56 protein-coding genes (2 of these 56 only partly in view) are annotated in these 56271 nt (G+C 68.3%); 30 read left to right on the plus strand and 26 right to left on the minus strand.

Annotated elements, in window-relative coordinates; genetic code table 11:
* The 6 genes from aspS to E0H73_RS20005 all read left to right on the plus strand — a co-directional run.
* Window positions 1-1015, plus strand: the 3' portion of a protein-coding gene (gene aspS / locus E0H73_RS19980) for an aspartate--tRNA(Asn) ligase (protein ID WP_131358497.1). The gene continues 275 nt to the left of window position 1, outside the view; only the last 1015 of its 1290 coding nucleotides appear in the window; the start codon falls outside the window, past its left edge; its stop codon occupies window positions 1013-1015.
* Window positions 1015-1890 carry a phosphotransferase family protein gene (locus E0H73_RS19985; RefSeq protein WP_131358500.1) on the plus strand — a complete coding sequence of 292 codons (876 nt, stop codon included), beginning with the start codon at window positions 1015-1017 and terminating at the stop codon, window positions 1888-1890. Before aspS ends, E0H73_RS19985 begins: the two co-directional genes overlap by 1 nt.
* The gene (locus tag E0H73_RS19990; RefSeq protein ID WP_131358503.1) at window positions 1884-3143 is read left to right on the plus strand and encodes an ArgE/DapE family deacylase; all 1260 of its coding nucleotides are present in this window, start codon (window positions 1884-1886) and stop codon (window positions 3141-3143) included. The genes E0H73_RS19985 and E0H73_RS19990 overlap by 7 nt, the downstream gene beginning before the upstream one ends.
* 16 nt (window positions 3144-3159) lie before the next feature.
* A complete protein-coding gene (locus E0H73_RS19995) occupies window positions 3160-5754 on the plus strand; it encodes an ATP-binding protein (protein WP_131358506.1) in 2595 nt (864 codons plus the stop codon).
* Window positions 5755-5885: 131 nt separating this feature from the next.
* Window positions 5886-6605 carry an alpha/beta fold hydrolase gene (locus E0H73_RS20000; RefSeq protein ID WP_131358509.1) on the plus strand — a complete coding sequence of 240 codons (720 nt, stop codon included), beginning with the start codon at window positions 5886-5888 and terminating at the stop codon, window positions 6603-6605.
* Window positions 6602-7381, plus strand: coding sequence for an alpha/beta fold hydrolase (locus E0H73_RS20005; RefSeq protein WP_131358512.1), 780 nt, complete (start codon window positions 6602-6604; stop codon window positions 7379-7381). Before E0H73_RS20000 ends, E0H73_RS20005 begins: the two co-directional genes overlap by 4 nt.
* A 62-nt stretch (window positions 7382-7443) precedes the next feature.
* Here the strand turns inward: E0H73_RS20005 and E0H73_RS20010 are convergent, their stop codons facing one another.
* Window positions 7444-8112 carry a DUF4097 family beta strand repeat-containing protein gene (locus E0H73_RS20010; RefSeq protein ID WP_131358515.1) on the minus strand — a complete coding sequence of 223 codons (669 nt, stop codon included), beginning with the start codon at window positions 8110-8112 and terminating at the stop codon, window positions 7444-7446.
* Window positions 8113-8241: 129 nt separating this feature from the next.
* On the minus strand, window positions 8242-9084 hold the full coding sequence (locus E0H73_RS20015; protein WP_131358518.1) for an aminoglycoside phosphotransferase family protein: 843 nt from the start codon (window positions 9082-9084) through the stop codon (window positions 8242-8244).
* A gap of 70 nt (window positions 9085-9154) precedes the next feature.
* On the opposite strand from E0H73_RS20015, the gene E0H73_RS20020 reads away from it, so the two are divergent.
* The 5 genes from E0H73_RS20020 (at window position 9155) to rsgA (ending at window position 14302) form a co-directional block, all read left to right on the plus strand.
* Window positions 9155-9883, plus strand: a complete 729-nt coding sequence (locus E0H73_RS20020) for a DsbA family oxidoreductase (protein WP_131358521.1) — start codon at window positions 9155-9157, stop codon at window positions 9881-9883.
* A 60-nt stretch (window positions 9884-9943) separates the two neighbouring features.
* A complete protein-coding gene (locus E0H73_RS20025) occupies window positions 9944-10522 on the plus strand; it encodes a DoxX family protein (RefSeq protein ID WP_131358524.1) in 579 nt (192 codons plus the stop codon).
* Between the two features lie 26 nt (window positions 10523-10548).
* Window positions 10549-11814 carry a hypothetical protein gene (locus tag E0H73_RS20030; RefSeq protein ID WP_131358527.1) on the plus strand — a complete coding sequence of 422 codons (1266 nt, stop codon included), beginning with the start codon at window positions 10549-10551 and terminating at the stop codon, window positions 11812-11814.
* 49 nt (window positions 11815-11863) lie between these two features.
* Window positions 11864-13138 carry a 3-phosphoshikimate 1-carboxyvinyltransferase gene (aroA, locus tag E0H73_RS20035; protein WP_131358530.1) on the plus strand — a complete coding sequence of 425 codons (1275 nt, stop codon included), beginning with the start codon at window positions 11864-11866 and terminating at the stop codon, window positions 13136-13138.
* Between the two features lie 162 nt (window positions 13139-13300).
* A complete protein-coding gene (rsgA, locus tag E0H73_RS20040) occupies window positions 13301-14302 on the plus strand; it encodes a ribosome small subunit-dependent GTPase A (RefSeq protein WP_131359504.1) in 1002 nt (333 codons plus the stop codon).
* Here the strand turns inward: rsgA and E0H73_RS20045 are convergent.
* Window positions 14295-14789, minus strand: coding sequence for a DUF2231 domain-containing protein (locus E0H73_RS20045; protein WP_131358533.1), 495 nt, complete (start codon window positions 14787-14789; stop codon window positions 14295-14297). The two genes, rsgA and E0H73_RS20045, sit on opposite strands and share 8 nt — an antisense overlap.
* 144 nt (window positions 14790-14933) lie before the next feature.
* Here E0H73_RS20045 and hisN point away from each other — a divergent pair, with 144 nt between their 5' ends.
* Entirely contained in the window at window positions 14934-15713 is a 780-nt protein-coding gene (gene hisN / locus E0H73_RS20050) for a histidinol-phosphatase (protein ID WP_131358536.1), read from the plus strand.
* On the opposite strand, the gene E0H73_RS20055 is transcribed toward hisN, so the two are convergent.
* Together E0H73_RS20055 and E0H73_RS20060 are read right to left on the minus strand one after the other, a co-directional pair.
* Entirely contained in the window at window positions 15697-16914 is a 1218-nt protein-coding gene (locus E0H73_RS20055; RefSeq protein WP_131358539.1) for an RNA polymerase sigma factor, read from the minus strand. The two genes, hisN and E0H73_RS20055, sit on opposite strands and share 17 nt — an antisense overlap.
* Window positions 16907-17263 (minus strand): YciI family protein, encoded by a 357-nt coding sequence (locus E0H73_RS20060; protein WP_238164113.1) that lies wholly within the window; start codon window positions 17261-17263, stop codon window positions 16907-16909. The genes E0H73_RS20055 and E0H73_RS20060 overlap by 8 nt, the downstream gene beginning before the upstream one ends.
* A 104-nt stretch (window positions 17264-17367) precedes the next feature.
* Here E0H73_RS20060 and E0H73_RS20065 point away from each other — a divergent pair, with 104 nt between their 5' ends.
* Genes E0H73_RS20065 through E0H73_RS20075 form a run of 3 tightly spaced genes read left to right on the plus strand, consistent with a single transcriptional unit; the run spans window position 17368 to window position 20418 of the window.
* A complete protein-coding gene (locus E0H73_RS20065) occupies window positions 17368-18654 on the plus strand; it encodes a M16 family metallopeptidase (protein WP_131358542.1) in 1287 nt (428 codons plus the stop codon).
* Window positions 18651-20000 carry a M16 family metallopeptidase gene (locus E0H73_RS20070; RefSeq protein WP_131358545.1) on the plus strand — a complete coding sequence of 450 codons (1350 nt, stop codon included), beginning with the start codon at window positions 18651-18653 and terminating at the stop codon, window positions 19998-20000. The genes E0H73_RS20065 and E0H73_RS20070 overlap by 4 nt, the downstream gene beginning before the upstream one ends.
* A gap of 55 nt (window positions 20001-20055) precedes the next feature.
* Window positions 20056-20418, plus strand: a complete 363-nt coding sequence (locus tag E0H73_RS20075) for a DUF4190 domain-containing protein (RefSeq protein WP_238164114.1) — start codon at window positions 20056-20058, stop codon at window positions 20416-20418.
* Window positions 20419-20421: 3 nt separating this feature from the next.
* On the opposite strand, the gene E0H73_RS20080 is transcribed toward E0H73_RS20075, so the two are convergent.
* The 4 genes from E0H73_RS20080 to E0H73_RS20095 form a co-directional block, all read right to left on the minus strand.
* Window positions 20422-21099, minus strand: coding sequence for a DUF4190 domain-containing protein (locus tag E0H73_RS20080; RefSeq protein WP_131358550.1), 678 nt, complete (start codon window positions 21097-21099; stop codon window positions 20422-20424).
* 28 nt (window positions 21100-21127) lie between these two features.
* Window positions 21128-22000, minus strand: a complete 873-nt coding sequence (locus E0H73_RS20085) for a DUF4190 domain-containing protein (protein WP_131358552.1) — start codon at window positions 21998-22000, stop codon at window positions 21128-21130.
* 39 nt (window positions 22001-22039) lie between these two features.
* Window positions 22040-22465, minus strand: a complete 426-nt coding sequence (locus E0H73_RS20090) for a CBS domain-containing protein (RefSeq protein ID WP_131358555.1) — start codon at window positions 22463-22465, stop codon at window positions 22040-22042.
* A 429-nt stretch (window positions 22466-22894) separates the two neighbouring features.
* Window positions 22895-23470, minus strand: coding sequence for a dihydrofolate reductase family protein (locus E0H73_RS20095; protein WP_131358558.1), 576 nt, complete (start codon window positions 23468-23470; stop codon window positions 22895-22897).
* 258 nt (window positions 23471-23728) lie between these two features.
* Between E0H73_RS20095 and E0H73_RS20100 the strand changes: the two genes are divergently transcribed.
* A complete protein-coding gene (locus E0H73_RS20100; RefSeq protein ID WP_131358561.1) occupies window positions 23729-24643 on the plus strand; it encodes a hypothetical protein in 915 nt (304 codons plus the stop codon).
* Here E0H73_RS20100 and E0H73_RS20105 read toward each other — a convergent pair.
* Together E0H73_RS20105 and E0H73_RS20110 are read right to left on the minus strand one after the other, a co-directional pair.
* Window positions 24633-25445 (minus strand): aldo/keto reductase, encoded by an 813-nt coding sequence (locus tag E0H73_RS20105; protein ID WP_337590325.1) that lies wholly within the window; start codon window positions 25443-25445, stop codon window positions 24633-24635. The genes E0H73_RS20100 and E0H73_RS20105 overlap by 11 nt on opposite strands.
* A 53-nt stretch (window positions 25446-25498) precedes the next feature.
* A complete protein-coding gene (locus tag E0H73_RS20110; RefSeq protein WP_131358567.1) occupies window positions 25499-26494 on the minus strand; it encodes an aldo/keto reductase in 996 nt (331 codons plus the stop codon).
* A 277-nt stretch (window positions 26495-26771) separates the two neighbouring features.
* Between E0H73_RS20110 and E0H73_RS20115 the strand changes: the two genes are divergently transcribed.
* Window positions 26772-27302: a helix-turn-helix transcriptional regulator gene (locus tag E0H73_RS20115; protein WP_238164115.1), complete on the plus strand. Its 531-nt coding sequence runs from the start codon at window positions 26772-26774 to the stop codon at window positions 27300-27302.
* A gap of 3 nt (window positions 27303-27305) precedes the next feature.
* Here E0H73_RS20115 and E0H73_RS20120 read toward each other — a convergent pair whose 3' ends face one another.
* The 6 genes from E0H73_RS20120 to E0H73_RS20140 form a co-directional block, all read right to left on the minus strand.
* The gene (locus tag E0H73_RS20120) at window positions 27306-28559 is read right to left on the minus strand and encodes a carboxylesterase/lipase family protein (RefSeq protein ID WP_272949142.1); all 1254 of its coding nucleotides are present in this window, start codon (window positions 28557-28559) and stop codon (window positions 27306-27308) included.
* Window positions 28502-28759: a carboxylesterase family protein gene (locus E0H73_RS47970; RefSeq protein WP_337590326.1), complete on the minus strand. Its 258-nt coding sequence runs from the start codon at window positions 28757-28759 to the stop codon at window positions 28502-28504. Before E0H73_RS47970 ends, E0H73_RS20120 begins: the two co-directional genes overlap by 58 nt.
* Before the next feature lie 480 nt (window positions 28760-29239).
* Window positions 29240-30067: a carbohydrate ABC transporter permease gene (locus E0H73_RS20125; RefSeq protein ID WP_131358570.1), complete on the minus strand. Its 828-nt coding sequence runs from the start codon at window positions 30065-30067 to the stop codon at window positions 29240-29242.
* Window positions 30064-31005, minus strand: coding sequence for a carbohydrate ABC transporter permease (locus tag E0H73_RS20130; RefSeq protein WP_131358573.1), 942 nt, complete (start codon window positions 31003-31005; stop codon window positions 30064-30066). Before E0H73_RS20130 ends, E0H73_RS20125 begins: the two co-directional genes overlap by 4 nt.
* A 27-nt stretch (window positions 31006-31032) precedes the next feature.
* Complete coding sequence (locus tag E0H73_RS20135; RefSeq protein WP_238164116.1) at window positions 31033-32421, minus strand: extracellular solute-binding protein; 1389 nt, start codon at window positions 32419-32421, stop codon at window positions 31033-31035.
* A gap of 183 nt (window positions 32422-32604) precedes the next feature.
* Entirely contained in the window at window positions 32605-33600 is a 996-nt protein-coding gene (locus E0H73_RS20140) for a hypothetical protein (RefSeq protein ID WP_131358576.1), read from the minus strand.
* 106 nt (window positions 33601-33706) lie between these two features.
* Here E0H73_RS20140 and E0H73_RS20145 point away from each other — a divergent pair, with 106 nt between their 5' ends.
* From E0H73_RS20145 to E0H73_RS20155, 3 genes are all read left to right on the plus strand, one after another.
* Window positions 33707-34303, plus strand: a complete 597-nt coding sequence (locus E0H73_RS20145) for a TetR/AcrR family transcriptional regulator (RefSeq protein WP_131358579.1) — start codon at window positions 33707-33709, stop codon at window positions 34301-34303.
* A 100-nt stretch (window positions 34304-34403) separates the two neighbouring features.
* The gene (locus tag E0H73_RS20150) at window positions 34404-35186 is read left to right on the plus strand and encodes an ABC transporter ATP-binding protein (protein ID WP_131359511.1); all 783 of its coding nucleotides are present in this window, start codon (window positions 34404-34406) and stop codon (window positions 35184-35186) included.
* Window positions 35183-37669 carry an ABC transporter permease gene (locus E0H73_RS20155; RefSeq protein WP_131358581.1) on the plus strand — a complete coding sequence of 829 codons (2487 nt, stop codon included), beginning with the start codon at window positions 35183-35185 and terminating at the stop codon, window positions 37667-37669. Before E0H73_RS20150 ends, E0H73_RS20155 begins: the two co-directional genes overlap by 4 nt.
* A 117-nt stretch (window positions 37670-37786) precedes the next feature.
* On the opposite strand, the gene E0H73_RS20160 is transcribed toward E0H73_RS20155, so the two are convergent.
* The 3 genes from E0H73_RS20160 to E0H73_RS20170 form a co-directional block, all read right to left on the minus strand.
* Entirely contained in the window at window positions 37787-38392 is a 606-nt protein-coding gene (locus E0H73_RS20160) for an NADPH-dependent FMN reductase (protein WP_131358584.1), read from the minus strand.
* Between the two features lie 58 nt (window positions 38393-38450).
* Window positions 38451-39128 carry a DedA family protein gene (locus E0H73_RS20165; RefSeq protein WP_131358587.1) on the minus strand — a complete coding sequence of 226 codons (678 nt, stop codon included), beginning with the start codon at window positions 39126-39128 and terminating at the stop codon, window positions 38451-38453.
* Between the two features lie 146 nt (window positions 39129-39274).
* Complete coding sequence (locus E0H73_RS20170) at window positions 39275-40024, minus strand: SDR family NAD(P)-dependent oxidoreductase (RefSeq protein WP_202867477.1); 750 nt, start codon at window positions 40022-40024, stop codon at window positions 39275-39277.
* Window positions 40025-40057: 33 nt separating this feature from the next.
* On the opposite strand from E0H73_RS20170, the gene E0H73_RS20175 reads away from it, so the two are divergent.
* Window positions 40058-40621, plus strand: a complete 564-nt coding sequence (locus E0H73_RS20175) for a TetR/AcrR family transcriptional regulator (protein ID WP_131358593.1) — start codon at window positions 40058-40060, stop codon at window positions 40619-40621.
* 26 nt (window positions 40622-40647) lie between these two features.
* Window positions 40648-40953 carry an ArsR/SmtB family transcription factor gene (locus tag E0H73_RS20180; RefSeq protein ID WP_131358597.1) on the plus strand — a complete coding sequence of 102 codons (306 nt, stop codon included), beginning with the start codon at window positions 40648-40650 and terminating at the stop codon, window positions 40951-40953.
* A gap of 1 nt (window position 40954) precedes the next feature.
* On the opposite strand, the gene E0H73_RS20185 is transcribed toward E0H73_RS20180, so the two are convergent.
* Window positions 40955-41575, minus strand: a complete 621-nt coding sequence (locus E0H73_RS20185) for an antibiotic biosynthesis monooxygenase (protein ID WP_131358600.1) — start codon at window positions 41573-41575, stop codon at window positions 40955-40957.
* A 107-nt stretch (window positions 41576-41682) separates the two neighbouring features.
* Here E0H73_RS20185 and E0H73_RS20190 point away from each other — a divergent pair, with 107 nt between their 5' ends.
* The gene (locus E0H73_RS20190; protein ID WP_131358602.1) at window positions 41683-42453 is read left to right on the plus strand and encodes an AlkZ-related protein; all 771 of its coding nucleotides are present in this window, start codon (window positions 41683-41685) and stop codon (window positions 42451-42453) included.
* Here E0H73_RS20190 and E0H73_RS20195 read toward each other — a convergent pair.
* The 4 genes from E0H73_RS20195 to E0H73_RS20210 form a co-directional block, all read right to left on the minus strand.
* On the minus strand, window positions 42450-42800 hold the full coding sequence (locus tag E0H73_RS20195; RefSeq protein WP_131358605.1) for a VOC family protein: 351 nt from the start codon (window positions 42798-42800) through the stop codon (window positions 42450-42452). The two genes, E0H73_RS20190 and E0H73_RS20195, sit on opposite strands and share 4 nt — an antisense overlap.
* Window positions 42801-42803: 3 nt before the next feature.
* Entirely contained in the window at window positions 42804-43634 is an 831-nt protein-coding gene (locus tag E0H73_RS20200; RefSeq protein ID WP_131358608.1) for a MerR family transcriptional regulator, read from the minus strand.
* Window positions 43635-43787: 153 nt separating this feature from the next.
* Complete coding sequence (locus E0H73_RS20205) at window positions 43788-45158, minus strand: chitinase (RefSeq protein ID WP_131358611.1); 1371 nt, start codon at window positions 45156-45158, stop codon at window positions 43788-43790.
* Complete coding sequence (locus E0H73_RS20210; RefSeq protein ID WP_131358614.1) at window positions 45158-47044, minus strand: ricin-type beta-trefoil lectin domain protein; 1887 nt, start codon at window positions 47042-47044, stop codon at window positions 45158-45160. The genes E0H73_RS20205 and E0H73_RS20210 overlap by 1 nt, the downstream gene beginning before the upstream one ends.
* A gap of 234 nt (window positions 47045-47278) precedes the next feature.
* On the opposite strand from E0H73_RS20210, the gene E0H73_RS20215 reads away from it, so the two are divergent.
* On the plus strand, window positions 47279-48502 hold the full coding sequence (locus E0H73_RS20215; RefSeq protein ID WP_131358617.1) for a glycoside hydrolase family 16 protein: 1224 nt from the start codon (window positions 47279-47281) through the stop codon (window positions 48500-48502).
* On the opposite strand, the gene E0H73_RS20220 is transcribed toward E0H73_RS20215, so the two are convergent.
* Window positions 48499-49692, minus strand: a complete 1194-nt coding sequence (locus E0H73_RS20220; RefSeq protein WP_131358620.1) for an ROK family transcriptional regulator — start codon at window positions 49690-49692, stop codon at window positions 48499-48501. The genes E0H73_RS20215 and E0H73_RS20220 overlap by 4 nt on opposite strands.
* 232 nt (window positions 49693-49924) lie before the next feature.
* Here E0H73_RS20220 and E0H73_RS20225 point away from each other — a divergent pair, with 232 nt between their 5' ends.
* The 6 genes from E0H73_RS20225 to E0H73_RS20250 all read left to right on the plus strand — a co-directional run.
* The gene (locus E0H73_RS20225; protein WP_238164117.1) at window positions 49925-51016 is read left to right on the plus strand and encodes a LacI family DNA-binding transcriptional regulator; all 1092 of its coding nucleotides are present in this window, start codon (window positions 49925-49927) and stop codon (window positions 51014-51016) included.
* A 282-nt stretch (window positions 51017-51298) separates the two neighbouring features.
* Entirely contained in the window at window positions 51299-52981 is a 1683-nt protein-coding gene (locus E0H73_RS20230; RefSeq protein ID WP_131358624.1) for an ABC transporter substrate-binding protein, read from the plus strand.
* A gap of 69 nt (window positions 52982-53050) precedes the next feature.
* Window positions 53051-54088: an ABC transporter ATP-binding protein gene (locus E0H73_RS20235; RefSeq protein ID WP_131358627.1), complete on the plus strand. Its 1038-nt coding sequence runs from the start codon at window positions 53051-53053 to the stop codon at window positions 54086-54088.
* A complete protein-coding gene (locus E0H73_RS20240; RefSeq protein ID WP_131358630.1) occupies window positions 54085-55065 on the plus strand; it encodes an ABC transporter permease in 981 nt (326 codons plus the stop codon). The genes E0H73_RS20235 and E0H73_RS20240 overlap by 4 nt, the downstream gene beginning before the upstream one ends.
* Before the next feature lie 3 nt (window positions 55066-55068).
* Window positions 55069-56097, plus strand: a complete 1029-nt coding sequence (locus E0H73_RS20245) for an ABC transporter permease (RefSeq protein ID WP_131358633.1) — start codon at window positions 55069-55071, stop codon at window positions 56095-56097.
* Window positions 56094-56271, plus strand: partial view of an ABC transporter ATP-binding protein gene (locus E0H73_RS20250; RefSeq protein WP_131358636.1) — the beginning only. 827 nt of this gene lie beyond the right edge of the window; only the first 178 of its 1005 coding nucleotides appear in the window; the start codon lies at window positions 56094-56096; its stop codon lies beyond the right edge, outside the window. The genes E0H73_RS20245 and E0H73_RS20250 overlap by 4 nt, the downstream gene beginning before the upstream one ends.

The raw sequence follows: 56271 nt of genomic DNA on the forward strand, positions 1-56271 counted from the left end.
CGAGCCGGCCGCGACGCCGCCGATCGAGCTCTGGCGACCCACGGTCGGTGCCGGGCTGCCCGTCGTACTGGACAACGCGCCGGTCGCACTGCGGCACCCGGCGGTACGGGCCGGCTGGGAGATCGCGGCCGCGGCGCTGCACGGGTTCCGCCGGACCATGGACGGTCTGGAGTTCACCGAGATCCAGACGCCGAAGATCGTCGGTACGGTGACCGAGTCCGGGGCCAACGTGTTCGCGCTGGACTACTTCGGTGGGCCGGCGTACCTGGCGCAGTCGCCGCAGTTCTACAAGCAGACGATGGTCGGGGTGTTCGAGCGGGTCTTCGAGGTCGGTCCGGTCTTCCGGGCCGAGCCGCACGACACGGTCCGGCACCTGGCCGAGTACGTGTCGCTGGACGCGGAGTTCGGGTTCATCGAGGGCCATCGCGACGTGCTCGCCGTACTGCGCTCGGCCGTTGCCGGGATGCTGGCGGCGGTCGGCGAGCGGGCCGGTGGTGCGTTGGAGCGGCTCGGGGTCGAGTTGCCGGAGATTCCGGTCGACGTACCGGTCGTGCACTTCAGCGAGGCGCTGAAGATCGCGGGCGCGGACCCGGACGAGCCCGACCTGGCGCCGAAGGACGAGCGGGCGGTCGGCGAGTGGGCGTTGCGCGAGCACGGCAGCGAGTTCGTCGCGGTCGAGGGCTATCCGATGGTGAAGCGGCCGTTCTACACCCATCCGCAGCCGTCGGACCCGCGCTGGTCCAACTCGTTCGACCTGCTCTTCAAGGGCGTCGAGCTGGTCACCGGTGGCCAGCGTCTGCATCGCTACAGCGAGTACGCCGCCGTCCTCGAGGCGCGTGGTGAGTCGCCGGAGGACCCGGCGTACAGCTCGTTCCTGCAGGCGTTCAAGCACGGGATGCCACCGCACGGCGGCTTCGCGATCGGTCTCGAGCGCTTCGTCGCGCGACTGACCGGGGCGGAGAACGTCCGCGAGGTCACGCTGTTCCCGCGCGACCTGCACCGGCTGATGCCGTAGTGGACACCACCGAGTCGGTTGTCGGCGAGCTGAACGTTGCCCTAGGCACCAGTTACCAGCTCGTCCGGCAACTGACCGGTGGTCTCCAGTCGACCGCCTACGAGCTCACCGACGGCGATGCCACGGTTGTCTTGAAGTGGACGGCCGACCCGGGCTGGGCGCCGCGGGTCCGGCGCGCGGCCGAACTGGTCGGCCGGGCACGCACGGTGGGCTACCCGACGCCGACCTGGCTGGCCGTGGGCGAGACAGTCGCCGGATCGCCGTACCAGCTGCAGGAGTTCGTCACCGGCGAGCCGCTCCGCGACGGATCGGTGATGGACGAGCGGCTCGCCCGGCAACTGATCGCGATCTGTGAACTGCAGCGCGACCTCGTCCCCGAGGACGGTGTGACCTGGTCGGGGTGGTCGAGCGGCGTCGTCTTCGAGGACTGGGACGGTGTGTGGGGCCGGGTGCATGCGTACGGCGGTGAGGTCGCCGAACTGCTCGACCGCTACGCCGAGTTGTGCCGGCCGTACCGTGGCGAGGTCCTGCCCGACAACGATCTCGTGCACGGAGATCTCAACGTCGGCAACTTGATTGTCGACAATGGGCGGATCGCCGGGATCGTCGACATCGAGGCGGCGGGCGGTGGGTCGCGGGCGTACGACCTGGTCTCGCTGGCGACGTCGGCGGCCCGCGACGGTGCGCCGGCCGGAGTCGACGAACTGTTCCTGGAAGCGGCGTTGCGGGCGGGCGACGGTAGCGGTGTGCGCGGCGGCGGCGTACGCGACGATCGCCGAGTTCGTCCACGAACGCTCGAAGTTCTCGCAGGAGCTGGTCCGGGAGGGTGCGCAGCGGGTGCTCGACCTGCTGGTTGCATGATGGGCGCATGCTGAGTGAGGTGGAGCGGCGGGCAGTCGCCGCCGTCGACGACGCACGGGTGGTCGACGATCTGCGGGAGCTGGTGCGGATCCCGAGTGTCGACGGGTCGCCGGCGGAGGTCGACGTCCAGACGTGGTGCGCGGAGCGACTGTCGTCGCTCGGTCTGATTGTCGACAACTGGCGGATCGACCTGCCGGCGCTGGCCGCGGATCCGGAGTTTCCCGGGATGGAGGTCGAGCGAGACCGGGCCTGGGGGTGCGTCGGGGTGCTCGGTGGGCACGCGGCAGCGCCGGGGCTGATCTTCAACGGGCATGTGGATGTGGTGCCAACGGGTGAGCCCGGGTTGTGGCCGAACGGCGATCCGTTCTCGGCCCGGGTCGAGGACGGGGTGATGTGGGGACGCGGCACCTGTGACATGAAGGGTGGCGTGGCCGCGATTCTCGGCGCGGTCGCGGCCATCGTTGCCTCGGGCATCGAGCTGCGGAAGCCGCTCGCGGTGCACACCGTGATCGGTGAGGAGGACGGCGGTGCCGGCGCGTTCGCGACGTTGAAGCGCGGCCACACCGGCGAGGCGTGCCTGATCGCGGAACCGACCGCGAGCTGTGTCATCCCGGCCAACGCCGGGTCGCTCACGTTCCGGCTGGAGGTCCCCGGGCTCGCGACGCATGGCTCGACCCGGACCCGCGGGGTGAGCGCGATCGAGAAGTTCGTGGTGATCCAGTCGGCGCTGCAGGCGCTGGAGCTCCGGCGGAACCGCGATCCGCATCGGTTGCTCGCGCATCTCGAGCTGGCGAACCCGCTGTCCGTCGGCCGGATCGAGGCGGGCGACTGGGCCAGCACCGTCCCGGATCTGCTCGTCGCCGAGGGACGGTACGGCGTACGCCTCGGTGAATCGGTGGCCGCGGCGCGAGCCGCCTTCGAGTCGGCGATCGCGGATGCTTGCGCGAAGGACGACTGGTTGCGCGAGCATCCGGTCGCGGTCAGCTGGCCGGGCGGTGAGTTCGCGTCCGGGCTGCTGGCAGAGGGCGATCCGCTGCTCTCGGACACGGTGCAGGCGGCCACTGACGCGGGTGTCGAGACTCCTGAGGTGAAGGGAGCGCCGTACGGCTCGGATCTGCGGCTGTATGCGGCGGCGGGGATCCCGACGCTCCAGTACGGTCCCGGCGACGTGCGGTACGCCCACGCCACCGACGAGCACGTGCGTCTGTCCGAGGTCCTCCACGCGGCCCGTGCCTACGCCCTGCTAGCCGTCCGCCGCTGCGGCTGAGTGGTACAAATCCACCATGAGGCCGTTGCGTGGGCGTTCGGCGGAGCTCGGACGGCTGCTGGACGCGCTGCGCGCAGCCGCTGAGGGGCGGTCCTCGCTGGCTGTCGTTTCGGGCGAGCCCGGGATCGGCAAGTCGGCTCTGCTGGCGGCAGCCGTAGAACAGGCCGAACGGCATGGCTTCCTGGTCGCCAGCGCGTCCGCACAGCAGACCGACAACATCAGCCCGCTGTCCTCACTCGCACCAGCCCTCCGCGCCGGCAAGGAGCCGCTGGTCGACACAGCGCAGTTTATGGAGCTGGCCACCCTCAACACCCAGCCGCTTTGGCTCGCCGAGCGCTTGGCCGACCTGATCGGCCGCCGGTTGGACGGTACGTCGGCCGTCATCGTGCTGGACGACGCGCAGTGGTCCGACCCGCTGACAGCCTTCGTACTCCGCGTCGTCGCGGCCCGGCTGGCCGACTCCCAGCTGCTCTGGCTGCTGGCCACGCGTCCGTCCCCCGGTGGCGTGACCGATCAGCTGACCGACGCCGTCCGCGGCCAGGTCCCGATCCACGCCATCAACCTCACACCGCTCGCCACAGAGGCCATCCAGGACCTCGCCGCCGATCTCCTGAACGGTCCGGTCGACCCGTCGCTGGCCGTCCAGCTGGCTGGTGTGCAGGGCATCCCGTTCCTCGCCGAGCAGCTGATCGCCGGGCTGTACCTCGGCAGCAGCACGGACACGACCGGTCCGCTCCCGACCGGTCTGGTCGAAGGCGTACGGCGTCGTACCAGCGGACTGTCCGAGCTCAGCCGGACGCTGGTGCGGACCGCCGCGGTGTTCGGGAGCGAGTTCCGGCTCGAGGACGTCGCCGTACTCATGGCCGAGCCGGTGGCCAGACTGGCCGATCCGCTGGAGGAGGCGGTCCAGTCCGGGCTGCTCACCGATGCCGGCGCGGTACTGCGCTTCCGGCACGAGCTACTGCGGTCGGCTGCGCTGGCCGACGTACCTCCGTCGGCTCAGAGGGCCCTGCACGGCGCCATAGCCAGTCAGCTGATGTCGGCCGGTCGAGGAGCGGCTGCTGCGGCTCCGCATGTCCTCGCAGTCGCGCAGCCCGGTGACGCCTCCGCGGTGGCCACTCTGCGGGAGGCGGCCCGCGGTCTGCTGGCGACCATGTCGACCACGGCCGCCGAGGTGATCCAGGAGGCGTTCGATCTGACCCTGATCGACGAGCCGTTGCGTGCCGAGGTTGGTGAGGAGGTCGTGAGCATCCTCCTCACGGCCCGGCAGTACGACCGGGCCAAGGCCTTCGCGGACGACCTCCTCAGCGGCAGCGTGCTCTACCGAGGTCCGATCACCCCCATGCTCCAAGCCACCGTCCGCCTGCATCTGGCGCCGTACCAATGGCCGACCGACCGACTGGACGTCCGCGACCTCACCGTCGCCGGCGCGGAGCCTCCGCTCGCCGAGCGCCTCGCGGCCTTCCGTGTGCTGGCCGGTGCAGAAACTCCTGGCGCACCCGAAGACCCGGTGGCTCGAGGAGTGTTGTTGGTGGCGGCGGCGGTGAAGGAGCGGGCTGCGGGACGGTATGCGACTGCCCTGGAGTACTACGCGGACGCTCGGCGAGTGTCCGCCGGTCTGGGCAGTCTGCCGGACGCGTTGGTCGAGATGGGCGAGCTGTGCTGCCGGGCTGAGGTCGATGAGTTGCCGGGAGCGCTGGAGCGGGTGCGGGAGCTGCTCAGCGGCGGCGACTCGTGGGTGGCGCCGCAGTTGGCTGTGCTGCAGGCGCGGCTGGAGTACGCGTCGGGCAACTTGGCTGAGGCGGCGCAGGCTGCCAATACCGGACTGCGCTGGATGAGCCAGTTGCACGACAGCACGTTGGCTCCGGTGGCGCATCAGGTTCTCGCGCTCGTCGCTCTGCAGCGCGGCAAGCTCAGCCATGCACGGGAGCTCGCGGGGCACGATCCGACGATCAACGCCTTGCTCGCGATCGCGGACGGCGACACCAAGGCGGTTGCGCGGTTGCGCGACGTACCGCGGGACTTCCCGGAGCGGACCGACATACTCGTCCATGCGGGCGCTGAAGACCTGCTGGCAGAACAGGCGGCCGCAACTCCATCGACAGCGCACCGCGGGGCGCTGGAGCTGGTGGCTGCGGGCAACGATCTCGAACGGCTGGCGGCGGCGACCGAGACGCTCCGTACGGCGCACCGACCGTTGCTGCTGGCAAAGGCCGAGGAGCTGTACGGCGGCGCCGTATTGGAGTCCGACCGCTCGGCCGGCATCGCCACCCTCGAACACGCCCTCGACACCCTGACCGCACTCGGCGCTACCGCTCCGGCCGGCCGGACCCAGGCGGTGCTCCAGGCAGCCGGAGTACGACGCCGCCGATGGTCCGCCGTACCTCCGCGGGCCCAGGAGGGCTGGGACGCGCTCACCCCGATGGAGCGCCGGGTCGCGCTCCTGGTCGCCGAGGGCCACACCAACCGCTCCGCCGCCGAGGAGCTGGTCGTCTCCGCGAGTACCGTCGGCACCCATCTGCGGTCCGCCTTCGGCAAGCTCGGGGTCAACTCGCGGGTCCAGCTGACCCGTCTGGTGCTGGAGCGATTCACCCCTCCCCCGAACGCATGAGTTTTGGGTGCACCGCCGTCCCCCACGGCTGAGTTCACCCCTGGCAAGTTCGGTTGTTCGGTCGATCCGGCCGAGCAGGCCTGCGCGGTTTCCTTCTACTACCAAGTCAAACCTGAAGGAGATCGAGAGCAATGACCGACAAGACCCCCACCGTCGTCCTGGTGCACGGCGCGTTCGCGGAGAACTCCAGCTGGACCGGTGTGATCGCCGAACTCAAGACCCGCGGCATCAACGCCGTGGCGGTCAGCAACGAACTGCGCGGTCCCGCGCTCGACGGCAGCCGCGTCGCCGCCCAGGTCCGCGAGATCGACGGCCCCGTCGTCCTGGTCGGGCACTCGTACGGCGGAGCGGTGATCACCGCAGCCGCGAACGAGGCCGACAACGTGACCGGCCTGGTGTACGTCGCCGCGTTCCTCCCCGACGAGGGCGAGAGCCTGCAGGACCTGCTCGGGAGCTTCCCCGCCAACGACTTCCCGGCCGGCCTGGTGCCGCACACCCTGCCGACCGCCGACGGCGGCGAGGAGACCTACCTCAGCATCGCGCTGGACAAGTTCCCGACATTGTTCGCCGCCGACGTCGAGGACGCGGACCTCCTGGCCAGGACCCAGAAGGCGATCGCCGCAGCGGCGTTCGACGAGAAGGCCGGCCCGGCGAGCTGGAAGCGGCTGCCGGTGCACGTCCTCGTCGCGACCGGCGACGCGGCGATCCCGCCGGAGGGTGAGCGCATCATGGCCGCCCGCGCCAAGGCCACCACCATCGAGGTCGACGGCTCGCACGCCGTCGCCGTCTCGCAGCCGAAGGCTGTTGCCGACTTCATCGCGACCGCGGTCGAGGCGGGTGCGGCCCGATGAAGCTCCGTCGCCTGGGTGCACTCCTCGCCACCGCCGCCGTACTGCTGACCGGCGCGACCACCGCCACCGCTCAGACCGAGCACCAGCCGAAGCCGACCATCGTTCTCCTGCACGGAGCCTTCGCCGACGGGGCCAGCTGGTCGGAGGTGACCGGCCGGCTGCAGCGGGACGGGTACACCGTCGTCGTCCCCGCCGTACCGCTCCGCGGGATCGCCGCCGACACGTCGTACCTGAGCGGCGTGCTCGCCGGAATCCCCGGTCCGAAGGTCCTCGTCGGTCATTCGTACGGCGGTGCGCTGGTCAGCGAACTCGCCGGGACCAGCGGGGTCAAGTCGCTCGTGTACGTGGCCGCGTTCATCCCGCAGGCCGGTGAGACGATCGGCGCGCTGAACGCGAAGTACCCGGGCAGCGAGCTCGGACCGGACACCACGAACGCGATCAGCTACTCCGGTGGCGTCGACCTCGCGGTGAAGCCGGAGGCGTTCCATCGGGTGTTCTCGGCCGACCTGTCCGCTCGGCAAGCCGCCGTACTCGGGGCCTCCCAGCGTCCGGTCAACGCCGCCGCCTTCGACGAGCCGGTCGCGACGACGGCTCCGGCCGGTCTGCCGAAGTACGCCGTGATCCCGACCGGAGATCACGCCATCCCGCCGGCGGCCGAACGGTTCATGGCCCAACGCGCCCACGCCACGACGGTCGAGATCCCCGGCGCGTCCCACCTGGTCGCCCTGTCCCACTCGTCAGCCGTCACCAACGTGATCGAACAGGCCGCTCGATGACAGCCCGCGGCCCGCACGCCACTGTGGCGTGCGGGCCGCGACGGGTCGGTCGTCGATCGCGATCAGAGACTGCGGGCGACGATGTCGCCGACGGTGGTGGTCGCGCGGATGGTGAGCGGGACGGCGGCGCCGTCGGCGTTCTTGAGCGCGTTGTTGATCCGGCCGGTGGTGGTGCCGGCGTCCAGGGTGGCCGAGACTCCGGCAGCGGCGACGACCTCCACCTCGCCGACATCGGTGCGCAGTACCAGCGCACCGCTCACGGCCTCGGCGATCCGGATGTCACCCTTGCTGGTGCGAATCTCCGCGGGGCCGTTGAGGCGGCCGACCGAGACGTCACCGGCGGTCAGGCTGAGGCGAGCGCTCGCGACGTCCTCGAGGTCGATCGAGCCGTGCGCGCTGTTGACAGCGACGTCGCCGAGCCGACCGGTGGCCTGGAGTTCGGCGCTGGCCGCCTTCACCTCGACCTGCGAACCCGCAGGCAGGTGGACAGTCACCGCAACGGAGCCGGAGGGCCCGAAGTACTGGTTCTTGGCCAAGACCTCGATCCGCAGGACGCCGTCGCCGTACTCGACCTTCGCCTCCTCCGCCGCCTTGACGTCACGGCTCTTCGAGGGGTTCGCCGGCACGATCTCGACGGCGGTGTCGGAACGGTCGGCGGCGACGAACTGGATGCGTCCGGCGGGGATGTCCAGGACTGTGGAGATCGGCTCGGGGGTGTTGAAAGTCGGCATGGTCTTGCCTTCCTGAGTTTGTGGTGTCGAGCTGTTGATGAGACCAGCTTCGACGACCGCCCTGACACTGGACGGCCACCGTGCTGACATGACGGACGTGCCGCTGTCAGCAGCCGAACAGGTCGACGATCACAGCAGACGATCGAGGGCCGCCCGACCGATCGGGCCCCAGTGTGGTTTGCCACCGGGGAGGCCCTTGTCGCCGTTGACTCCCATCGCGATCAGGAACATCGCCCGGGTCAAAGCCCAGCCGCGAGCTCGTCGAACCGTGGCCTCGTCCACCGGGTAGCGCTCGAAGAAGCGATCGGCCGCGCCGTCCGGTAGCAGGATCCACGCAGCCGCGAGGTCGTTGGCCGGGTCACCCGCGCTGATCTCCTCGAAGTCCACGACGCCGGCAAGGGTGCCGTCGGCAACGACCACGTTGGCCGGGTGCAGATCGCCGTGCAGCCACAACGCCGGCCCGCCCCAGGCCGGGGCGGCTACCGCGTCCTCCCAGACCGCACGGATCTTGTCACGGCGACCGACGTACTCGTGGATCTCTTCGAAGCCCAGTCCCTGCGGCAGACTGCCCCGGTGACTGACGGGCGCGTCGGCCGGGGCCTCGGTGTGCAGTGCCTGCAGGAAGTCGACCAGTACGTCGGCCGCCTTCGGATCCGTGATCGGTGCGTGGTCCGCGGGTTCTCCGTGGACCCAGGTGGTGACCATCCAGGTCCTGGGGAAGCGGTCCGACGGCTCCCCCAGGCGCTGCGGGGTTGGGACGGGTAGTGGGAGACGAGGAGCGAGCGTGGGGACCCAGCGGGCCTCCTTGCGGAGCAGCTCCGGTGCCTGGTCGGTGCGAGGTATCCGGACCGCCAGATCGTCTCCCAGCCGCCACATCTGGTTGCCCCAGCCGCCGACCACCTCCCGCAGCTCCAGTTCGGCCAGATCCGGATGCTGATCCTGCAGCAGGGCGCGCACCAGTTGTTCGTCCATGCAGCGTCGGACGCATCACACTCGGATCTGGTTGGGAATAGACCGCCGATCACGGTGAGTTGGCCCGAGTATGCGTATCGATGTGTGGTCCGACGTCATCTGCCCGTGGTGCTACATCGGGAAGCGGCGGCTCGAGCAGGCGCTGGCTCAGAGCGGCGACAGCGCGGAGATCGTCTGGCACTCCTTCCAGCTGGACCCGTCGGCGACGAGCGACGACCCGCGCGACCTGCCGACCCGGCTGGGTGAGAAGTACGGTCGCGACCGCGCGTGGGGTGTGCAGGCCAACGCCCACGTGACCGAGGTCGCCGCCGAGGTCGGCCTCGAGTACCACCTCGACCAGTCCAAGTCCGCGAACACCGTCGACGCGCACCGGGTACTGCACCTGGCCCGCGACCTGATGTCCGCCGGCGAGGTGCCCGCCGACACGCAGGACCGCCTCAAGGAGCGGCTGCTCAAGGCGTACTTCACCGACGGGCTCCCGGTCGGTGACCACGCGACGCTCACGCAGCTCGCCGAGGAGGTCGGCCTCCCGTCCGACCGGGTCAGCGAGGTGCTCGCGAGTACGACGTACGCCCAGGACGTCGCCGACGACCAGGCTCAGGCGCTGGCGTACGGCGCCAACGGGGTGCCGTTCTTCGTGATCGACGAGAAGTACGGCGTCAGCGGTGCGCAGCCTGTCGAGGTGTTCCAGGAGGCGCTGCGGCGGGCGAACGCGGACCGCAAGCCGGTGACGCTGATCACCGCCCCGGGCGCCACCACCGACGACGCCGCCTGCGGTCCGGATGGTTGCCCGATCTGAGTCTGAACGGATGAGCCTTGGGTACCGGGCGACGTACAGAACGTGGTGTATGAAGGAGGCATGACTGTCGTGCGTGCACTGGCCAGGCCACTGCTCTCGATGATCTTCGTCGCGCAGGGTGTGAACTCGATCCGCAACCCCGAGCCGCTGGTGCCCAAGGCCCAGCCGGTGACAGACCGTTTGGTGCCGATGGTGAAGAACGTCGCACCGGCTCAGATCGCCAACCGCATCCCCGAGACCACGGTGAACCTGGTCCGGCTGAACGGCGCCGTCCAGGTGCTCGGCGGTCTCGCGCTGGCGAGCGGGAAGGGACGGCGGACGGGCGCTACGGTGCTGGCGGCCACGCTGCTCCCGGTGACGATCGCCGGGCACCCGTTCTGGCAGGTGAAGGACAAGGACGCCCGGAGCGCGCAGCGGATCCAGTTCATGAAGAACCTGGGTCTGTTCGGCGGTCTGCTCCTCGCCGCGGTCGACACCGAGGGCAAGCCGGGCGTCGCCTGGCGGGCCACGCACGGGGCGCAGGCGGCGAAGCGGGAGACCAAGCGCGGCGCGAAGGCCGCCAAGCGGGAGGCGAAGCAGCTGGCCCGTGAGGCCAAGCACGCCGCCAGACTCGCGAAGGCGGAGCTGAACCTCGGCTGACCTCACGGCCTCCTATTCTGGAGGCCGTGCCTACGTACAGTGACGACGGCCAGTGGTGGTGGGACGGCCGCAGTTGGCAGCCGGTCTCCCAACAACCACCACAGCAGCCGTACGCCGGGCCACCCCCGCAGCAGCAGTTCCAGCAGCCACACGGCGGCCAGCAGCAGTACGCCGGCCCGCCGCAGCAGCCGCAGTACCCGCGGCCGCAGCAGCAGTCCCCCGGGCAGCCGTACCCGCAGCCGGGGTTCTACGGGCAGCCGCGGCCGCCGCGGAAGCGTCGTACGGTCTGGATCGTGGTCGGCCTGGTACTGCTCGTGATCGGCGTCTCGGCCGGCGTCCCGGCCGGCATCCTCGCCTGGCGCGCCACCTCCGGCGACGACAACGACGCCGGCCACGGCATCGGCAGCAGCGGCACCTCGGAGGAGCCGAAGGGCAAGAACCTCGAGCCCGGCCAGTCCGTCACCGCGCAGTCCCTCGCCCAGGTCGATCCGGCGACGTTCTACGAGAGCGTCGTCAAGCGCCAGATGACCGCGCCGATCGGCCGGGTGAAGTCGAGCATGTTCGGCGACCCGCAGAAGTTCGCGTCCCGGCAACTGTTCCCGATCACCGACATCGCGATCGACCACCGGAGCGACAAGTTCTACTACTTCCAGACCATCCTCACCGGCCCCACCGACGACGAGCCGACCAACATCGCCTGCCAGGGGACCAAGGAGATGCACTGGTCGAACTACAGCAAGAAGTGGGAGCAGAGCACGTTCACGAGCAACACCTGCACGAAGAAGCCGTTCATGGGCGGCGGTGACGGCGTCTTCTCCAGCGGACTGACCGCGGACCAGGCAGACAAGGTGCTGGCGAAGCTGCGCACGTACAAGGGCTATGTGAACGTCGCCAAGCCCACTCTGCTGTCGGCCGGCGGCAAGACATACGTCCGCCAGATCGTCGACTTCAAGCCGATCACCCTGGCCGACAAGAACTACTGGGGTTCGGCGATTTCGATGTGGGCGTTCCGCGACGCGGGCCTGGATCCGGTCACCTGGCCGTGGTCGAACCCCTTCAACCTGACCGAGGGCATCCACATGGTGTATTACCTCGACACCAAGACGCTGCTGCCGGTCGCGGCGTTCCAGAAGGGCATCGACACCCCGGCCGGCAACGGTGAGCCGGCGGTCAAACGCACCACCATCCAGGTGCTCAACTACACCTTCCCGAAGACCCTGCCGCCGATGGTCCTCGGCCGGAGTGCGAACACGCTGTCGCTGACCCTCCCGGAAGGCTGGAAGGTCGTGTAGCAGCCATGCCCTAGGCTCAGGGGCAGGAGTTCCGAGCGTAGGGAGTGGGATGAGCACGCAGCAGGGCTGGCCGGCGCCGAAGGCCCAGGGACCGGTCAGCGGCCGGGTCACGGTGCCCGGATCGAAGTCGATCAGCAACCGTGCCCTCATCCTCGCCGCACTCGCCGACGGACCGTCGCACCTGACCGGTCTGCTCGCCGCCCGCGACACTGCGCTGATGCGCGCCGCGCTCGTCTCACTCGGTGTCGGTATCACGGACAACGGCCCGGTCGTGACTGTGACCCCGGGCTCGCTCAAGGGTCCGGCAAGCGTTGACTGCGGCCTCGCCGGCACTGTGATGCGCTTCGTCCCGCCGGTGGCCGGGCTGGCTGACGGTGTGGTCGAGTTCGACGGCGACGCGTATGCGCGCGAGCGCCCGATGGGCGTCATCCTCGACGCACTGCGCACGCTCGGCGTCCAGATCGACGACCAGGGCACCGGCCGCATGCCGTACGCCGTGTCCGGAGCAGGCTCGGTCCGCGGCGGCAAGGTCACGCTGGACGCATCCGGGTCGAGTCAGTTCGTGTCGGCCCTGCTGCTCGCCGGAGCCCGGTACGACGAGGGCGTCGACATCCGGCACGACGGGAAGCCTGTGCCGTCGCAGCCGCACCTGGACATGTCGGTGGCGATGCTGCGCGAGCGCGGCGTCCAGGTCGACGACAGCGAACCGAACCGCTGGGTGGTTGCCCCCGGCCCCATTCGGGCGCTGGACGCCGCGATCGAGCCGGACCTGTCGAACGCGGCGCCGTTCCTGGCCGCGGCCGTCCTCACCGCCGGCGAGGTCACCGTGACCGGCTGGCCGGAGCAGACCACGCAGCCCGGCGGTCAACTCGGCGACATCTTCACTCGCTTCGGTGCCGAGGTGACTCGGACCGAGGACGGACTTACGGTCCGCGGGACCGGACGAGTGCAGGCGGTCGACCTCGACCTGAGCGAGGTTGGTGAGCTGAGCCCGGTGATCGCCGCCGTGGCTGCGTTCGCGGAAGGACCGTCGTACCTGCGGGGAATCGCGCATCTGCGCAACCACGAGACGGACCGGCTGGCGGCGCTCGAGCACGAGTTCAACGCGCTCGGTGGGGACGTGACGCAGACGGCCGACGGGCTGGAGATCCGGCCGAAGCGCTTGCAGGGTGGGCTTTTCGGGACCTACAACGACCACCGCATGGCCCACGCCGCCGCCGTACTCGGCCTGCTCGTGGACGGCCTGGAGATCGAGAACATCGGAACCACGGCAAAGACCCTGCCCGAGTTCCCCCAAATGTGGTCGGAGCTAAGCCGTGTGTGATGGTCCCGCGCCTACTGCGCGGCACTCGGCACGGCATCTCGCCGCACTGGAGCAAAGGCGACGATGGATCCGCATCGACACCTTCACTCCAGCACGCCGAGCTACCGCGCCGAGCACCTGCTCGCGACGGCGCGGGACCATCACACACGGCTTGACCAGCTGATGTCGCGGTACGACGAGGAGGCCCGGTACGACCGGCCGAAGCGCCGGACCCGGCCGCGGACCAAGGACCGCCCCTCGTACGACGACGCCGTCACCGGCATCGTGATCACGCGCGACCGCGGCCGCTACACCTGTTGGGTCGACGACCGGCAGGTGACCGCGATGAAGGCGCGGCAACTCGGCCGCACGGGTGTGATCGTCGGCGACCGCGTCAAGCTCGCCGGCGACGCGAGCGGCGACGAGGGCACGCTGGCCCGCATCGTCGAGGTTCTCCCCCGTACGACGCTGCTGCGCCGGTCGGCCGATGACGACGACCCCGTCGAGCGTCCGTTGGTGGCGAACGCGGACCAGCTCGTCATCGTCGTCGCCGTCGCGAACCCGGAGCCGCGGACCGGTCTGATCGACCGCTTCCTGGTCGCGGCATACGACGCAGGGATGCGGCCGCTGCTGTGCCTGACGAAGACCGACCTCGCCGACCCGGATCCGCTGCTCTCGATCTACCGGCCGCTGGGAGTCGAGTCAGTCGCCACGCAGCAAGGCGGCGATCTCACTGACCTGCGTGAGCAACTCCAGGATCGGATCAGCGTCCTGGTCGGCCACTCCGGCGTCGGCAAGTCGACGCTGGTCAACGGGCTGATCCCCGGTGCCGACCGCGCGATCGGCGTCGTCAACGAGGTCACCGGCCGCGGGCGCCATACCTCGACGAACACGCTGGTCCTCCGGCTGCCTGACGGCGGCTGGCTGATCGATACGCCCGGCATCCGTTCCTTCGGCCTGGCCCACGTCGACCCGGACAAACTGATCGACGCCTTCCCCGACCTGGCCGACGTCGCCGAGTCCTGTCCGCGAGGCTGCACCCACACCGAGTCCGCCCCCGACTGCGGCCTGGACGAAGCCGTCACCGAAGGCCGCCTCGACCCCGACCGGGTCGCGTCCTTCCGCCGCCTCCTGGCGAGCCGCGAAGGCCGCACCCAGGCCGTGCCGGAGCAGGACGTTACTTAGGCGGAAGCTGACCGGTCCAGACGGCCTTGGCGCCGGCGTCGCCGGTGCGGATCGTCTGGTAGATCACGAGTACGCCGATGACGACAACTGCCGCGCTGGTGATCAGCTCCAGTGGGCGACTCTTGGTTGCCTTGGCACCCTTTCCGCTGGCCAGCGAGGACGGCCCGCTCAGCACCAGCACGGCGATCACCGCGAGCACCGCGAAGGCCAGGCAGAACCAGAACAGCAGGTTTCCGCGGTCCTCGTGCAGCTTGACCGGCTGCTGCAGCGACGGGACCGCGGCGACGAACGCCTCCCCGCTCTTCTTCGCCACGAACGCGCACACCAGCGCCCCGAGCCCCAGAATCAACGCCGGCCAGCGCAGGAACCACCGCCACCGCGGCACCACCGCGAAGACGATCAGGGTCAGGGCTGCGATCGGCAGCGCCACCACGGCCAAGTGGATCACGAGCACGTGGAGCGGCAGGTCCCCGAAGCGTTCGAACATTGACGCCTCCCGGCTGTCATAGAACGTGGTCAGACACTAACTGCACGTTCAATCAACCAATTAGGTTCAATTCGCGCCGCAACCGATCCGCAACGTTTACGGACACCATGCCCGCTGAGCGGGGTAACGGGCTAGCCTTCCGGCATGCCTTCGCACACGGATGACCTGCGGCTCGCCCACATCCTGGCCGACGACGCGGACTCGACCACGATGGACCGCTACAAGGCGCTCGACCTGCATGTGGCCACCAAGCCGGACCTGTCTCCGGTGAGCGAGTCCGACAGCAAGGTCGAGGACGTGATGCGCAAGACGCTGGCCCGGGCCCGGCCGCGGGACGCGTTCGTGGGCGAGGAGGAAGGCACCACCGGCTGGGGCGTACGGCGCTGGGTGGTCGACCCGATCGACGGCACCAAGAACTACATCCGTGGCGTCCCGGTCTGGGCGACGCTGATCAGCCTGATGATCGAGGACCAGGTGGTCGTCGGAGTGGTGTCCGCCCCGGCGTTGGGCAAGCGCTGGTGGGCGTCGTACGGCGATGGCGCCTGGACCGGCCGGGCGCTGATGTCCGCGCAGCCGTGCCGGGTCAGCGACGTGAGCCGGATCGAGGACGCGTCGCTGTCGTACGCCTCGCTCAAGGGCTGGGAGAAGATCGGCAAGAAGAACCAGTGGGCCGAGCTGATGGACTCCTGCTGGCGGACCCGCGCGTACGGCGATTTCTGGTCGTACATGCTGGTCGCCGAAGGCGCGGTCGACATCGCCGCCGAGCCCGAGCTCAACCTGTACGACATGGCCGCGCTGGCGATCATCGTCGACGAGGCCGGCGGCAGGTTCACCTCGGTCGACGGCACCCCCGGCCCGAACGGCGCGAACGCCGTCGGCACCAACGGCCGCCTGCACGACGAGGTCCTCAAGCGCCTCGAGTGAGCCTGCGCTGCAGGAACTCGGCCTCCACCGCATTGCTGGTGAAAGCCAGCGCCTCTTCGTACGCCGCGACGGCCTCCGTCCAGTTCCCGGTACGACGCAACAGCTCGGCCCGCGTGGACGCGAGGTACGGATAGGTCGCCAGCGCGGGATCGTCGGCGAGCGAACGGAGCACCCGCAACGCAGCCTCCGGGCCATCGACGTAGCTGAGCGCGACGACACGGTTCAGCGCGATCACCGGGGACGGCCAGCACGCCAGCAGCAGGTCGTACAGACCGAGGATCTCGGGCCAGTCCGTGTCCTCCCAGCGCTCGGCCTCCGCATGCACCGCGGCGATGGCCGCCATCAGCCCGAACCGCCCCACCGGCCACCTCAGCGCTTCATGGACCAGGGTCAGTCCCTCAGCGATCAGCTCGCGGTCCCAGACCGCCCGATCCTGGTCCTCCATCAGCACCAACTGCCCAGTGGCATCAACCCGCGCCGCCTGCCGGGCCTGTGTCAGCAACAGCAGCGCGAGCAGCGCCGTCGCCTCGCCGCTGTCCGGCAGCAGCAGTCGCACCATCCGTGCCAGATCAAGCCCTCGCCGGGCCAGATCCGGCCGAGCGAGCTCCTCACCATCCGCAGCCGTGTGCCCCGCGGTGTAGACGAGATGTACGACGTCCAGCACGGTGTCGATGCGCTCCGGGAGATCGGCAGGCCGCGGGATCCGGTACGGGATCCCCGACCGGGAGATCTTGTGCTTCGCCCGGGTGATCCGCGCCTGCATGGTGGCTTCCTTCACCAGGAACGCCTTGGCGATCTCTGCCGACGACAGCCCGCACACCAGCCGCAACGTCAACGCGATCTGCGCCTCCTGAGCCAGCGCAGGGTGGCAGCACGTGAACACGAGCCGCAGTCGGTCGTCCGGGAACACCCCGTTGGAGTCCTCGACCGGATCCGGCATCAGGAGCGGCAGCTTCCGCCGTACGACGTCCGCATGCCGCCGCAACTCGAGCGCACGCCGCGTGGCCACCGTTGTCAGCCACGCTCCCGGTCGCGCCGGCACGCCTTGATCCCGCCAGTGCACCAGAGCCTTGGCGTACGCGTCCTGCACGCAGTCCTCGGCCAGGTCCAGATCGGCCGCCACCCGGGCCGTGGCGGCCAGGACGAAGGCCCACTCACTCTCGTGGGCCTTCGCCACAGCCTCGGCGACGGTGTCAGCCACCGTTGATGATGGGTCGCACCTCGACCCCACCCATCGGCGCCGGCACCTGCTTGGCGATCTCCAGCGCCTCGTCCAGGTCAGCGGCCTCGATCAGGTAGTAGCCGCCCATCACCTCTTTGGTCTCGGCGAACGTCCCGTCGGTAACCACGAACCCGCCGCTGCCGTCGGGGCGGATCGACGTCGCGGTCTCGCTCTCCCCGAGCTGCCCGCCACCGCGGATCGCCGGCCCGTTGGCCGCGGCAAACGCCTCGTGCCGCCGATTGTTGGCCTCCATCGCCGGCGGGCCGGCCGCCGCCCACATCGCCTCGTTGTCGTAGATCATCACCAGGTACTTGCCCACTGATGTCACCTCTCTCATGGTCCGTCGGTTCCAGCATTCACCACTCCGATGCGCGACGCGGGCCCGGATCGACACCACCGGCGGAGAATTTCCGGACCACGTAGGGTGGCGGCATGCCCTTGACCTACCCCATCGCGGAGCAGACGCTGGACAACGGCTTACGCGTCGTCGTCAGCTCGGACCGCGCCGTTCCGATCGTCGCGGTGAACCTCTGGTACAACGTCGGATCGCGCCACGAGCCGGAGGGACTGACCGGGTTCGCGCACCTGTTCGAGCACCTGATGTTCCAGGGATCGCGCAACGTCGCCTCCGGTCAGCACTTCAGCCTGCTGGAGAACGCCGGCGCCAGTCTGAACGCGAGCACGTTCTTCGACCGGACGAACTACTTCGAGTCACTGCCGAGCGGCGGTCTCGACCTCGCCCTGTGGCTCGAGGCGGACCGGATGGGCTACCTGCTCGACGCGGTCAACCAGGAGAACCTGGACAACCAGCGCGACGTGGTCAAGGAGGAGAAGCGGCAGAGCTACGACAACCGCCCGTACGGCGACTCGTACGAGCGGCTGGTCCGGCTCGCCTTCCCCGCGGACCACCCGTACGCGCACATGACGATCGGCTCGATGGCCGACCTGGACGCTGCGTCGGTCGAGGATGTGCACGCGTTCTTCCGCAAGTACTACGGCCCGAACAACGCGGTCCTGACCATCGTCGGCGACGTGTCGGTGGAGGACGCGTTCGACGCGGCCAAGCGGTACTTCGGTCACCTGCCGGCGATCCCGCAGCCTCCGGCCGCGCCGGACGGCACGATCGGCCCGCTCACCGAAGTACACCGTGACGACGTTGTCTCCGACGTACCGTCCGACCTGGTCACGATGATGTTCCGGCTGCCCATGGACGGGACGCCGGAGCTGGACGCGGCCGGGCTCGCGCTCGACGTCCTCGCCGCCGGGCAGAGCGGCCGGCTCAACCGTCGGCTGGTCCGCGACGAGCAGATCGCGCAGTCGGTCTCGGGCGGCGCGCTGCCGCTGATCGGCGGGGTGTCGTTCGGCACGCTGACCGGCATCGCCTCCGACGGCGTGGACCTGCAGAAGGTCGAGGACGCGCTGCTCGAGGAGGTCGAGAAGCTCGCCGAGGAGGGCGTCACCGAGGACGAACTGGCGACCGTACAGGCACAGGCGGAGCGCGACTGGCTGGAGCAACTGTCCACCTGCGCCGGCCGGGCCGACGAGATCTCCCACCACGCGCTGCTGTTCGGCGATCCGAACCGGATCAACACCCGCATCGACCAGGTCCGTGCCGTGACCGTGGAGCAGGTGCAGGCGGCCGCGGCGCAGTGGATCCGCGCCGCCGGACGTGTGCAGGTCGCCTACCGCCGGTCGGAGAACGCAGGAGAGCAGGCATGAACCAGGTTCTGACCACCCCACCGGCCGTCGGTGCGCCGCGCCCGTGGAAGTTCCCCGAGGCCACCACGACGACGACCAGCTCCGGTTCCCCGGTGCACGTCTTCGATCGCCCCGGCCAGTACGTCGCCACCGTCCGGGTGACGATCGCGATGCCGCTGATCGCGGAACCGCGAGACCTCGAGGGCGTCGCCACGATCATGTCCCGCACCCTCGACGAGGGCACCGAACTGCGCTCGGCCAACGAGTTCGCAGCCGCCCTGGAGCGGCACGGAGCGGCGTACGGCGTGGATGTCAGCTCGGACGCCTTGCACGTGGAGATCTCGGTCCCGGTGTCGCACCTGGCGCCGGCGGTGCAGCTGCTCGCGGAGGCGGTCACCCGGCCCGCATTCAACCAGGCCGACGTCGGCCGGCACGTGACGATCCGGCTCGGCGAGATCAACCAGGAGCGGGCGAACGCCGGCTACCGGGCCCGTGAGGCCTTCTCGGGCCACCTGTTCGACCCGTCGACGCGGCGATCCCGGCCGACAGCGGGCACCCCGGACACGATCCGCCCGCTGACCAACACGCAGGTCGCCGACTTCTACCGGCGCAACATCGGCCCGGAGCGCGCGCAGATGCTGTTCGCGGGAGACGCGACCGGCGTCGACGTGGCCGGCATCATCGACGAGGCCTTCGGTGGCTGGACGTCGACCGCCGGTACTGCGCTGGACACGCCGGAGCCGCTGTACATCGTGGGCAACCGGGTCGTGCTGGTCGACCGGCCAGGCTCGGTGCAGAGCCAGCTGCTGATCGGCTGCGCCGGACCGGACCGTCGCGACCCCGCGTGGGGTGCGGCCGCGGTCGCGAACCACGTCGTCGGCGGCACGATCACCTCCCGCGTGGACACCGTGCTGCGCGAGGAGAAGGGCTACACCTACGGCACGCGGACCAGCTTCGCCGCGCCCCGCAAGGGTGGGACCTTCAGCCTCGGCGGCGCCGTACGCACCGAGGTCACCGGCGCCGCGATTGGCGACGCGCTGCGGATCCTGCGGGAGGCCCGCGACGGGCTGACCGAGCAGGAGGTCCAGGAGGCGAAGGACAGCCTGATCCGGACCGCCCCGCTGCGGTACGAGCAGGCCGATTCCGTGGCCCAGCAGGTCGGCAGCAACATCGCGAACGGCGTACCGATCGACTTCGCCGACACCTACCTGACCCAGATCGCCGCCACCACCGCGGCCGAGGCCACCGAGGCATACCGGCGGTATGTGGGAACCGACGGGCTACTGGTCGTCGTCGTAGGGGAAGCCAAGGAAGTTCGTCCCCAGCTCACCGAGCTGGACCTGGGTGAACTGATCGACGTGAGCTGAGGCCGACCGTTGCTCCTCTGCTCAGCGCCTTGGCCCTGAGTGGAGGAGCACGATGATGTCGTTCGCCGAACGTCCCACCGACGCGACGGACCGCACGCACACGTTCTGGCCGGCGTACCCGGTCCAGCCCGGCTTCCCGGACCGCCCGGCGTACGGCATCCTGCAGGACCATTCCCAGGCCACCGTCTCGCTCGTCCTCGGCGCGATCGCGCTCTGCACCGGCTTCGTGTTCCTCTCCCCGGTGGCCTGGTGGCTCGGCAACCAGGCCCTCGCCGAGATCGACGCCTCCCCCGGCGTCTACAACAACCGCGGCATGGCCCAGGCCGGCCAGATCTGCGGCATGATCGGCACCGCCCTCTTGGCCCTCGGCCTGCTGTTCCTCGTAGCGATGGTCATCATGCTCGTCGCGGCGACCTGAGCCTCACCGCTTGATCAGCAAGCAGGTGACACCGCGGTCACCGAGCCGCCAGGTCTCCTCGGTCGGACCGAGGATGAAGACGTCCGACGGATCGGCGGCCTGCTCCTCCGACGCGGACCACCGCTCCCAGCAGCCGTTCTGCATCTCCTCGTCCACGGTCTCGCGTCCCGGCCAGCTTCCGGGCGGGAAGGTGAACAACGCGAACACCTTGCCGCCGTTCGGCTGATCGCACGGCGTCACAGTGACCTGCTTGACGGCACCTTCTTCCAGGCTCGCCACACAGTCGCCGACCTTGAGCTCCTGCGGTCGCGTGGTCTGAGCCGCCGTCACCTGCCCCGACGCCACATCGCGATCCGGCTCGTCGTCACTGATCCCGGCAATCCTGACCAACAGGACCGGGATCCACGCCACGGCCGCGACCAGTCCGACAATCGCCTTCCAGCGGCCGGTCTGGTTCCGGTCCGAGATCCGGACCAGCGCGACGATCGCCAGCGGAATCGCGGCCAGCACGGCGCCGACCAGCCCGAGAACCAGCGCCACCGTCGCCAGCGTGCTGGATCCGCCGTGCGGGACCGTCTCGACCGGCCGCATGTTCGGGAACGGTGGTGGTGGGCCGGGTGCCGGCTTCGGGTTCTCGCCCGGCGGCCGGGCAGTGTATTCCGGGAATTCCGGGTCTTTCATGTCTCCCCCCAGGAGTGTGTGTTGTTCCCTACTTCGGTGTGAGTAGGCAGGTGGCGCCGCGGTCGCCCAGGCTCCAGCCGTCCTCGGTCGGGTGCAGGTAGAAGATGCTGGAATCCGCGGAAGCCTGCTGCTTCGACGCCTTCCAGCGGTCGGTGCAGCCCTTCTCGGCCGCGGTCTGGACGGAGGTCAGCCCCGGCCAGTCCCCCGCCGGCAGGTCGAAGACGGCGAAGACCTTACCGCCGTTCGGCTGGTCGCACGGTACGACCTTGATGTTCGCGACCTCGCCCTCGTTGATCTCGCTCACGCAGTCGCCGACCCGGAGCTTGTCCGGGCGGGTGTTCTGCGTGGTCGTGACCTGTCCGGAGGCATCCCGATCCGGTTCACCGTCGCCGAACACGGCGATCGCGACCACGAACCCGACCAGCCAGAGGCCGGAGACCGCCAGCCCGGCGATCGCCAGACCTTTGCCCTTCTGGCCCTTCTTCGGGATCTGCGTCAGCGCGACGATGCCGAGAATGATGCTGATCAGGATGCCGCCGATCACCCCGAAGATCAGCGAGAGGATCGCCGGAACGCTGGTCTTCTGCGGCTGCCCCGGATACTGCCCCGGCCCGGGCATGCCGGGGTACGGCGACTGCCCGCCGTACTGCGCTCCCGGGTACTGCTGACCCGGGTAGGTCTGACCTTGATACGGCTGCCCCTGGTACGGCGGTTGCCCCGCGTACCCGGGTTGCCCGAACCCTGGCTGCCCCGGCCCCGGCTGGCCGGGCTGCTGCGGTGCACCGTACGGGTTCTGCCGCGGTGATCCGCCGTACGTGGGTTGCTGCGGTGTGCCGCCGTGCGGGGGCTGCCCGGAGGACGGCGTACCGGAGTCACCGTCCGTGGGATGTGTCGGATCCATGCACGGACTGTAGTCCCCAGCCGGGGGCTTTACGGTCGATCAGCTGGAGATGTAGTTGGACAGCTGCTCCCGCTCGAACTCGAGCTCGCCGATCCGGGACTTCACCACGTCGCCGATGCTGACCAGTCCGGACAACGCCCCGTCGACCACGACCGGCACGTGCCGGATCCGGTGCTCGGTCATCAGCCGCATCAGGTTGTCGATCAGGTCGTCCGGCGTACAGGTGCGGACCTCGGCGGTCATGATCGCGCTGACCCGAACGTCGCCCGCCTCCGGGGTTCCGTTCCACAGCCGCACGATGTCGCGCTCGGAGACGATGCCGGCCACCGACGACCCGTCCGGGCTGACCACGACCGCGCCGATGTTGTGTTCGGCCAGCAGTGCGAGCAGCTCGGTGACAGTGGCTTCTGGGGAGATGGTGACGACCTGGTTGCCCTTGCCGCGCAGTACGTCGTTGATCTTCACGGAGCCTCCTGCAGGATCGAAGGACCAATACCCCAAGGTAGCGAAATCCACCCCAATCCGGCAGCCCTGGCCTGTCACCCCCCGTGACAACGATGGACAACCAGTAACAGGAAATTCCCCCACGCAGCAGCTAAATTCGCTCCTCCGTCGCTCACTCGCTGCGGCTCTCACCCGCCCGCAAACCTGGCTCGTGTCCTCGCCATCGAGAGCGTGAGCGGACGCGATGCGCGAGGCTGCTCGGAACACGTGGACTGTCGAAGCTTGTGGGCGTCAGATGTGTTGAGGAAGGTCCCACGACCACACGCATCAGCAGGAGATCAGCAAGCCGCCGGACCGAGACAACCCGTCAGACCGGTCGGCCCATCAGGCCGGTGCTCCTGTCAGGCGCGGGAGCTACCGGGCCTCGACCGCCCACGAGCAGAACGGACCTCAACCATGCAGGGTCGGGCGGTAGATGAGCTCTTGGGTGCGACCGTCGAGGGTCCGGTGCTCGAGCAGTTCGAGGTCGAAATCGTCCGCGCCCTGGAAGACCGAGGCCACCCCGGTCTGACCAGTGATCACCGGGAAGATCGTCACCTGCACGCGATCAACCAGACCCGCGCTCATCAGCGCCCGGTTCAACGACAGGCTGCCATGCGAGCGCAGCGGTACATCGGACGCTTCCTTGAGCCGGGCAACGACCTCGACGGCGTCACCACTCACGAGCGTCGCGTCCGGCCAGTCGAGCGGTCCTTCCAAGGTGCTCGACACGACCGTTGCCGGCAGGCTCGTCATCCGGGTGACCCAGGGGTCACGTACTCCGGGCTCCTCGCCCGACGCCAGCATCTGCACGAAGGCCCGAAACGTGTTGGCCCCGAAGACCATCCGCTGATCCCCGCCGTACAAGTCAAGGCGGTGATCGAGCAGCTCCGGGCCTTGCTTGCCCCAGTAGCCGGTCCAGTTGGCACTGGCGGCGCCGAAGCCGTCGAGGCTCGAAAAGACGTCAAACGTATAAGTAGCGGTCATCATGCTCTCCTCAAGTACGTGGGGCGCCCAGGTGGGTGCCCGCTCACCCCTCCTACGAACACCTCGCTGCTGATCCGACACCACCTCCCGGTTCCCTTCGAAGATCAGCCGCGGTCGCGTGACAGCTGACGAAGCGTGAGCTGCCGCCGCACGTAAGGTTGGGGGGTGAGCTTTATCGTGCCGGGGCAGGGGAAGAGGAACGAAGAGGTTGGGCGCTCCGAGGCCGGGGCTCCGCCTTTTACTCCTGGGGCTACGGACTTGCCGGCGTTCGTGGAGCCGCCGGCGGTTGCGGTTGCCGGATGGCCGGATGAGCTGCAGCAGGTCGTGCAGGACGACTTCCGGCGTACGAGCGCTCTCGCCAGCTATCGGTGGAAGACTGCCGACACCGCGCTGCAGGACGTCGTACGCGGGCTGGACGACCTGCTCGACCTGGTGGCCGAACGGGTCCAGGCCGGGGAGCCGAAGCGGTCTCGGCGTCAGACCAAGAAGTCTACTCAGGGCACGGCCGCGACCGCGTTGCTGGCCGAGCTGCCGTTCGCGGACGTGGCGGATCTGCTCGGAATTCCGGCCGACGAGATCGACGACATGCTCGAGCTCGTCACCCGCCGGTCGCGCGCGGATCGTCGTACGGCGCTGCGAGCCATCAAGCAACTGCGCGCGCAGTTGGAGCACATCGAGGTCACCAAGGATCACTCGCGGCTCAGCCGACTGTTCAGCTTCATCGTCAGGCTGTTCCTGGTGCTCGGCACCGCCGTCGGGTCGCAGTCGGTCTCCGAGTTGGTCGCGGGCGAACCTCAACTGGACGCGATGATTCAGACCGGGGTCGGTGCGCTGGTCGCGTTCGCACTCGAACGTTCAACGGCAGCACTCCGCGACGCGTGGCACGAACGCGAGCACGCGACGGTCGCAGCCGAAGCCCACAAGTCTGTACTCGAAGCGCTCGTGGATCCGGCGCCGGCCGACGACAACGAGCGCACGGTCTGGGCCTTCCGGATCCTCGTGTGTTCCGCCCGGGCGTGGGTCGCGTGCTTCCAACTGGAATGGAACTTCACCGAGAAACTCGAGTACTGGCAGGCGCTCGACGAAATCCCGGAAGCGATCCGCACCGACTCCGCCGACACTCTCCGGACGCTCCACCAGCGCCTGGAGGCACTCACACCGCCTAAGTCTTGATCGCGAGGTCTTCTTCGTAGGCGGTCTGGAGGTCTTCATCCCAGGGTTCGGACTCGGCGGCCAGCGAGTCGAGGACGGTCTCGCGGCGGGTTGCGCCCGAGATCACGGACACCACGGGAGACGATTCGAGCAGAGCGCGGAGTTGCAGGCGTTGCCGGGATACTCCGCGTTCGGCTGCCATCGCCGCCAGCCGTGGCGCCTTCGACGAGGAGCGCAGCGGCGAGTAGGCGAAGAACGGCACCTGGTTGGCTTCGCACCACGCGACGACCTCGGCTGACTCGCGTCCCATCGCCGAGTGCAGATTCTGTACGGCGTCAACGGGAGCGATCGCGGTCGCGCGTTCGAGATCGGCCACGGTCACGTTCGACAGACCGATCCGTGCCACCTTCCCTTCGTCGTGAAGCGCCGCCAGCGCACACATGCCCTCCTCGACGGGTTGTTGGGCCAGATCGACTCTGTGCAAGTAGTACAGCTCGAGACGCTCGCCTCCGAACACCCGCAGACTCGTGTCCACATCCGACCGGATCCGGCCCGCGCTGATGTCCGCGTCCCACGTGTTCTCGCCCGTCCGCGAATGGCCGCCCTTCGTTCCGACGATCACGCCCGTACCGCGAGCCGCCTCCGCCGCCAGCTCCTCGCCGTACAACGGCCCATCGACCTGGGCATACGCCCGCGCAGTGTCGAGAATCGCCGTACCAGCAGCGATTCCGGCCCGGATCATCGCAAGGTCAGCCGCCCGAACGCGAGGCGTCATCGACACGCCAGCAACCCCAAGCCCAACCCGCCCAACAAGCTCCACCACCGCGCCTCCAACCAACCATGAGTTCTGCCGAGTGCGACAGTACGACGGATCGGCTACAGGTTGGTCTGGGCCTCGAGTTCGTCCGGGTAGCGGCCACCCTCGACCTCGATCCGCGCCGACGCCTCAGTGAGCTGAGCCAGCTCATCGGTAGACAGCGTGACGTCCGCGGCCGCGATGTTCTCTTCCATCCGGTGCAGCTTGGTCGTGCCGGGAATCGGGACGATCCACGGCTTCTGTGCGAGCAGCCACGCGAGCGCGATCTGCGCCGGGGTCACTGCCTTCGTGGCTGCGAAGGATTGCACCAGCTCGACCATGGCGAGGTTGTGCTGCAAGGCGTCGGCGCCGAAGCGCGGGATGCGCGCCCGCAGGTCGTTGTCCTTGTCGAAACTGCTCGACGTACTGAGGGTTCCGGTGAGGAATCCCTTGCCGAGTGGGCTGTACGGAACGAACCCGATACCGAGTTCTTCGCAGGTGGCCAGGACCTCCTGCTCAGGACGTCGCCACCACAGTGAGTACTCGCTCTGGACCGCGGTCACCGGCTGTACGGCGTGGGCGCGACTGATCGTGCCGGCCGCAGCCTCGGACATCCCGTACCGCTTGACCTTGCCGGCCTCGATGAGCTCCTTCACCGCCCCGGCAAACTCCTCGATCGGAACTTCCGGGTTGACCCGATGCTGGTAGTAGAGGTCGATCGCGTCGACCCCGAGCCGCCGCAGCGAGCCCTCGACCACGCCCGCGAGCTCGTCGGGGCGCAGCATCCGGCCTCGAGGTTTACGTTCCGCCGGATCGATGTCGTTGGCGAACTTCGTCGCGATGGTCACGCGGTCCAGGTACGGCGCGAGCGCCTCGCCGACAAGCTCTTCGTTCGCGTGCGGGCCGTAGATCTCCGCAGTGTCGAAGAAGGTGACGCCGCGATCCACGGCGGCGTGCAGCAGCCCGATCATCTCCTGCCGGTCGGGCCGACCGCCGTACCCGCCAGTCATCGTCATACAACCGAGCCCGACGGCCGAGACCGCCAGGCCGCCGGTGCCAAGGGTGCGTTCCTGCATGGTCTGTTCTCCTGATCTGCTCGCGAGCATCGTCGTACGGCGTTCAGTCAACGCTGGTCGATCGATCTGCGGGAGGTCCGGTTGAACCCGGTTCTGACAGAACCCCCCTCGCCGGCGACCGGGTTCGTACGGTGGAAGGCATGGCCACCGAGAACCGGAAGCAGGTGCGCGACTTCCTCGTCAGCCGGCGAGGGAAGGTCACGCCGGAGCAGGCCGGGCTGCAGCACTACGGAGGCAATCGGCGCGTGCCGGCGGCCTGCGTCGCTAGGAGGTCGCGATGCTGGCCGGACTCGGCGTCGACTACTACGCCCGGATCGAGAAGGGCAACATCTCCGGCGTCTCCGAGAGCGTGCTGCATGCCATCTCCGACGCCCTTCAGCTCGACGAAGCCGAACGTACGTACCTGTTCGATCTCGCCCGTACCGCGAATTCCAGCAGCCGAACTCCTCGCAGGGAACCCGCACGGCGAGTCCGGCCCGCCGTACAACGCATCCTCGACGGTATGGCGGCCACACCCGCGCTCGTCCGCAACGGCCGCCTCGACATACTTGCCGCCAACGCGCTCGGCCGGGCTCTGTTCGCACCGATCTTCGACGGCTTTGTCAGCGCTCCCGGCCAGGCACCGAACTTCGCCCGATTCGGCTTCCTCGACCCGAACGCGCGCGACTTCTACCCCGACTGGGCACTGTCCGCCGACGCCGGCCTCACCCTCACCGCCTACATCCCCGAACCAGCCTCACCATCCGCCGACGCCCTGAACCTCCTCGGCAGCTGGATCTCGAGCGCTACGACTTCCGGTAGTGCCTGAGTGTCACTGGCGGTCGATCAATGGGAGGGCTGGGAAGGTGTGGTGCTGCCAGAGGAGGCGGGAGGCTTCCTCCGGGTAGGTGGTGACGGTGGGTTCGGTGTCGAGGAGTTGGACGAGCCGCTGGTCGTCGTCCGTCGGCCAGCCGGGGTCGCCGTACGTCGCGAACGCCGTCCACGCGGCGCGGATCCGCGCGGACAGCGCCTCCGCCTCCGCGGACGGGGGATCGCCGATCAGCAAGGCGGGCTGGCCGCTGCTCAGGTTGCCGAAAACGAGCGGTACGTCGAGGCCGTGGCAGGCACCGAGTCCGCCGCCCAAGCCGGGGGCTGGCCAGGTCAGCTCGTAAACGTGGGTCCGGCCGGTGTGCGCCTGAGCCAGGTGGAGTGTCGGCATGCGGAACAGCCAGTCGGAGTTGACCAGTTCATAGAGTTCCTCCGGGCCGGCCGCCGGGAAGGCCTCGCGGTAGCTGCGGCCGCCGCCCGGGGCGAGAGTGCGCAACGCGGTCTCGGCCTGTTCCTCGGTCACCTGACCCAGTACGCCCTCGAGCAGGCTGAACAGCCGGTGCTCGTCGCGGACATGCCCGATCAGCAGGTCGACGTCCCGGCCGGCACCGTTGGCCAAAGCCTCCCACGGCGTCGCCGGCAGTACGTCGCCGTCGACCACGGGAGCGTACGGGATCCGCCGGTAGGTGATCGGACCCCAACGTTCCTTCCACTCATCCATCTTCGCGAAGACAGCGTCGCCCGCGGCGGACAACAGAGCCGGATCCACGGCCGACAGCTCGGCCATCGTTGGCCGCACCCCCAATTCGGCAGCGCACGCGGCCGCGATGTCGCCCGCAAGCTCCGGCGAGAAGAACGCCCCCGGCGCACTCTGTACGACGGCCCGACGGAACAGCCCGGCCGCCCGCGGCATGGCCAACAGCGCGGCGATTGATCCACCACCCGCCGACTGCCCGAACACCGTCACCCGATCCGGGTCGCCGCCGAACGCCCGGATGTTGTCACGCACCCACTCCAGCGCAGCAACCTGGTCCAACAGACCCCGATTCGCCGGAGCGCCCTCAATCTGCGCAAACCCCTCCACACCCAGCCGGTAGTTCATCGTCACCACAACCACACCACCACCAGCCAGCCGACCACCGTCAAACTCCGGAAGACTGGACGTCCCCACCGCATACCCACCACCCGGAATCCACACCATCACAGGCAATCCAGCCCCCACCCCCAGCTCAGGCGACCAAACATCACCGAAAGCCAGCCGTCGCCAGCCCCCTCCTCCGTCCGCGCCCCCGTCGCCAACACCCCAGCCTGCGGAGGCGGCGGCCCGAACGACTCCGCCACCCGCACCCCCCCCCACCCACGCACCGCCCGAGGTCCCGCAAACCGCAACTCACCAACGGGCGCCTCGGCATAAGGCACCCCCCCGAAACACCCCCACCCCCGCCTCCCACCGACCACGCACCACCCCAGCCCGCGTCCGAACCTCAGGCCCAGCCGCCCCCTCCGCGCTGCCGCTCACAACGATCTCCCTCCAACAAGTCAGGCGAGACCAACACAACCCCGACCCGCGGATCGTCCCACCCCACCAACCCACCAGCCAGCCATTTACAACCCACCCCAACCCCAACCCCAACCCCAACCGCCACGCCACGCCACGCCACCAAAGCCGACACCCGTCTACCGCCCACGCCGCCAGGTGCCGACACCCTCCCGGCGCACGGGCATGCCAGGCGCGCCAGCCTGACCAGAAGTCACCCGGCGGTCTCCTCCCGGCCCACGCAGATAAGCAACCGCCCAGCACCGCAACCACAGCACAAGGCGCCGACCACGTCAGCGTGCGATCCCAGCGCGCGCACGCCGCCGCAGGCGGCCAGAAGTCAGCCGCCGCGCAGCGGTGTCCTTTCGCCCCGCGCGACGGAGTACGCCGCGAGGCGGTGATCAGCCCTTGATGGCGCCGCCGAGGGCGAAGGCTCCGCCTAGCTTCTTGCTGAGCAGGAGGTACAGCAGCAGGACCGGCATCGTGTAGATGAGTGAGTACGCCGCCAGTTGCCCGTAGTTCGGCTCGCCGTACTGCCCGAAGAACGTGAAGATGCTCACCGACGCCGGCAACCGCTCAGGCGACAGCAACAACATGAACGGGACGAAGAAGTTCCCCCACATACCGATGAAGGTGAAGATCAGCACCACCGCGATCCCCGGCCACATCAGCGGCAGCACGATCCGGGCCAGTGCCTGCATGTTCCCGGCACCGTCCACCCATGCCGCTTCCTCGAGCGAGATCGGTACGCCGTCCATGAACGTCTTGGTCAGCCAGATCGCGAACGGCAGCGAAGCGGTCGCCATGAACATGATCGTGCCGCCCAGCGTGTCCACCAGGTTCAACTGCACGAACAACCCATAGACCGGCACCATCACCGCGGTGATCGGCAAACCTGTACAGAACAACACAGTCAGAAGGAACGGCCGGTTGAACTTCGACTTGAAGCGGGACAGCGGGTACGCCGCCAGTACCGCACAGATCATCGTCAGCAGGGCCGCGCCACCACACAGCACGATGCCGTTGAGCACCGGCCGGTACGTCGTATCGGTGTTCAGCACCGCTTTGAAGTTGCCGAGGGTCGGATGCGTCGGGAACTCGACCCGCAGACCGGCGGTCCGGTTGATCGACGCGAACAGGACCCACAGCAACGGCAGCACGAACAGCACGCCGATCGCCAGCAGTACAAGGTTGCCGACCAGCTTGCTGATCCGGTCGCGGGCGATCATGCGGCCTCCGAATTCAATCCACGCAGGTAGATCAGCGAGAAGACCGCGCCGATCGCCAGCATCACCAGGGCGATCGCCGTTCCGTAGCCGATCTGGGAGAAGCTGAACGCCTGCTCGTACATGTACAGCGGCAACGTCTGGCTCTTCGTGCCAGGCCCGCCACGGGTCATCGCGTAGATCAGGCCGAAGACGCTCAGCGTCTGCAGCGTGATCAGCATCAGGTTGGTCATAACCGCCCGGCTGATCATCGGCAGCGTCACGAACAGCAGCCGACGGTAGCCGGAGGCGCCGTCCATCTCGGCGGACTCCTCGATCTCCTTGGGTACTTCGCTCAATGCGGCGGAGTACACCAGCATCGAGAACGCCGTACCGCGCCAGATGTTGGCCAGCGACACCGCGATGATCGGTGCCGCGTACAACCAGTCCTGGCCGGGCAGGCCGACCGCGTGCAGCATCACGTTCAGCGTGCCCTCGTCGTTGAAGAACGCGCTGAGCAGGTACGCCGCCACCACCTCGGGCAGCACCCACGCACCGATGACCGCGGTTCCGACGAAGTTGCGGACCACCTTCGTGGAGCGGCGCATCAGCAGCGACAGTCCGAGCCCGAGGGTGTTCTGGCCGATGATCGCGGAGATCAGCGTGAACACCAGGGTCAGCCAGATCGCGTTGGTGAATGCACCACTACCGAAGGCTTTGCGGAAGTTGTCCAGGCCAACGAACTTCACGTTCGCGGCGCCGGTGCCGGTGAGCGCCATGTTGGTGAACGCGGCGTACAGGCAGTAGATGATCGGGCCGGCCAGGAAGACCAGCATCAACCCGATCGCCGGGCTCAGCGGCAGCATCCGGAACAGCTTCGCGGCCTTCGGCCGCCCGCTCTTCCCGGCGGACTTGCCGGGAGGAGCGGAGGCGGCCGAAGTGGGAGCGACAGTCGTCGTCACAGGGGAGATTCCTTCGCCGGGCCGGGGTTACTGGCCCTGAGTGGTCTTGTCCTTGCCGACGATGCCTTCAACCGCTTCGTCGTACGTCTTCGCGGCATCATCCGGCGAGGACTGGCCAGTCATCACCGCCTCCATCGCGGTGATGATCTCGTTGGAGACCTTCGGGTACTCGGCGTACGCCGGCCGGTACACGGTGACGGAGACCAGGTCGGTGAAGAACTGCGTGCTCTTCGAGGAGCTCTTGTACCCGGCGTCGTTGGCGACGTCCTTGCGGACCGCGATCTGCGCGCCGTCGGTGGCGTACTTGGCCGCGTTCTTCTGGGTCTGCAGCGTCTTGATCAGGTTCCAGGCCGCGTCGGGGTTCTTCGACTTGGCCGGGATCGCCCAGGTCCAGCCACCGGAGAGGCTGACCTTGCCCTTGCCGCTGCCGTCCTGGGTCGGCATCGCGGTCTGGCCGAGTACGTCGGTCCACTGCGGCCACGGCTTCGCACCGGTCTTCTGCCAGTTGCCGTAGATCCAGGAGCCGTCCAGCGCGATCGCGAGCTTGCCGCCCGGCAGCAGTTCGGTGCCGACCTTGCTGCCCATGTTCGGGTCGAGCGCCTGCTTCGGCGACGGGCCGAGGCCCTCGGAGTAGACGGTCTTGACGAAGTTCAGCGCGTCCTTGAAGCCCTGGCTGCCGACGACCCACTTCTGCTGGTCGTTGTTGTACAGGGTGTCCTTGGTGCCGTACAGCAGCATCTCGAAGCCCTGCATGGCCGAGGCTTCACCCATCGGCTTGCCGGAGTACACGTTCATCGGGATGACGCCGGGGACCTTCTCCTTGATGGTCCGAGCGGCGGTCAGTACGTCGTCCCAGCTCTTCGGCTGCCAGTCGGCGGGAAGCCCGGCCTTCGCGAAAAGCTGCTTGTTGTACCAGAGCGCGCGAGTGTCGGTGCCGTCCGGAATGCCGTACGTCTTGCCGTCCAGCGCCTTCGCCGCGCCCTTGGCGGTGTCCTCGAACTGGCCCCACTGATCCCAGTTCTTGATGTAGTCGTCGAGCGGCCGCAGGTAGCCCGCGGTGATGTCGGAGTTGATCAGGAACGTGTCTTCGTAGACCACGTCCGGGGCGGTGTTCGGCGACCGCATCATCAGCTGGAGCTTGGTGTAGTAGTCGTTCTCACTGGCGACGATCGGCAGGATCTCGACCGTCGAACCAGGATTGGCCGACTCGTACTCGGCCTTGACGCCGGTGAGGAAGTTCTTCATCACCACGCCCGGGCCCCACTGCTGGTACGCGATCTTGATGTGCGCCGGGCCGGCGCTCTGCGAGCTGCCCGCCTCCGGCTGCTTGGTCGTCGAACCCTGGCTGCAGGCCGAGACCGCCAGCAGCAGCAACGCGCTCATGGCGGCCGCTGCCTTGAAACGTTTCCTTGTCATCACGTCCACCTTCGGGCAATCGTTGTCATCCCGGTACCCCGACCGAACCCCAGCGGTCATTGTCGCGACCGTAGGAGGCCGGAGGCCGGGAAGTCAATGCTTGACAGACAACGTTGTCGCCGCCCGCACGCCTCGACGCGGCCACCGGAGCGTAACAATCCGATCACCGCGCCGGGACTTTGTTCAGACAGTAACGGGCTTCGCCTCATGGCGGGCGTGTACGACGCGCTGCGACCTCATCGCACCGAGTGAACAGAACAGCAATCCGGCCACCAGCCAGCAGCCCAGAACGAGCAGCGGTCGGCCGACTCCCGCGCCGTCGAAGAAGCTCACCGACCGTAGCGCCGTACCTGCGGCACCCGGCGGCAACAGTTGACCGAGAGCACCCCAACCGCTTGGAAGCATCTCGGGTGCACTCGTCAGACCTGACAGCGGGTTACCGAGCAGCATCATCACCGCGGCCCCGAGCGCGAGCCCCGCCGTACCGAGCAGCCACTCCAGACCGAGCAGCGTCAGACTCACGGCCGCGATCGACAGCGCGATCACTCCGGAGTTGGCAAGGTAGCTGCCCTCGAAAGAACCGAGCCAGTACTGCAGTACGGCGGCCAGCGCGAGACCGCCCGTGATCGAAAACACGATCGCACCGACCATGCGACGCCGACCCGACCGCACCAACTGGGTCAGTGCACCGGCCGCGATGATTCCTCCGAGCACGAGCGGCAACGCACCCGCGGCCAGACCGGCGCCACGCGGATCGTCCTTCGGCAGCGGTACGACGTCGGTGAGCTTCGGCGGGTTGTCCGGCGACAGCCGGCTCGACATCTGCGTGAGGATCTGCGCCACCGCGGGAGCACCGGCGGATGCGGTCAGCATCTCGGGCTGCTGCGGGTCGAGCACGATCGCGCCGTACACGTCCCGGTCCTGGATCTTCTGTACGGCGGTGGCCCGATCCGGTACGGCGGTGACCTCGAAACCACCGGGCATCGCCTGCTCGAGAATGTTCTCGACCTGGGCGACAGCCGGTGCGGGACCGGCCACGGCGAGCGGGACGTTGCGCGGTTCGGACCGGGCGGCCGGCCAGGCGAACGCGATCAGCAGGACAGTGAGCAGTGCGGTCAGCATGAGGACGACCGCGACCACGGGCGGCCGGCGGCGGTCGCCCTGCACCTCAGCGGACATGAGGAGGACTCCTTCGTTAAAACCGAATGATCGTTCTTTATTGATTCGAGCCTGGAACATCGAGAGGCGACTTGTCAAGAACGGACATTCGTTTTATGTTCGCGCTATGCCGAAGGTCACTGAGGAACACCGCCTGGCCCGGCGGGCGCAGATCGTCGCCGCGGCCCGCACCTGCGTGGTCGAGCAGGGGTTCCACAAGACGACGATGGCCGACGTGATCCGCGAGTCCGGCCTGTCCGCCGGCGCGGTGTACGGCTACTTCAAGAGCAAGGAGGAGATCGTCGCCGCCATCGCCGAGGAAGCCCTCGGCACCGTCGACGAACTTTTCGAGAAGATCCTCACGACCGAGCACCCGCTGACCCCGCTGGCCGCGCTGGAGGCGGCGCTCAACCACGCGGTCAGCATCGCCGAACGGCCCGGCGGCGACGTCACCCGGGTCGCGGTCCAGGCGTGGGCCGAGGCGCTGCACAACCCCGCCATCCTGGACATCGCCGGCGGCAAGTACCTGCTGCTCCGCGAGCACTTCGAGGACGTCGTACGCCGGGCCCAGGCCGACGGCACCGTCGACCCGGACACCGATCCCAAGTACATCGCCCAGGTCATGTTCGGCATGCTGCCGGGCTTCGTGCTCCAGCGTCTGCTCATCGGCGACGTCACCCCGGACACCTACTCCGCCGGTCTGAAGGCTCTGTTCCGCGCCTAGCGGGGGTGGACTTTCACCCACCCTGAGCGGCGGTCCAGCACCCTGGGGGGACCCGTCCCGGCTCCGTAGCGTCAACGGCATGACGAAGACGACGCGACGGATGAGGCGCGCGCAGGAAGCGGCCGCCACGAGCGAGCACTCGGTGCTCCTGCAGGACGTACGACGGGTGTACGGTCGCGGCGGCAACGCGGTCCACGCCCTCAACGGCATCTCCATCGGCTTTGCCCGCGGCACCTTCACAGCCGTGATGGGGCCGTCCGGCTCCGGCAAGAGCACGTTCCTGCACTGCGCCGCCGGTCTGGACCGGCCGACGTCGGGGAGCGTGTTCATCGACGGCCAGCCGTTGGCCGACCTGAACGAACGCAAGCTCACCGAGCTGCGACGCGACCGGATCGGGTTCGTGTTCCAGTCGTTCAACCTGCTGCCCGCGCTGACGGTCTGGCAGAACGTCTGCCTGCCGATGGAGCTGGACGGCCGCCGGCCTAACCGCGCCGCGGTCCGTCAGGTCCTCGACCGCGTCGGCCTCGGCGATCGCTACAAGCACCGCCCCGGCGAACTGTCCGGCGGTCAGCAGCAGCGCGTCGCGATCGCCCGCGCCCTGGTCGCCCGCCCGGCAGTGATCTTCGCTGACGAGCCGACCGGCGCCCTGGACACCCAGACCGCGGCCGACGTCCTTCAACTGCTGCGTGAGCCGGTCCGCACCCAGGGCCAGACGGTGGTCATGGTCACCCACGACCCGGTCGCCGCCTCGTACGCCGACCAGGTCGTCTTCCTGGCCGACGGCGTACTGGCCGGCAGCCTGATCGCGCCGACGGCCGAGGCCGTGGCGGACCGGATGACCCACCTCGGTGCGCGGTCCAACCTGCAGGTCGTGGCCCGATGATGCGCCTGGCCGTCCGCACCCTGCGCTTCCGCAAGGGCGGCTTCATCGCCACCTTCGTGGCGGTCGTGTTCGGTACCGCGATCGTGATGGCCTGCGGCGGTCTGATGGAGACCGGGATCCGCTCCAACGTCTCCCCCGAACGGCTCGCCGCTGCTCCTATCGTTGTCACCGGCAAGCAGTCGCATCTGCGGCCAGGCGCCGAGGACGCGACCGCGCTTCCCGAGCGTGTCGGTGTTCCCACCGATCTCGTTTCCAAGATCAGTTCTGTCGAAGGGGTTTCGGACGCGATCGGCGACCTGACCTTCCCGGCCTCGATCCTGGGTTCCAGTGGTCTCACGGTTGCTGAAGGCCACAACTGGTCCTCGGCCGCGTTGGCGCCGTACAAGCTGACCTCCGGTCGCGCGCCGACCGCTGGTCAGGTCGTCAGCACCACAGCGGGCACGAAGGTCGGTGACCGGGTCACCTACGTCGTCGACGGCAGCCCTGAGACCTTCAGGGTCAGCGGCATCGCCAAAGGACCTGCCGGGCATGCGTTCTTCTCCGACCATGAGGCCCGCCAGTTGGCCGGCAATCCCGCGCGGTTCGCGGACGTCGGCGTACTGCTTGCTCCTGGCACCGATGTCGACGCGGTGAAGGACCGGATCAAGGCGATCGACGGTGGCATCACCGTCAGCACAGGCATCGACCGTGGCCTGGCCGAGCACCCCGGCACCGAAACGCAGCGCGTTGCACTGATCTCCATTGCCGGCTCCTTCGGCGGCATCGCGGCGATGACGATGATGTTCGTGGTCGCGTCCACGCTGGCGCTGTCCGCCCAGCACCGCGAGCGCGAGTTCGCGCTGCTCCGTGGCATCGGTACGACGCCCGGTCAGGTACGGCGGATGATCCTCGGCGAGTCCATGCTGGTGTCGATCCCGGCGGTTCTGGTCGGCGTGGTGCCCGGCGTGTTCCTGGGCCGGTTCCTCTTTGACCAGTTGGGTTCACACGGCGTCGCGTCGCCGGTGGTCGAGTTCTCCCAGGGCGTGATCCCGTTCGCGGCCGGTGCAGGCGCCGCCATCCTCGCGGCCATCGGTGCCGCCCTGATCGCGGCCCGCAAGTCGGCCAAGATCAAGCCGGTCGAGGCATTGGTCGAGGCTTCGCTGCAGCGGAAGTGGTTCGGCTGGATCCGTCTGCTCTTCGGCCTGCTGTTCCTCGGCGGTGGACTGGCGCTGCTGATCGTCACCGCGGCCGTGATGACCGGTCCGCTCGCCGGTGCGACCGCCGGCCCGTCCGTACTCTGCTGGGCGATCGGCGTCGCGCTACTCGGCCCGTTCTGGACGAAGGCCGTGCTCGCGATCTGGCGCTGGCCGGTGCAACTGCTGACGCGGGTCAACGGACGACTGGCGATTCGCAACGTCACGGCACGATCGGTCGCGATGTCGGCCGCGGTCATGCCGGTGATGCTTGCCGTCGGCATCTCGACCGCCAACCTCTATATGCAGACCACCCAGATGGATGCGGCGTCCGAGGCCTTCACGCGTGATCTGAAGGCCGACACCGTGCTGGTCTCCGAGGCCGGTATGGCGCCCGCGCTGGTCGACCAGGTCCGTACGGTTCCCGGTGTCGCGAGTGCTTCGGCGTTCGTCCGCAGTACCGGCGTGATCGACGAGCCTCGCAATGCTCCGTTCGACGAGGATGGAGCGCCTCTGCTAGGCGTGGATGCCCAGGGCAAGGATGGTACGGCGCCGGTGCAGTTGACGAGTGGATCGCTGACCGACCTGACCGGATCGACCGTCGCGCTGCCCGACTACGTCGCGGGGAAGATGGACCGTCGAGTCGGTTCGGACATCACCATGACGCTCGGCGACGGGACCTCGGTGAAGCTGCGGGTGGTCGCCACGTTCGCGGCCGAGCGCGGCTACGAGAGCATCATCCTGCCCGCCAAGCTGGTCGCCGCGCACACCACTGATGGGTTGACCAAGCAGATCCTGGTTCGCTCCGCACCGGGTGCCGACGTACAGCCGGCGCTCGCAAAGGTGGCCGCCGCGCATCCCGGCGTACAGGTCGCCGATCGGGACACCCTGGTCGCCGCGAACGCCGAGGATCTGCAGACACAGGCGTGGGTCAACTACATGCTGGTGGGCATGCTGATCGCGTACACCGCGGTCTCGGTCGTCAACACGCTGGTCTCGACCACGTTGCGACGCCGCCGCGAGTTCGCTCTGCAGCGGCTCACCGGTTCGACCCGCATGCAGGTCCTCCGCATGCTCACCACCGAGAGCACGCTGGTCACCCTGGCCGGCATCACCCTCGGCACCCTGGTCGCCCTGGCCTGCCTGCTCCCGTTCTCGGCCGCCGTCTCCGCCAGTGCCATCCCCACCGGACCGCTGTGGATCTTCCTGGTGATCATCGGCGCCGCCGCCGTACTCACCTTCGGCTCAACCCTCGTCCCCGCCACCGCCGCTCTCCGCCACTCCCCCCCCCAACCCACCCACGCCGACTGACCGAGCCACACAGGTCACCAGAAGAGGAATCGGATCACCTGGCAACCGCCAAAACCCGTCGTCGCCCAGCGCCATCCGCGGATGGCGCTGGCGCAGGTCCACAGGCAGTTCGTTCTGCTATTGGGCAGGTGTGGGTTCGGCGACTGGTTGGAGGGCGAGGGTGGTGGCTTGGATGATGGCTGCGTTGGTGCGGATCCAGGTCGAGAGGACCACCTGCAGGTCCTCGAGATCGCGCTCCTCCAGGATGACGCCGGGGACCGGGACGCTCGCGCCCAGCTCGGCCAGGACCGGACGTAGGTGCTGATCGGCGAGGAGTTTGTGGCTGGGCGCGGCCGACACGGTGACCGGTACGACGACCGCTCCGGCCAGTGCCTGCGCAGGCAGTACGTCGAGGAAGCTCTTCAGCAGGCCGGTGTAACTCCCTTTGTACACAGGCGTCGCCAACACCAGCACCGACGCCGACGTGACCAGATCGATCGCACTCTCCAACGCCGCGCGCTCCGCCGCCTCCCGCTCGAAGATCGCCGGCGCGAACGTCACCAGGTCGACCAGTTCGTCGATCCGGTACGGCGTACCGAGCTCGGAGGCGAGCAACTCCGCAACCGACGCGGCCGCCGCTGCCGTCCGCGAGCCCGGTCTCGGGTTGCCGACCACGGTGACGACTGACTGCGGCCAGACCGGTGGATCCGGAACGACCTGCGGTTCGAACGCGACTGAAGGCATCTGATCCAGCTCCTGAACTCGGTGGGTGATGGATCGAGCGTAGTCAAAGTCGAGCGCTCTACTTGACTTTCTCAGATACCGAACGCCGGCCGCGGACCTTCACCACCACGAACCAGGCCACCGCCGCCACCGCACCCGCGATCACGACCCACTGGAAGACGCCCACCGACGACTCCACGACATGCCACCGCTCACCGAGTTGGTAGCCGGCGACGATCAGCAACGAGTTCCAGACCAGATTCCCCAGTGCGGTCAACGACAGGAACAACGCCACCGGCATCCGCTCCACCCCGGCCGGCACCGAGATCAGGCTGCGCACCACCGGCACCAACCGACCGATCAGCACCGCCTTCGACCCGTGCCGGTTGAACCAGGTCTCCGCCTTGTCGACATCCTCGATCTTCACCAGCGGCAACTTCCGCGCCACCGCCCTGGTCCGATCCCGGCCCAGCCCGGCCCCCACGCCGTACAGGGCTAGCGCGCCGACGATCGACCCGAGTGTGGTGAACACGATCGCGCTGACCAGCCCGAGATCGCCGCGGCTGGCCGCGAAACCCGCCAGCGGCAGGATGACCTCGCTGGGCAACGGTGGAAAGAGATTCTCCAACGCCACCGCGAGTCCAGCGCCTGGTGCGCCCAGCTCCTCCATCAGGTCGATGGCCCAGCCGGCCACTCCTCCGGTCGGTTCCTGCGTCGCCTGCAGCGCGGTCATCATCACCTGATTCGTCGTGAACATGCGGACGACGGTAGGTGCGCGAACACCCTCCACACACTGGGGCCAACCGCCGTCCCGGGCCGGGTTTTCCACCGTACCGACCGGGGGAAAACCCCACTCCCGTCAGCCGAACCGCACCCCAAGCTCACCCGAACCGCAGCCCGAACTCACCCGAACCGCGGCCCGAGGAACAGCCCGCCGGTCGCGTCCACGGTCTGCCCCGTGATCCACCGCGCGTCGTCGGAGGCAAGGTACGCGACAACATCGGCGACATCCTCGCCGCGACCCAGCCGACCCAGCGAGGTGTTCTGAGTGACGAAGTCGACAAGCCCCGGCGTCTCGAAGAACGCACCGTTCGCCTCGGTCCGGGTCGCGCCCGGCGACACCGCATTCACAGTGATGTTCCGCGGACCGAGCGCATGCGCGAGCGTCATGGTCATCGTCTCCACCGCACCCTTCGTCATCGCGAACGACGTCTGGATCGGGTTCGCGAACCGAGTGGCACTCGACGAGAGCGAGATGATCCGGCCACCGTCACGCAGTACCGGCAGCAGCCGCTGGATCAGGAAGTACGGCGCTCTGACGTTGACGGCGAACAGCGCATCGAACGCCGCCTCGGTGTCGGTCTCAATCGGACCGGCCGGAGGCGCCGCCGCATTGTTGACCAGCACATCCAACGGCCGACCGGCCAGCCCGTCCGAGAGTTGCCCGAACACCTCGTCGACATCACCGGGAACGCCAAGCTCCGCCCCGATCAGGAACCCACGACCCCCGATCCGCTCAAGCGTTTCCTCAGCGCCCGCCTTGTCGCGGTGGTAGTGCACCGCCACCTCGACACCTCCCGCAGCCAGCCGCTCCGCGATCGCACGACCGATCCCGCGCGAGGCGCCGGTCACCAACGCCACCCTCTGGTTCATGTTAGAAACTATCATGTTGTTAGTATCTACCACATGAGTCTGAGGGACCGCCAGAGAGCCGAGACCAGGCACCGGATCCAGCGGCAGGCGATCAGGTTGTTCGTCGACCGCGGGTACGACGCGACCACGGTGAACGACGTCGCTGCCGCGGCCGGTGTCTCCGCGATGACGGTCTACCGGCACTTCCCCACCAAGGAAGACCTCGTCCTGTACGACGACTTCGATCAACTCGCCGCAGCGACGATCGGCGAACTCCCCGCCACCGGCTCACTGGCGGACCGCATCGGCCGCACCGTACTTGCGACGTTCGACCTGGCCGGCACGCACGATCGGGAGCTCCTGCTCGACCGGCTGCGGCTGATGATCTCGACACCAGCCCTCCAAGCCCGCCACCTCGACAGCCAGTACCGCCTGCAAGAGGCCTTCGTCACCGGGATCGACGACCCCACCGCCGAGTTCCAGACCCGCGCGGCCGCCGGAGCCGTGCTGGGCGTCGCCTACACCGCCCTGCTCCGGTGGGCCGCCGAGGACGGCGAGAGCAGCCTGCCCGAACTCTTCCGCGAGGCGTTCACCAGCACCTTCGGGCAATCGCTCTGAGCGGACCGCCGACGTATATTCCTCATATGGCAACTACGTTCGAGGTGCTGGCGGAACCGCGGCGGCGGGACATCCTCGACCTGCTGCGGACCGGCGAGCGGCCGGTCGGCGAACTCGTGGAGCAACTGGACCTGAGCCAGCCCGCTGTGTCGAAACATCTGAAGGTCCTGCGCGACGCCGGGCTGGTGGAGGTCCGCCACGACGCACAGCGCCGCTGGTACCGCCTTCGCCCTGCGCCGCTCGCCGAGATCGACGCCTGGCTCGAGCCGTACCGCGACTTGTGGCGCACTCGTCTCGACGCTCTCGAGGCGCACCTCGACAGGATGGACTGAGTCAGGTCAGCTCGGGGACGCGCAGGTGGGCGATCACCAGCTCGAACTCACCGGTGTCGAGGACCTGTGCGCCGGCGTCCTTGCTGGTGGCGGCGCGCATCGAGGCGGCGGCCTCGCGGTTGCTGTCCATCGCCTCCCGGCTGTCGTAGGTCACCGACGAGACGGCCCGGCCCGAGGCGCGGTCGACCAGCAGACTTGCGCTGCAGAACCCGGCCAGATCCTCCAGCCGCGGCAGTGAGGCGAGCCGGTAGACGTCGATCGCCCGGTCCAGGTTGGCGGGGTCGACGCTCACCCAGGTCGCCCGGATGCATGCGCCGGCGACCGAGCGGTGATCCCGATGCAGTACGGCGATCTCCCACTCCTGAACCTGCGGACTACCACCGAGTGTCCGCGCCAGCCGCTCCCGCACCGGCCGCAACTCTTCGTCGGTGGCCCGCATCGCCTGCTCCGACCGCCACGCAGTGGTGGTGATGCAGCGACCGGACTCCCGGTCGGCCATCATCGACAGGCCGACGCAGCCCTCCATCTCCATGAGACTGGGCATCACTTCGTCGCGCACCTGCGCGATGCCCGCGTCCATCGACATGAGCATCGCGTCGATCGTGGTGGAACGCGCGTACATGCTCCACCCCCTTACCGTCGGGGCGGCGCCCGGGTAGCGCCACCGGTCTGATCCCACATTCCTCCGCCCGCCCGACCAGTACAAGGGACGGATGGTTGACTGGCCCGATGGGAATCCCCAGCACCTCCGACGCCGAGCTCGGCCAGGCCCGCGCCACCCGCTGGTGGGTCCGCGGACGACGGATCGGATCGCTCGAGCGGGCCGCGAAGTTCGTCGACGACGTCGGTTTCGCGCTGCTCTTCCCGGCACCGCGCACCGTCGTACCGTCCTTGTGGGAGGCGGTCGCCGGCGAGGACGAGGAGCCGTTCGGCACCGGTATGGGCACGAACGAGCAACGCGTCTGGACCTGGAAGGACGAACTGCCCCGGCGTGGTCTCGCCTGGTACGGCGCCTACCTCGGCAGCCGCGGCTCCTTCCTGTCGCCTGAGCTCGTGAAGGCGCTCTACCCGGCGCCGGGCGACCCCAGCGACCACCTCTTCCTCGAACTGTCGCCGACGGCCCATGAGATCGCCGACGCGATCGCGGCCGAGCCGTTGCCGAGCGCCACGCTGCGAGCGCTGATCGGCAGCAAGAGCCGCTACCAACGAGCGATCACTGAGCTGCAGCGCAATCTGCTGGTGACCACCGCAGGTGTCCACGAGACCGGATTCGGCTGGCCGGCGGCGCTGATCGCGCTCACCTGTCATCAGTTCGACGTCGGTGGCGCGACCGATCACACGCTGGCTGCCGAACGGTTCCTGGACACCATGGTCGCCACCACGCCAGGCGAGCTCGCCCGCGCCTTCCGGTGGCCGGTGGCGCAGGCGCGAGCCCTCCTGGAGGAGCAGGTCGACGCCGGCCGGGCGACCTTCGACGGCGTCCGGTACGTCGCCGGCTAGCGGACCTCGGCCAGGTCGAAGACGTTGCCCTCGGGGTCGGCGAGCGTGATCCAGTGGGCGCCGTACTCGTCGTGCTCGTCGTGACGCTTCGCGCCGAGCGCGATCAGGCGATCGATCTCGGCGGACCAGTCGGCGGTGGCCAGGTCGAGGTGCAGCCGGTTCTTGCCGACGCGCGGCTCGGGGACCTGGAGGAACATCAGCGTCGGGCCGTCCGCGGCCTTGTTCACGGTGGCGAAGAACTCGTTGCCGCCGGCATCGACCTCCGAGGACAGCACGCCGGCCCAGAAGGTGGCGAGCGCGGTGGCGTCGGAGCTGTCGAAGACGACGTTCTCGAGAGAGATGGACATGGATCAGCCTTTCGTGACAGGGGATGGGGGGATCTGCCGGATCGGCCAGCAGATCTCGGTGCGATAGCTCGCCGGGTCGGGGCCGTCCCCCGGGCCGACGACGTACAACTCACGGATCGGGCCGGTCGCGACCTCGCAGTACTCCGCGACATGGCTGCCGAGCGCGCCATAGCTGCGGTCGAAGTCGGTCAGCGGCCCGCTGTGGACGCCGATCGCGAAGAATCCGCCGGGAAGATCGACCAGTTCGACGCCTTCGGCCGGCGCCTGGTCCGGCGCTACCGGCAGGAAGGCGATCACCTGACCGGAATCCTCGGTGAAGAACTCATCGCTGTACGTCGCTCCGGAGGTGGCGACGATGCCGTCGCGGGCGGCGATCTCGCCGAGCCGCCCGAAGGCGGACTCGTACCACGGCCCGAGCCGCTCCCGCTCGACGTGTCCGGAGACGCCGTACGCCCGGAACGCGGGGATGAACCGGTACTCGACGGCGAGCTCGGCCGGTTGGAGGGTCAGCATCTCGCGGAGCGACGCGACCACGTCGCGGGTGTGGGCGAGCTCTTGCTCCATCCGGTCCAGGTGCGCGCGGAGCGTCTCCTCCCTGCTGCCACCGTCGGCCGCATCGACGACCGCCCGGACCTCCGGCAGCGGCATCCGGAGCTCGCGCAGTCGCCTGATCAGCTGGGCGACCTCGACCTGGGACGTCTCGTACCGCCGGTAGCCCGACGACGGGTCGACAGAGGCCGGCGCGAGCAGGCCGATCTCGTGGTAGTGATGCAGGGTCTTCACGCTGAGATGTGTCAAGCGAGAGAACTCGCCGACCGTCACCTGTGCCGTCATGAGCTCAGCTTCCACCCTCCGCTAACCGGAGGGTCAAATCGAAAGAAGAAAGGAAGCGAAGCGGGTGGGCTTCCACCCTCCGGTAACCGGAGAGTCGAACCGAAGCCGGCGCCGCCTGGGGACAAGGCGACGCCGGCTCAGGGTTGGTACAGGTCAGCCGCGGTAGCGACCGATCACCTTGGTGTAGTCCCAGGCCTGCTGCGGGACGCCGGAGCAGGTGTCCGCGCCACCGCCGTTGCACGGCCGATCGCGGTTGACCGACCAGAACGTGAACCGGGCCAGGTGGTGCTCACTCGCGTACGACAGCATCGACTCGAAGTCGGACAGGTTGACCCGCTCACCGGCGACGTCGGTGATCCCGTTCATCGACGAGATGCCGATCTTCCGGTACGCCGCGTCGTCGCTCAGGCCGTACGCCGACTTGACCTGGTTCTTCAGCCCGTCGGCCGCCTGCCGGGTCAGCGTGCCCATGTTGGTCGAGCCGCCGCCGAAGTCGAACGGCATGATCACCCAGCCGTCGAGGTTCAGCCCCGAGGCCGCACCACGCCGGATCAGGTCCTGGCCGTTGCCGTCCGGCCCGGACGTCGTCGTACCAAAGGTCAGGTACGTCGCGATGCCGAGGTTGTTCTGCTCGACGATCTTCAGCGCGTCGATCACCTTCTGCCGCACCGCGGCGCTGGCGACCTCCTGGTCCTCGATGTCGATGTCGATCGCCTTCAGCGACAGCGCGTTGATCACCTTCTGGTACGCGCCGGCCAACTCACTCGCGGATCCGCAGCTCTGACCGAGCTTGTTGCCGGACCAGCCACCGATCGACACCACAGCGTCGCCGCCGTTGGCCCGGATCGCGTTCAGCGCCTGCTGGTCCACGCCACCGGTGAGCGGCCGGTTGCCGTCCCACTGCGGGTTGCAGTAGCCGTTGGACAGGATGAACGCCATCGTGAACCACTTGACGCCGGTCGCGTTCATCACGGTCGCCGGGCTGGGCGGGCTGCCCCAGCCCTGATAGAGGTACGGCGCTGCCGCCATCGGAGCACCGCCCGCCGGTGGCGGACTATCGTCCGCCGCCGGGACGTTCCACTTCTGGTTCGCCGCACCGGTGCAGCTCCACAGCTGCAGCGGAGTGCTGTTGGCGGAGTTGTTGCCTGTGACATCGAGGCACTTGTTCGCCTGCGGGTTCACCAGGTCCCGGCCGGAGGTGTAGGTCCACTGCTGCGCCGCGCTGCCGTTGCAGGTCCACAGCTGCACCTTGGCGCCGTTCGCGACCGAGCCACCGCTGACGTCCAGGCACTTGCCCAGCGCGGTCAGCGTCCCGCTCGAGTTCCGCCTCCAGCTCTGCGCGCCGGTTCCGTTGCAGTCGTAGAGCTGGACCTGAGTGCCGTCCGCGCTGCTCGCGGCGGCGACGTCCATGCACTTCCCGGCAAGGCCTGTGACCGTGCCGGTCGCCGCCTGGGCGGGTCCGGCCGTCATCAGCAGGCCGGCACCGAGCATCAGAGCCGCGGCCACCGCCGCTGCCCGGCGCATCAGACGTTCCACTTCTGGTTCGCGGCACCGGTGCAGCTCCACAGCTGCAGCGGTGTGGCGTTCGCCGAATTGTTGCCAGTGACATCAAGACACTTGTTCGCCTGGGGATTCACCAGATCTCTCCCACTTGTATAGGTCCATTGCTGGGCGGCACTTCCGTTGCACGAATAGAGCTGAACCTTCGCTCCGTTGGCGACCGAGCCGGCGTTCACGTCGAGGCACTTGCCGAGGGCACGGATCGTCCCGTCGCCTGGGCGCTCCCATTGCTGCGCCGCCGTACCGTTGCAGTCGTAGAGCTGCACCGCGGTGCCGTCGGCGGCGTTGGCGCCGGCGACGTCGATGCACTTGCCGGCCAGCCCGGTGATGGCGGAACCCGTTCCGCCACCGCCGCCCTGTGTGCCGGACCAGGTGAAGGTCGCCGACGTCTTGGTCGGCAGCGTGTAGACGAAGGACTGGCTGCCCCAGTTCACCCGCACCGACTGCGAGCTACCGGTGGTGTTGAACGCGATCAGCGCCTTCGAGCCGTCCGGGTTCTTCCACGCCACGTTCTTGACCGAGTTGTTCGCACTCGAGTCGATCCGCAGCGCACCCGGCTTCACGAACTTGGTCAGGTGGCCCATCGTGTAGTACTCGACGGTCTTGGTGACCTGGCCGCGCTGGCTGTCGTTGCGGTGCACGGTGACGAGACCGGTGCAGACGTTGCAGCCGGCACCGACGTACGGGAGCATGTCCTCGTCCTGGGCGAGGCTCCACTTGACCCACGACTTGTCCCAGTTGCGGGTGTAGTCGATCAGGTTGTTCATGTCCTCGACCTGCTGGTTCGGGATCCAGGTTCCGCCGGAGTGCTCGGTCATGTAGGCGTTCACGTTCGGGTACTGGTTGTGGATCTGCGTCTGCAGGTTCACGTCGCCGCCGTACCCGTGCCAGGCGATGCCGCCGAACAGCGGGTCGTTGCGCAGGCCGGCGTCGGCGAGCGGGACCGAACCGAGGTCGTTGTAGTTGCCCCAGTTGTAGTCCAGGACCAGCACCTTGGTGGTGATGCCGGCCGCCCGGAACGCCGGGAACAGGTGGTTCTTGGTGAAGTTCAGCAGGCCGGCGCCGTTCCAGTTCATCGACGCGTAGCCGGTGTTGTCGTTCCCGCAGCAGGTAGGCTCGTTCTGCACCGAGACGTAGTCGATGTGGTTGCCCTGGGCCTCGTTCTGCTGGATGTACTTGACGAAGTACTGCGCGTACATCGGGTAGTACTCGGCCTTCAGCCAGCCGCGGTTGGTGAACTTGTTGTTGTCCTTCATCCAGGCCGGCGCGCTCCACGGCGCACCCTTCACCTTCAGCGCCGGGTTCAGCTGCTTGGCCTGCTTGGTCAGCGGTACGACGTCCGCCAGGTCGTGCTGGATGCTGAAGTCGTTCAGGTCGCAGCAGGTGTCGTCGTACGAGTAGTTGAAGCGGGCCAGGTCCGAGGCACCCATCGGGTTGCGGGTGAAGGCCAGGCCGATCCCGTTCACCGGGTCGAACAGGTCCTTCATCACCTGGTCGCGGGTCGCCTGGGAGATCGTGTTGCTGCTGTTCAGCAGCCAGGCGGCGCTGTCGGTGAACGACGCGCCACCACCTTCGAACGACTGGTACGTCGTGTTCTCGTTGACCGTGATCGTCTGGTTGGCCGAGCCGCCGGCCGGGCCGAAGTTCACCGGCGTCTGCTGCTGCAGACCGCGGGTGACGTTGCGGCCGGCCGAGTCGTTGGTGGTGGTCAGCCAGATGTTGACCTGCTCACCGGCGGCCTGGGCGGGTGGTGCGGTGCCGAATCCGAGTCCGGTCGCGGCTACGCACGCCGCTGCCACCGCAATCGGCAGCAAGCGGAGGGCGCGACGAGGTTTCCCGTTCGCGGGCATGGGGCGGTTCTCCCTTGTTCAGAAGGGTTCTGGAGACATCAGGGAGTTGTCGGCGTCTGCCCGCGCCGCAACAGGTGGTCACCATGAGGTAACCATCGGTGCATGCCGGTGTCAACGGGATGCCGAGACTTTTTTCAAGTCTTTTATTTAGTCCCGGCCTTGACGTGAGAGCGTTCCCACACCAAGCTGCGGCCAATCTCTTCTCCGACCGCCCCCGCGAGAAATGAGGCGTCCATGAAGCGTTCCCGCATGGCTGCGTTCGTCGCGATCGGTGCCGCTCTGGTCGGCACCACCCTGCTGCAAGCACCTGCCGAGGCCCGTCCCCAGGCCGCCGCCGCGCCCACGGCGACGATCTGGGAGGACAACTTCGACGGCCCGGCCGGTCAAGCCCCCGATTCCGGCAAGTGGCGCTACGACATCGGTGGCTCCGGCTGGGGCAACGACGAACGGCAGTACTACACCAACAGCACCCGGAACTCCGCCCTCGACGGCCAGGGCAACTTGGTGATCACGGCCCGCCAGGAGAACGGCGGATTCCAGTGTCACTACGGCCCGTGCCAGTACACGTCGGCCCGGCTGCTCACCGCTCAGACCTTCACCCAGACGTACGGCCGCTTCGAGGCCAGGATCAAGATCCCTGGCACCCAAGGGGTTTGGCCCGCGTTCTGGATGCTGGGTGGCGGCAACTGGCCGAACGACGGCGAGATCGACATCATGGAGAACATCGGCCGCGAGCCGACCACCGTGCACGGCACGATCCACGGCCCGGGCTACTCCGGTGCCGACGGCATCGGCGCGGCGTACAACTCTCCGGACGGGCAGCCGTTCCGCAACGGGTTCCACACCTACCGCGTCGACTGGGAGCCGAACTCGATCACCTGGTACGTCGACGGCATCCAGTACCAGCGCCGTACGCCGGCTGACCTGAACGGTAAGACCTGGGTCTACAACCACCCGTTCTTCATGATCATGAACGTCGCGGTCGGCGGCTACTGGCCGGGCTACCCCGACGGTTCGACCGTGATGCCGCAGACGATGACGGTCGACTACGTCCGCGTCTCCGACGTCGGCGGCAGCTCCGGCGGTTCGCGGATCACCGGCCTGGCCGGCAAGTGCCTGGACGTCGCCGCCGCCAACACCGCCGACGGCACGCCGGTTCAGCTGTACGACTGCAACGGGACCGGCGCGCAACAGTGGACCCGTCCCGGCGACGGCACGATCCGCGCCCTGGGCAAGTGCCTCGACGTGAACGCCGGATCGGTGGCCGACGGCGCCAAAGTCCAGCTCTGGACCTGCAACGGATCCGGCGCGCAGCAATGGACATACTCCGCCGCCCACGACCTGGTGAACCCGCAGGCCAACAAGTGCCTCGATGTCACCGGCAACAACTCCGCCAACGCAACCCCGGTCCAGACCTGGACCTGCACCGGCGCAGCCAACCAGAAGTGGACGGTCTAACCGCGCGGAGGTACGACGCCTCCGTCGCGCAGTAAGCGCAGTACGGGAAGGGTCGCGGCGCCGAGAGCTACGGCGTCGCGGCCCAACTCGCACAGGACGATCGACACCTGCGAGTACGGCTGTTGCAACGCGTGCCGGCCGACTTCCTCCCGCAGTTGCGCCAGATAGCGCTCCCCCAGCAGCAATCCGGCCCAGCCGCCGAGGACGATGCGCTCGGGGTTCACCAGGTTGACCAGGTTGGCGAACCCGGCGGCGAGGTAGCCGATCGTGTCATTCACGACCGTTGCCGCGGCCTCCGAGGTGCTGACGGCATCGAGCACGCCGACGAAGGCCGTCTCCTCGTCGCCAGACAGTCCCGGCCCGTCGAGCTCACGATAACGGTCGAGCACGCCCTCCGCGCCGACGTACGCCTCCAGGCATCCTTCGGCGCCACAGCGGCAGCGGCGGCCGCCGTACGCGATCGTCATGTGGCCCCATTCGCCTGCACTGCTACGGGTTCCGCGGTAGCTCGACCCGTCGGCGACCAGGGCCGCGCCGACACCGGATCCGACCAGCGCGACCACGGCATCCGTCGCACCCCGGCCGGCGCCGAACCACATCTCTGCCTGGCCGAGCGTGTTCGCACCGTTGTCCACCTGGATCGGAATATCGGTGCCCTCGGCAAGCATCTGCCCGAGCGGTACGGCGTCCCACCCGAGCGTCTGCGCATGGACGACGGCGTCGCCCTCGACGATCCCGGCCACCGCGACGCCGAGACCGAGCACCGACTCCGGCAGGACACCGGCCTCGGCAAGCACTGCACCTAGGCCTTCCAGCACGTGCTTCACCACCATCGCCGGGGTCGGTGAGTGGATCGGGTGGTCTGCGCGGGCGAGCACTCGCATCGCGAGGTCGAACAACTCGACCCGGACTCGGGTCTCGCCGACCTCGGCGCCGACGACGTACCGGAACGTCGGTGACACCCGCAGCAGCACGCGCGGCCGGCCGCCCTCGGACTCGACCGAGCCGGCCTCCTCGACCACGCCCTCGGCGATCAGTTCGGAGACCAGGTTGCTGACACTCGCCGCGCTCAACGACGTCCGGGTACTCAACTCCTGACGGCTGAGCGGGCCGTCGCGGAAGATGCCGGTGAGGATCACCGACCGGTTGGACCGGCGCATGTCGCGCACAGTGGTCCGCCGAACGTCCATGCCCTGCCCCTACCTGGTCCGGCCCCAGGCAGGCCGCTCGGCCCGAGTCCATCACGCCGTACCGGGGACCCGGAAGGGGCGGCTTCCTCCAAGTGGTGAATTAAGCCGCGATTCGTTACCACCCTGTGATTGACGACCCCTCGTCGTCTCCGCTTCACTCTACGGAACCGCTTCCGAAACCGGTTCCGAAACCGGTGCCGCGCCACACCCCGACCGCCCGAGGGGAGTCAGCATGTCGATCACCATCGCCGATGTCGCGGCGCGTGCCGGTGTCAGCAAGACCACCGTGTCGCGCGTGCTCAACGGCAAGGGCGAGCTCGATCTGCGGACCGCGGAGCGGGTCCGCCAGGTGATCGCCGAGCTCGGCTACGTGCCGAGTGCCCGGGCGGTCGGCCTGGCCCGCGGCCGGACCCGGATCGTCGGAATGCTGGTCCCGTCGCTGACCTGGCCCTGGATGGGCGAGGTGCTGCAGGGCGCCGTCGACGTGGTCGAGAGCGAGGGCTACGGGCTGCTGCTGTTCACCTTCAACCGGGGTGAGGAGTCGATGCACCAGTTCGCCTCGCAGGTCTCGGCCCAGTCGTTCGACGGCCTGCTGGTGATCGAGCCGGAAGGCACCCTCACCTACATCGAGCAGTTGCACGCGCGCGGCCTCCCGGTGGTCCTGATCGACGACCGTGCCAACCGCCCGCAGTTCCCGTCCGTCGCCACCACCAACTACGCCGGCGGTGAGTGCGCCGCCCGGCACCTGCTGGAGCTCGGCCGGCACCGGCCGCTGGTGATCACCGGTGTCGAGCGGTTCGGCTGCACGCACGAACGCCTGGACGGCTTCCGCGACACCTACGCCGAAGCCGGTGTCGAGCTCGATCCGAGACTCGTCTTCGAAGGCGATTTCACCCACGAGAGCGGACGGCGCGGCATCCAGCACGCGTTCGACCAGCGCCTCGAGTTCGACGCGGTCTTCGCCCACAACGACCTGTCCGCCGGCGGCGCCATCCAGGCCGTCCGCGAGACCGGGCGGAACGTGCCGAACGACGTATCGGTGATCGGTTTCGACGACATCCCGTACGCCGAACACACCGAACCGCCGCTGACCACGGTGCATCAGCCGATGCGCCAAATGGGCCAGGCGGCCGCCCGGATGCTGATGGGCTACTTCGGCGGCACCCCGCTGCCGGACGAGCCCCAAGTGCTGCCGACGACCCTGATCGTCCGCAGCTCAACCGCCCCGAAGAGGGCATCTGGGGACCCTGCGCCGTCGCGAGCAGGTGCTCGGCGGAGTGCCTCGGTGCGCTGGAGGGGAGGTCTCGATGCGGACCCATCGTGACCTCTCCTCCAGTGCAGCGAGGCGCCCGCCGAGTGCCGCGCAGCAGGCGCAGGGTCCCCAGATGCCCTCAACCGCCTCGAGGACCAAACCACCCGCCCCGAAGACACGGTCCCACTAGAAGCTCCGGTGGCGGGGCAGCTGCCCCTGTCCCGCCGCCGGCGTACTCCCCCCACATCGAACGACAGGGCGTGAGCTCTTCCCATGAGAGCGCTTTCACGCCACCATGCACTGGCCCACCGGCTCAGGGTGGGCCATCCGCCAACAGATGCACAGGAGGAACCGATGCGAGCACGACGCACTGTCGCGCTGGCCCTGTCGGGCTTGCTCGCGGCAGCCGCTCTGGCTGCCTGTAGTAACGGGGACGGGAAGACCGAAAGCAGCGGGACCGGCAGTACCGCCACCGTCCTGAATGTCGGTATGCCGAACGGCCCGCAGACCGAGAACCACAACCCGTTCCTCGGCTCCTCCTCGGGCGCCTCGCTGGGCTACCGCTGGATGATCTTCGAGCCGCTGGTGATGATCAACGGCATCAAGCCGACCGAGGCCGGCAAGCCCTGGCTGGCCACCGAGTGGAAGTTCGACGCGAACTACACCAAGTTGTCGCTGACCGTCCGCGACGGCGTGAAGTGGTCCGACGGCCAGCCGATGACGGCCGAGGACGTCGCGTACTCCTTCCAGATCCGCAAGGACAATGAGGCACTGAACCCGGAGGCGATCCCCTACGGGACGATCGCTGTCGAAGGCAACAAGGTCAATCTGACCTTCACCCGGTCCCAGTTCGTCAACCAGAACAAGATCCTGACCGCTTTCGTGGTCCCGAAGCACCAGTGGTCGACGTTGAAGGACCCGACCCAGGACACGCTGAAGAGCCCGATCGGCACCGGCCCGTACACGGTCAAGTCGTTCACCCCGCAGACCACCACGCTGGTACTGCGTGACTCGTACTGGCAGGACCTCCCGAAGGTCAAGGAGCTGCGGTACACGTCGTACAACGACAACAACGCGCAGACCACCGCGCTGGCCAACGGCGCGTCGGAGTGGAGCTTCGTCTTCGTCCCGAACGTGAAGGCCGTCTACCAGGACAAGGACCCGAAGAACCACAAGCTGTGGTTCCCGGCGAACCTCGGCATCCACGGCCTGTGGATCAACACCACCCGCAAGCCCTTCGACAACCCGGCACTGCGGCGGGCGATGGACAAGGTGATCAACCGCGACGACATCTTCATGCAGGGTGAGGCCGGTTACTTCTACCCGAAGGTCGAGTCCGTCACCGGCATCCCGACGCCGGCCGGTGAGTCCTTCATCGCCCCGGACTTCAAGGACGAGAAGCACTCGGTCGACGTCGAGGCCGCGAAGAAGGAGCTGACCGACGCCGGCTTCAAGCTCGAGGGCGACGTCCTCAAGGACCCGACCGGCAAGCCGGTGACGATCACGCTGACCGACCCGGCCGGCTGGTCGGACTACATCACCGACCTGGAGATCATCAAGGACAACCTGTCCACGATCGGGATCAAAGCCACTGTCGACAAGGCCAACCAGGACGCCTGGTTCAAGAACATCGACGAGGGCAACTTCGACGCCGCGATGCACTGGACCAACGGCGGCGCGACGCCGTACGACATCTACCAGAACATCATGGACGGCAAGATCCTGAAGCCGGTCGGCAAGGGCGGTGTCAGCGGCAACTACGGGCGGTTCAACAGCCCGGAGGCGACCACGGCGCTGGACCAGTACGCCAACGCGACCGACGACGCCACCAGGACCACGGCGCTGAACACGCTGCAGAAGATCATGGTCGAGCAGATGCCGGTGATCCCGACCTCTGCCTCGAACGTCGGTGGTCTCTACAGCACGAAGAACTGGGTCGGCTGGCCCGACGAGCAGAACCAGTACGGGCCGGCCCAGCCGACCCAGCAGAACGCTCTGCAGATCGTCCTGAACCTGAAGCCCGCCGGCGCCCAGTGAGGCGCGGCCCGCGGCGCCAGGCCTGACCGCCTGGCGCCGCGGCGCCATGAACCGAGGAGTCCCGATTCCATGACGGTGACCGACACCGAGGTGGTCCTCGAGGCCGAGGGCCTCACCAAGCACTTCCCGGTACGGCGGGGGATCCGCGACCTGCTCACCCGGGATCGCAAGGCAGTCCACGCCGTGGACGACATCAGGCTCACGTTGCGCCGGGGACGGGTCACCGCACTCGTCGGCGAGTCCGGCTCGGGCAAGTCGACCGTTGCCCGGCTGCTCGCCCAGCTGTACGGCCGTACGTCGGGTGACATCCGGCTGCACGGCGAGTCCGTCACGGTGAAGGGCGGCCGCAAGTTCCGCGCGTACTGCCGCCAGGTCCAGATGATCTTCCAGGACCCGTTCGCCTCGCTGAACCCGACACACACCGTGCGGTACCACCTGACCCGCGCGCTGCGGATCCACGGCCGGGCCGGCAACAATGCAGCCGAGCTCGAGGAGAACCTGCGCGACCTGCTGCTCAGGGTCCAGCTCACTCCCCCGGAGCGCTACCTGGACAAATTCCCGCACGAGCTGTCCGGCGGTCAGCGCCAGCGCGTCTCGATCGCCCGCGCCCTCGGTGCGGACCCGGAGGCACTGCTCGCGGACGAGCCCGTGTCGATGCTCGACGTGTCGATCCGGCTCGGCGTACTGAATCTCCTGCGTGACTTGAAGGAACGGCTCAACCTCGCGATCCTCTACATCACCCACGACATCGCTTCGGCCCGGTACTTCGCCGACGAGACCCTGGTGATGTACGCCGGGCGCATGGTCGAAGGCGGCGATTCCGAGACCGTCACCCAGAACCCAGCCCACCCGTACACCCGGCTGCTCATCGAGAGCGCGCCCGACCCTGATCGCCTCGACCGCGTCGGCGATCCGCGCGCCCCGGAGGACCAGGGCAGCGGCGAGCCGCCGAGCCTGATCGCACCGCCGAGCGGCTGCCGGTTCCACCCGCGCTGCGTGCACGCGATGCCGAAGTGCTCGACCGATCTTCCGCCCCGCTTCGAACTGCCCGCCAACGACGGTCATTGGGCGGCCTGCTGGCTCTACGAGGAAGGGGTCGCGAAGTGAAGTACCTGCTGCAGCGGATCGCCTTCTACCTGTTCACCGCGTGGGCCGCGCTCACCATCAACTTCTTCATCCCCCGGCTGATCCCGGGCGATCCGGTCACCTCGCTGATCAACAAGTACCAAGGCCAGCTGAGCACGGACGCGATCCAGTCGCTCTACGTGCTGTTCGGCCTGGACAAGAACGCCAGTCTGTGGAGTCAGTACGTCGACTACTGGGGCCAGATCTTCCACGGCGACCTCGGGTTGTCGTTCACGTTCTTCCCGACACCGGTCTCGGAGATCCTCCGGCAGAGCCTGCCGTGGACAATCGCGCTGGTCGGCATCACGACGTTCGCCAGCTTCATGATCGGTACGTCGCTCGGCGTCCTGGCCGGCTGGCGCCGCGGTTCGTGGCTGGACGGACTGTTGCCCGTGACAACGTTCCTGTCGTCGATCCCGTACTTCTGGCTCGGCCTGCTGGCCATCACCCTGCTGGCCGGACCGGACAGCATCTTCCCGTCGTCGGGCGGCTACGAGCCCGGCCTGGTGCCGTCCTGGAACGCCGAGTTCATCGGCAGCGCGATCCAGCACAGCCTGCTGCCGGCCATCACGATCCTGATCTCGTCGGTCAGCGGCTGGATCCTCAGCATGCGGAACATGATGGTCACGGTCGCCTCCGAGGACTACATCACCGTCGCGCATGCCAAGGGCCTGCCCGAGCGCCGAGTGATGGTCAGCTACGCGGCTCGCAACGCGCTGCTGCCGAACGTGTCCGGCTTTGCGCTGGCGCTCGGCTTCATCGTCGGCGGCACGCTGCTGGTCGAGATCGTCTTCTCCTACCCGGGCATCGGCTACAACCTGTTCCAGGCCGTCGGTTCCAAGGACTATCCGCTGATGCAAGGCGTGTTCCTGGTGATCACGCTGTCGGTGCTGGTCGCGAACCTGATGGCCGACATCGCCTACCTGCTCCTCGACCCGCGTACCCGGAAGGAAGGCTGACACGTGTCCGCACCAGCCACCACCATCACCGCGGTCACGCCCGGGGGTCCGGAGGTCGCGGCCACACCGGCCAAGCGCCGCCGGCTGCGGTTCGTCGCCAATCCGAAGGCCGCGACCGGCCTGATCGTGCTCGGGTTCTTCTGCCTGATCGCGATCATCGGACCGTGGATCGCGCCGTACGACCCGTCCGCGCGTAGCAGTGACCTGATCCAGGCGCCGTCCGGCAAGCACTGGTTCGGGACGACGCATCTCGGACAGGACATCTTCAGCCAGGTGCTGGTCGGCACCCGAGGCGTGATGTTCGTCGGCCTGCTGGCCGGCATCGTCGCGACCGCGTTGTCGATCCTGATCGGCGTCAGCGCCGGTTTCCTCGGCGGCGCCGCGGACGAGAGCCTCTCGGCGTTGTCGAACGTGTTCCTGGTCATCCCCGCGCTGCCGCTGATCATCATCGTTGCCTCGACCATCCCGGCCGCCGGCGACCTGATGGTTGCCCTCGTCATCGGTTTGACGTCGTGGGCGTGGGGTGCTCGAGTGCTTCGCGCGCAGACCCTGTCCCTGCGCAGGCGCGACTATGTCGAGGCGGCTCGGGCGACCGGCGAGAGTACGTGGCGGATCATCACCGCCGAGATCATGCCGAACCTGACCGCGATCATCGCCTCCGGCTTCGTCGGCACGGTGATCTTCGCGGTGATGTCGGAGATCACCCTGGCCTTCATCGGCATCTCGACGATCTCCGAGTGGAACTGGGGCACGATCCTGTTCTGGGCGCAGAGCCAGCAGGCGTTGGCTCAGGGCGCGTGGTGGTGGTTCGTTCCGGCCGGTCTCGCGATCGCCCTGCTCGGTACGGCGCTGTCGCTGATCAACTTCGGCATCGACGAGTTCGTCAGCCCGCGGTTGCGCAGCAGCGGCCACACCAAGCTGAAGACCAAGGACGGTCACTCGGTCCGGATGCGGGTCGGCTTCACGCCTGTCCTGGGTGCTTCGCGCGAGTCGGTCACTCCCGTCGTACGCCGTCAGAAGGAGGTCGCATGAAGCAGCCGGTACTGGAGATCAAGAACTTCCACGTCGACTACGGCCTCGGCGACCAGGCGGTCCAGGCGGTCCGCGACGTCACGCTGACGTTGCACCGGGGCGAAGTCCTCGGTCTGGCCGGCGAGAGCGGCAGCGGTAAGTCAACGCTCGCGTACGGCGTGACGCGGCTGCTGC

The organism is Kribbella pittospori (genome assembly GCF_004331465.1).
Lineage (GTDB): Bacteria > Actinomycetota > Actinomycetes > Propionibacteriales > Kribbellaceae > Kribbella > Kribbella pittospori.

Coding starts and splice junctions, on each gene's coding strand:
- E0H73_RS20000 (WP_131358509.1), top strand. CDS start 5,886: ATGACCGACAAGACCCCCACCGTCGTCCTGGTGCACGGCGCGTTCGCG.
- E0H73_RS20165 (WP_131358587.1), bottom strand. CDS start 39,128: ATGTTCACGACGAATCAGGTGATGATGACCGCGCTGCAGGCGACGCAG.
- E0H73_RS20230 (WP_131358624.1), top strand. CDS start 51,299: ATGCGAGCACGACGCACTGTCGCGCTGGCCCTGTCGGGCTTGCTCGCG.
- E0H73_RS20140 (WP_131358576.1), bottom strand. CDS start 33,600: ATGTCCGCTGAGGTGCAGGGCGACCGCCGCCGGCCGCCCGTGGTCGCG.
- E0H73_RS20160 (WP_131358584.1), bottom strand. CDS start 38,392: ATGCCTTCAGTCGCGTTCGAACCGCAGGTCGTTCCGGATCCACCGGTC.
- rsgA (WP_131359504.1), top strand. CDS start 13,301: ATGTCGCGGTACGACGAGGAGGCCCGGTACGACCGGCCGAAGCGCCGG.
- E0H73_RS20175 (WP_131358593.1), top strand. CDS start 40,058: ATGAGTCTGAGGGACCGCCAGAGAGCCGAGACCAGGCACCGGATCCAG.
- E0H73_RS20110 (WP_131358567.1), bottom strand. CDS start 26,494: ATGCAGGAACGCACCCTTGGCACCGGCGGCCTGGCGGTCTCGGCCGTC.
- E0H73_RS20125 (WP_131358570.1), bottom strand. CDS start 30,067: ATGATCGCCCGCGACCGGATCAGCAAGCTGGTCGGCAACCTTGTACTG.
- E0H73_RS20220 (WP_131358620.1), bottom strand. CDS start 49,692: ATGGACGTTCGGCGGACCACTGTGCGCGACATGCGCCGGTCCAACCGG.
- E0H73_RS20015 (WP_131358518.1), bottom strand. CDS start 9,084: ATGGACGAACAACTGGTGCGCGCCCTGCTGCAGGATCAGCATCCGGAT.
- E0H73_RS20010 (WP_131358515.1), bottom strand. CDS start 8,112: ATGCCGACTTTCAACACCCCCGAGCCGATCTCCACAGTCCTGGACATC.
- E0H73_RS20135 (WP_238164116.1), bottom strand. CDS start 32,421: ATGACAAGGAAACGTTTCAAGGCAGCGGCCGCCATGAGCGCGTTGCTG.
- E0H73_RS20210 (WP_131358614.1), bottom strand. CDS start 47,044: ATGCCCGCGAACGGGAAACCTCGTCGCGCCCTCCGCTTGCTGCCGATT.
- E0H73_RS19995 (WP_131358506.1), top strand. CDS start 3,160: ATGAGGCCGTTGCGTGGGCGTTCGGCGGAGCTCGGACGGCTGCTGGAC.
- E0H73_RS20085 (WP_131358552.1), bottom strand. CDS start 22,000: ATGGATCCGACACATCCCACGGACGGTGACTCCGGTACGCCGTCCTCC.
- E0H73_RS20045 (WP_131358533.1), bottom strand. CDS start 14,789: ATGTTCGAACGCTTCGGGGACCTGCCGCTCCACGTGCTCGTGATCCAC.
- E0H73_RS20190 (WP_131358602.1), top strand. CDS start 41,683: ATGGGAATCCCCAGCACCTCCGACGCCGAGCTCGGCCAGGCCCGCGCC.
- E0H73_RS20005 (WP_131358512.1), top strand. CDS start 6,602: ATGAAGCTCCGTCGCCTGGGTGCACTCCTCGCCACCGCCGCCGTACTG.
- E0H73_RS20185 (WP_131358600.1), bottom strand. CDS start 41,575: ATGTACGCGCGTTCCACCACGATCGACGCGATGCTCATGTCGATGGAC.
- E0H73_RS20070 (WP_131358545.1), top strand. CDS start 18,651: ATGAACCAGGTTCTGACCACCCCACCGGCCGTCGGTGCGCCGCGCCCG.
- E0H73_RS20235 (WP_131358627.1), top strand. CDS start 53,051: ATGACGGTGACCGACACCGAGGTGGTCCTCGAGGCCGAGGGCCTCACC.
- E0H73_RS20115 (WP_238164115.1), top strand. CDS start 26,772: ATGCTGGCCGGACTCGGCGTCGACTACTACGCCCGGATCGAGAAGGGC.
- E0H73_RS20075 (WP_238164114.1), top strand. CDS start 20,056: ATGTCGTTCGCCGAACGTCCCACCGACGCGACGGACCGCACGCACACG.
- E0H73_RS20145 (WP_131358579.1), top strand. CDS start 33,707: ATGCCGAAGGTCACTGAGGAACACCGCCTGGCCCGGCGGGCGCAGATC.
- E0H73_RS20195 (WP_131358605.1), bottom strand. CDS start 42,800: ATGTCCATCTCTCTCGAGAACGTCGTCTTCGACAGCTCCGACGCCACC.
- E0H73_RS20080 (WP_131358550.1), bottom strand. CDS start 21,099: ATGAAAGACCCGGAATTCCCGGAATACACTGCCCGGCCGCCGGGCGAG.
- E0H73_RS20225 (WP_238164117.1), top strand. CDS start 49,925: ATGTCGATCACCATCGCCGATGTCGCGGCGCGTGCCGGTGTCAGCAAG.
- E0H73_RS20215 (WP_131358617.1), top strand. CDS start 47,279: ATGAAGCGTTCCCGCATGGCTGCGTTCGTCGCGATCGGTGCCGCTCTG.
- E0H73_RS19990 (WP_131358503.1), top strand. CDS start 1,884: ATGCTGAGTGAGGTGGAGCGGCGGGCAGTCGCCGCCGTCGACGACGCA.
- E0H73_RS20025 (WP_131358524.1), top strand. CDS start 9,944: ATGACTGTCGTGCGTGCACTGGCCAGGCCACTGCTCTCGATGATCTTC.
- E0H73_RS20180 (WP_131358597.1), top strand. CDS start 40,648: ATGGCAACTACGTTCGAGGTGCTGGCGGAACCGCGGCGGCGGGACATC.
- E0H73_RS20170 (WP_202867477.1), bottom strand. CDS start 40,024: ATGAACCAGAGGGTGGCGTTGGTGACCGGCGCCTCGCGCGGGATCGGT.
- E0H73_RS20065 (WP_131358542.1), top strand. CDS start 17,368: ATGCCCTTGACCTACCCCATCGCGGAGCAGACGCTGGACAACGGCTTA.
- E0H73_RS20095 (WP_131358558.1), bottom strand. CDS start 23,470: ATGACCGCTACTTATACGTTTGACGTCTTTTCGAGCCTCGACGGCTTC.
- E0H73_RS20155 (WP_131358581.1), top strand. CDS start 35,183: ATGATGCGCCTGGCCGTCCGCACCCTGCGCTTCCGCAAGGGCGGCTTC.
- E0H73_RS20200 (WP_131358608.1), bottom strand. CDS start 43,634: ATGACGGCACAGGTGACGGTCGGCGAGTTCTCTCGCTTGACACATCTC.
- E0H73_RS20020 (WP_131358521.1), top strand. CDS start 9,155: ATGCGTATCGATGTGTGGTCCGACGTCATCTGCCCGTGGTGCTACATC.
- E0H73_RS20150 (WP_131359511.1), top strand. CDS start 34,404: ATGAGGCGCGCGCAGGAAGCGGCCGCCACGAGCGAGCACTCGGTGCTC.
- hisN (WP_131358536.1), top strand. CDS start 14,934: ATGCCTTCGCACACGGATGACCTGCGGCTCGCCCACATCCTGGCCGAC.
- aroA (WP_131358530.1), top strand. CDS start 11,864: ATGAGCACGCAGCAGGGCTGGCCGGCGCCGAAGGCCCAGGGACCGGTC.
- E0H73_RS20205 (WP_131358611.1), bottom strand. CDS start 45,158: ATGCGCCGGGCAGCGGCGGTGGCCGCGGCTCTGATGCTCGGTGCCGGC.